51 protein-coding genes, 1 tRNA gene and 1 pseudogene (1 of these 53 cut by a window edge) are annotated in these 56,428 nt (G+C 73.8%); 36 read left to right on the top strand and 17 right to left on the bottom strand.

Translation table 11 applies throughout. From position 1 onward, the window contains the following. From ACSNN9_RS01045 to ACSNN9_RS01030, 4 genes are all read left to right on the top strand, one after another. Positions 1-1,077, top strand: the 3' portion of a protein-coding gene (locus tag ACSNN9_RS01045; protein WP_436670734.1) for a PhoH family protein. 339 nt of this gene lie to the left of the window's left edge; 1,077 of the gene's 1,416 nt are visible here — the last part of the coding sequence; the start codon falls outside the window, past its left edge; the stop codon is at positions 1,075-1,077. A 276-nt stretch (positions 1,078-1,353) separates the two neighbouring features. Continuing rightward, positions 1,354-2,052, top strand: coding sequence for a lytic transglycosylase domain-containing protein (locus ACSNN9_RS01040; RefSeq protein ID WP_436670733.1), 699 nt, complete (start codon positions 1,354-1,356; stop codon positions 2,050-2,052). 113 nt (positions 2,053-2,165) lie between these two features. Further along, positions 2,166-2,819, top strand: a complete 654-nt coding sequence (locus ACSNN9_RS01035; protein WP_436670732.1) for a rhomboid family intramembrane serine protease — start codon at positions 2,166-2,168, stop codon at positions 2,817-2,819. Between the two features lie 114 nt (positions 2,820-2,933). Then, a complete protein-coding gene (locus ACSNN9_RS01030; protein WP_436670731.1) occupies positions 2,934-3,902 on the top strand; it encodes an NAD(P)/FAD-dependent oxidoreductase in 969 nt (322 codons plus the stop codon). A gap of 41 nt (positions 3,903-3,943) precedes the next feature. On the opposite strand, the gene ACSNN9_RS01025 is transcribed toward ACSNN9_RS01030, so the two are convergent. Both ACSNN9_RS01025 and glpX read right to left on the bottom strand, forming a co-directional pair. Continuing rightward, positions 3,944-4,924: a DMT family transporter gene (locus tag ACSNN9_RS01025; RefSeq protein WP_436670729.1), complete on the bottom strand. Its 981-nt coding sequence runs from the start codon at positions 4,922-4,924 to the stop codon at positions 3,944-3,946. Next, positions 4,921-5,952, bottom strand: coding sequence for a class II fructose-bisphosphatase (glpX, locus tag ACSNN9_RS01020; protein ID WP_357873245.1), 1,032 nt, complete (start codon positions 5,950-5,952; stop codon positions 4,921-4,923). The genes ACSNN9_RS01025 and glpX overlap by 4 nt, the downstream gene beginning before the upstream one ends. A 152-nt stretch (positions 5,953-6,104) precedes the next feature. Between glpX and ACSNN9_RS01015 the strand changes: the two genes are divergently transcribed. The 3 genes from ACSNN9_RS01015 (at position 6,105) to ACSNN9_RS01005 (ending at position 8,860) form a co-directional block, all read left to right on the top strand. After that, complete coding sequence (locus tag ACSNN9_RS01015; protein WP_436670728.1) at positions 6,105-6,818, top strand: DUF4245 domain-containing protein; 714 nt, start codon at positions 6,105-6,107, stop codon at positions 6,816-6,818. A 112-nt stretch (positions 6,819-6,930) separates the two neighbouring features. After that, entirely contained in the window at positions 6,931-7,746 is an 816-nt protein-coding gene (locus ACSNN9_RS01010; RefSeq protein WP_436670726.1) for a hypothetical protein, read from the top strand. Positions 7,747-7,987: 241 nt separating this feature from the next. After that, a complete protein-coding gene (locus ACSNN9_RS01005) occupies positions 7,988-8,860 on the top strand; it encodes a hypothetical protein (RefSeq protein ID WP_436670725.1) in 873 nt (290 codons plus the stop codon). 122 nt (positions 8,861-8,982) lie between these two features. On the opposite strand, the gene ACSNN9_RS01000 is transcribed toward ACSNN9_RS01005, so the two are convergent. Both ACSNN9_RS01000 and xseA read right to left on the bottom strand, forming a co-directional pair. Then, a complete protein-coding gene (locus ACSNN9_RS01000) occupies positions 8,983-9,201 on the bottom strand; it encodes an exodeoxyribonuclease VII small subunit (RefSeq protein ID WP_436670778.1) in 219 nt (72 codons plus the stop codon). 37 nt (positions 9,202-9,238) lie between these two features. After that, on the bottom strand, positions 9,239-10,405 hold the full coding sequence (xseA, locus tag ACSNN9_RS00995; protein WP_358085609.1) for an exodeoxyribonuclease VII large subunit: 1,167 nt from the start codon (positions 10,403-10,405) through the stop codon (positions 9,239-9,241). Between the two features lie 162 nt (positions 10,406-10,567). Between xseA and ACSNN9_RS00990 the strand changes: the two genes are divergently transcribed. After that, positions 10,568-11,557 (top strand): 4-hydroxy-3-methylbut-2-enyl diphosphate reductase, encoded by a 990-nt coding sequence (locus tag ACSNN9_RS00990; RefSeq protein WP_358085523.1) that lies wholly within the window; start codon positions 10,568-10,570, stop codon positions 11,555-11,557. Between the two features lie 43 nt (positions 11,558-11,600). Then, positions 11,601-12,056, top strand: a complete 456-nt coding sequence (locus ACSNN9_RS00985) for a hypothetical protein (RefSeq protein ID WP_436670724.1) — start codon at positions 11,601-11,603, stop codon at positions 12,054-12,056. 136 nt (positions 12,057-12,192) lie between these two features. Here the strand turns inward: ACSNN9_RS00985 and ACSNN9_RS00980 are convergent, their stop codons facing one another. Together ACSNN9_RS00980 and ACSNN9_RS00975 are read right to left on the bottom strand one after the other, a co-directional pair. Beyond that, entirely contained in the window at positions 12,193-15,462 is a 3,270-nt protein-coding gene (locus ACSNN9_RS00980; protein ID WP_436670723.1) for a S8 family serine peptidase, read from the bottom strand. Positions 15,463-15,624: 162 nt separating this feature from the next. Beyond that, positions 15,625-16,803, bottom strand: coding sequence for a DNA recombination protein RmuC (locus ACSNN9_RS00975; protein WP_436670722.1), 1,179 nt, complete (start codon positions 16,801-16,803; stop codon positions 15,625-15,627). 145 nt (positions 16,804-16,948) lie between these two features. Here ACSNN9_RS00975 and ACSNN9_RS00970 point away from each other — a divergent pair, with 145 nt between their 5' ends. After that, positions 16,949-17,710, top strand: coding sequence for a hypothetical protein (locus ACSNN9_RS00970; RefSeq protein ID WP_436670721.1), 762 nt, complete (start codon positions 16,949-16,951; stop codon positions 17,708-17,710). 90 nt (positions 17,711-17,800) lie between these two features. On the opposite strand, the gene ppc is transcribed toward ACSNN9_RS00970, so the two are convergent. Then, positions 17,801-20,587 carry a phosphoenolpyruvate carboxylase gene (gene ppc / locus ACSNN9_RS00965; RefSeq protein ID WP_436670720.1) on the bottom strand — a complete coding sequence of 929 codons (2,787 nt, stop codon included), beginning with the start codon at positions 20,585-20,587 and terminating at the stop codon, positions 17,801-17,803. Between the two features lie 128 nt (positions 20,588-20,715). Beyond that, positions 20,716-21,753 (bottom strand): hypothetical protein, encoded by a 1,038-nt coding sequence (locus ACSNN9_RS00960; protein ID WP_436670719.1) that lies wholly within the window; start codon positions 21,751-21,753, stop codon positions 20,716-20,718. 85 nt (positions 21,754-21,838) lie between these two features. Between ACSNN9_RS00960 and ACSNN9_RS00955 the strand changes: the two genes are divergently transcribed. After that, positions 21,839-22,879 (top strand): S66 family peptidase, encoded by a 1,041-nt coding sequence (locus ACSNN9_RS00955; protein WP_436670718.1) that lies wholly within the window; start codon positions 21,839-21,841, stop codon positions 22,877-22,879. Between the two features lie 45 nt (positions 22,880-22,924). On the opposite strand, the gene ACSNN9_RS00950 is transcribed toward ACSNN9_RS00955, so the two are convergent. Further along, positions 22,925-23,851, bottom strand: coding sequence for a cyclase family protein (locus ACSNN9_RS00950; RefSeq protein WP_436670717.1), 927 nt, complete (start codon positions 23,849-23,851; stop codon positions 22,925-22,927). Positions 23,852-24,174: 323 nt separating this feature from the next. Then, positions 24,175-25,074: a helix-turn-helix domain-containing protein gene (locus tag ACSNN9_RS00945; protein WP_436670716.1), complete on the bottom strand. Its 900-nt coding sequence runs from the start codon at positions 25,072-25,074 to the stop codon at positions 24,175-24,177. Between the two features lie 151 nt (positions 25,075-25,225). Between ACSNN9_RS00945 and mfd the strand changes: the two genes are divergently transcribed. The 4 genes from mfd (at position 25,226) to ACSNN9_RS00925 (ending at position 32,322) form a co-directional block, all read left to right on the top strand. After that, entirely contained in the window at positions 25,226-28,876 is a 3,651-nt protein-coding gene (gene mfd / locus ACSNN9_RS00940; protein WP_436670715.1) for a transcription-repair coupling factor, read from the top strand. Between the two features lie 72 nt (positions 28,877-28,948). Next, the gene (locus tag ACSNN9_RS00935; protein ID WP_436670714.1) at positions 28,949-29,719 is read left to right on the top strand and encodes a hypothetical protein; all 771 of its coding nucleotides are present in this window, start codon (positions 28,949-28,951) and stop codon (positions 29,717-29,719) included. Positions 29,720-29,721: 2 nt separating this feature from the next. Then, a complete protein-coding gene (locus ACSNN9_RS00930; protein WP_436670713.1) occupies positions 29,722-30,693 on the top strand; it encodes a nucleoside triphosphate pyrophosphohydrolase in 972 nt (323 codons plus the stop codon). A gap of 9 nt (positions 30,694-30,702) precedes the next feature. Continuing rightward, on the top strand, positions 30,703-32,322 hold the full coding sequence (locus ACSNN9_RS00925) for a DUF885 domain-containing protein (protein ID WP_436670712.1): 1,620 nt from the start codon (positions 30,703-30,705) through the stop codon (positions 32,320-32,322). A gap of 27 nt (positions 32,323-32,349) precedes the next feature. Here ACSNN9_RS00925 and nudC read toward each other — a convergent pair whose 3' ends face one another. Together nudC and ACSNN9_RS00915 are read right to left on the bottom strand one after the other, a co-directional pair. Next, positions 32,350-33,183 (bottom strand): NAD(+) diphosphatase, encoded by an 834-nt coding sequence (gene nudC, locus ACSNN9_RS00920; RefSeq protein ID WP_436670711.1) that lies wholly within the window; start codon positions 33,181-33,183, stop codon positions 32,350-32,352. Further along, positions 33,180-33,872, bottom strand: a complete 693-nt coding sequence (locus tag ACSNN9_RS00915) for a hypothetical protein (RefSeq protein ID WP_436670710.1) — start codon at positions 33,870-33,872, stop codon at positions 33,180-33,182. The genes nudC and ACSNN9_RS00915 overlap by 4 nt, the downstream gene beginning before the upstream one ends. 233 nt (positions 33,873-34,105) lie before the next feature. Here ACSNN9_RS00915 and eno point away from each other — a divergent pair, with 233 nt between their 5' ends. The 4 genes from eno to ACSNN9_RS00895 are packed head-to-tail and all read left to right on the top strand — an operon-like array spanning position 34,106 to position 37,191. After that, positions 34,106-35,389: a phosphopyruvate hydratase gene (gene eno / locus ACSNN9_RS00910; protein WP_436670709.1), complete on the top strand. Its 1,284-nt coding sequence runs from the start codon at positions 34,106-34,108 to the stop codon at positions 35,387-35,389. 32 nt (positions 35,390-35,421) lie between these two features. Then, positions 35,422-36,060 (top strand): FtsB family cell division protein, encoded by a 639-nt coding sequence (locus tag ACSNN9_RS00905; protein ID WP_436670708.1) that lies wholly within the window; start codon positions 35,422-35,424, stop codon positions 36,058-36,060. 34 nt (positions 36,061-36,094) lie between these two features. Further along, positions 36,095-36,652 carry a DUF501 domain-containing protein gene (locus ACSNN9_RS00900; protein ID WP_436670707.1) on the top strand — a complete coding sequence of 186 codons (558 nt, stop codon included), beginning with the start codon at positions 36,095-36,097 and terminating at the stop codon, positions 36,650-36,652. 2 nt (positions 36,653-36,654) lie between these two features. Continuing rightward, positions 36,655-37,191, top strand: a complete 537-nt coding sequence (locus ACSNN9_RS00895) for an amino-acid N-acetyltransferase (protein WP_436670706.1) — start codon at positions 36,655-36,657, stop codon at positions 37,189-37,191. Between the two features lies 1 nt (position 37,192). Here the strand turns inward: ACSNN9_RS00895 and ACSNN9_RS00890 are convergent, their stop codons facing one another. Both ACSNN9_RS00890 and ACSNN9_RS00885 read right to left on the bottom strand, forming a co-directional pair. Next, positions 37,193-37,315, bottom strand: a complete 123-nt coding sequence (locus ACSNN9_RS00890; protein WP_436670705.1) for a hypothetical protein — start codon at positions 37,313-37,315, stop codon at positions 37,193-37,195. Positions 37,316-37,602: 287 nt separating this feature from the next. Next, positions 37,603-38,190, bottom strand: a pseudogene (locus tag ACSNN9_RS00885) (alpha/beta hydrolase family esterase); the annotation flags it as partial. Between ACSNN9_RS00885 and ACSNN9_RS00880 the strand changes: the two are divergent. Both ACSNN9_RS00880 and ACSNN9_RS00875 read left to right on the top strand, forming a co-directional pair. Then, positions 38,189-39,187 carry an ArsR/SmtB family transcription factor gene (locus tag ACSNN9_RS00880; protein WP_436670704.1) on the top strand — a complete coding sequence of 333 codons (999 nt, stop codon included), beginning with the start codon at positions 38,189-38,191 and terminating at the stop codon, positions 39,185-39,187. The pseudogene ACSNN9_RS00885 and the gene ACSNN9_RS00880 sit on opposite strands and share 2 nt — an antisense overlap. Before the next feature lie 27 nt (positions 39,188-39,214). Further along, on the top strand, positions 39,215-40,144 hold the full coding sequence (locus ACSNN9_RS00875; RefSeq protein ID WP_436670777.1) for a Ppx/GppA phosphatase family protein: 930 nt from the start codon (positions 39,215-39,217) through the stop codon (positions 40,142-40,144). Between the two features lie 119 nt (positions 40,145-40,263). Here ACSNN9_RS00875 and ACSNN9_RS00870 read toward each other — a convergent pair whose 3' ends face one another. After that, entirely contained in the window at positions 40,264-40,677 is a 414-nt protein-coding gene (locus ACSNN9_RS00870) for a nuclear transport factor 2 family protein (protein ID WP_436670703.1), read from the bottom strand. A gap of 69 nt (positions 40,678-40,746) precedes the next feature. Continuing rightward, the gene (locus tag ACSNN9_RS00865; protein ID WP_436670702.1) at positions 40,747-41,721 is read right to left on the bottom strand and encodes an NADP-dependent oxidoreductase; all 975 of its coding nucleotides are present in this window, start codon (positions 41,719-41,721) and stop codon (positions 40,747-40,749) included. Positions 41,722-41,834: 113 nt separating this feature from the next. Between ACSNN9_RS00865 and ACSNN9_RS00860 the strand changes: the two genes are divergently transcribed. The 13 genes from ACSNN9_RS00860 (at position 41,835) to ACSNN9_RS00800 (ending at position 53,341) form a co-directional block, all read left to right on the top strand. Further along, positions 41,835-42,803 carry a GlxA family transcriptional regulator gene (locus tag ACSNN9_RS00860; RefSeq protein ID WP_436670701.1) on the top strand — a complete coding sequence of 323 codons (969 nt, stop codon included), beginning with the start codon at positions 41,835-41,837 and terminating at the stop codon, positions 42,801-42,803. Positions 42,804-42,870: 67 nt separating this feature from the next. Continuing rightward, positions 42,871-43,668: a hypothetical protein gene (locus tag ACSNN9_RS00855; protein WP_436670699.1), complete on the top strand. Its 798-nt coding sequence runs from the start codon at positions 42,871-42,873 to the stop codon at positions 43,666-43,668. Between the two features lie 135 nt (positions 43,669-43,803). Continuing rightward, entirely contained in the window at positions 43,804-44,136 is a 333-nt protein-coding gene (locus ACSNN9_RS00850) for a PadR family transcriptional regulator (protein WP_357867987.1), read from the top strand. Continuing rightward, positions 44,133-45,155 carry an HAAS signaling domain-containing protein gene (locus ACSNN9_RS00845; protein ID WP_436670698.1) on the top strand — a complete coding sequence of 341 codons (1,023 nt, stop codon included), beginning with the start codon at positions 44,133-44,135 and terminating at the stop codon, positions 45,153-45,155. The genes ACSNN9_RS00850 and ACSNN9_RS00845 overlap by 4 nt, the downstream gene beginning before the upstream one ends. 117 nt (positions 45,156-45,272) lie before the next feature. Then, positions 45,273-45,743, top strand: coding sequence for an LppU/SCO3897 family protein (locus ACSNN9_RS00840; protein WP_436670696.1), 471 nt, complete (start codon positions 45,273-45,275; stop codon positions 45,741-45,743). Positions 45,744-45,914: 171 nt separating this feature from the next. Beyond that, positions 45,915-46,601, top strand: a complete 687-nt coding sequence (locus ACSNN9_RS00835) for a dienelactone hydrolase family protein (protein WP_358085638.1) — start codon at positions 45,915-45,917, stop codon at positions 46,599-46,601. 19 nt (positions 46,602-46,620) lie between these two features. Beyond that, positions 46,621-47,334 carry a uracil-DNA glycosylase gene (locus ACSNN9_RS00830; RefSeq protein ID WP_436670776.1) on the top strand — a complete coding sequence of 238 codons (714 nt, stop codon included), beginning with the start codon at positions 46,621-46,623 and terminating at the stop codon, positions 47,332-47,334. 78 nt (positions 47,335-47,412) lie between these two features. After that, positions 47,413-48,153, top strand: coding sequence for a DUF4129 domain-containing protein (locus tag ACSNN9_RS00825; RefSeq protein WP_436670694.1), 741 nt, complete (start codon positions 47,413-47,415; stop codon positions 48,151-48,153). 64 nt (positions 48,154-48,217) lie between these two features. Next, on the top strand, positions 48,218-48,802 hold the full coding sequence (locus ACSNN9_RS00820) for a hypothetical protein (RefSeq protein WP_436670693.1): 585 nt from the start codon (positions 48,218-48,220) through the stop codon (positions 48,800-48,802). Further along, entirely contained in the window at positions 48,799-49,803 is a 1,005-nt protein-coding gene (locus ACSNN9_RS00815; protein WP_357867969.1) for an AAA family ATPase, read from the top strand. Before ACSNN9_RS00820 ends, ACSNN9_RS00815 begins: the two co-directional genes overlap by 4 nt. Then, a complete protein-coding gene (locus ACSNN9_RS00810) occupies positions 49,803-51,227 on the top strand; it encodes a DUF58 domain-containing protein (RefSeq protein ID WP_436670692.1) in 1,425 nt (474 codons plus the stop codon). Before ACSNN9_RS00815 ends, ACSNN9_RS00810 begins: the two co-directional genes overlap by 1 nt. 114 nt (positions 51,228-51,341) lie before the next feature. After that, on the top strand, positions 51,342-51,902 hold the full coding sequence (locus ACSNN9_RS00805) for a hypothetical protein (protein ID WP_436670691.1): 561 nt from the start codon (positions 51,342-51,344) through the stop codon (positions 51,900-51,902). Positions 51,903-52,006: 104 nt separating this feature from the next. Then, complete coding sequence (locus ACSNN9_RS00800; RefSeq protein ID WP_436670690.1) at positions 52,007-53,341, top strand: NAD(P)/FAD-dependent oxidoreductase; 1,335 nt, start codon at positions 52,007-52,009, stop codon at positions 53,339-53,341. Positions 53,342-53,437: 96 nt separating this feature from the next. Here the strand turns inward: ACSNN9_RS00800 and ACSNN9_RS00795 are convergent, their stop codons facing one another. Beyond that, positions 53,438-55,270 (bottom strand): hypothetical protein, encoded by a 1,833-nt coding sequence (locus ACSNN9_RS00795; protein ID WP_436670689.1) that lies wholly within the window; start codon positions 55,268-55,270, stop codon positions 53,438-53,440. Between the two features lie 102 nt (positions 55,271-55,372). Between ACSNN9_RS00795 and ACSNN9_RS00790 the strand changes: the two genes are divergently transcribed. After that, positions 55,373-55,453, top strand: a tRNA-Leu gene (locus tag ACSNN9_RS00790). Between the two features lie 110 nt (positions 55,454-55,563). Then, complete coding sequence (locus ACSNN9_RS00785) at positions 55,564-56,379, top strand: Bax inhibitor-1/YccA family protein (protein ID WP_357867955.1); 816 nt, start codon at positions 55,564-55,566, stop codon at positions 56,377-56,379. The last annotated feature ends 49 nt before the right edge of the window (positions 56,380-56,428 follow it).

The raw sequence follows: 56,428 nt of genomic DNA, 5'->3' as shown, positions 1-56,428 counted from the left end.
CCCGCCAACGACTCCGGCGGCACGCTGCGGGTGGAGCTCAACCACTCCGACGGCGGCGTGCTGCCGCCGGGGTTCCGCACCGACTCCAACGACGCCCGGATCCTCTCCGTCGCGTTGAACCTCGCCGCCGAGGGGCGGGAGGTGACCCTGGTCAGCAAGGACATGCCGCTGCGGGTCAAGGCCGCCTCGGTGGGCCTGCGGGCCGACGAGTACCGGCACGGCCAGGCCAGCGACCCCACCTGGACCGGGATGGCCGAGCTGGAACTCGCCGAGGAGCAGATCGGCCGGCTCTACGCCGGCGACGCGCTCGACCTGGACGTCGCCGCCGGGCTGCCCTGCCACACCGGCCTGGTGCTGCACTCGGGCCGGGGCTCGGCGCTCGGCCGGGTGCTGCCCGACAAGACCGTACGGCTGGTGCGCGGCGACCGGGAGGCGTTCGGGCTGCACGGCCGCTCGGCGGAGCAGCGGATCGCGCTCGACCTGCTGCTGGACGAGTCGGTGGGCATCGTCTCGCTGGGTGGGCGGGCCGGCACCGGCAAGTCGGCGCTGGCCCTCTGCGCCGGGCTGGAGGCGGTGATGGAGCGCCGCCGGCACAAGAAGGTGGTCGTCTTCCGCCCGCTCTACGCCGTCGGCGGCCAGGAGCTGGGCTATCTCCCCGGCTCGGAGTCGGAGAAGATGTCGCCCTGGGCGCAGGCCGTCTTCGACACCCTCGGCGCGGTGGTGCACGAGAACGTGCTGGAGGAGGTCACCTCGCGGGGGCTGCTGGAGGTGCTGCCGCTGACGCACATCCGGGGCCGCAGCCTGCACGACGCCTTCGTGATCGTGGACGAGGCGCAGTCGCTGGAGCGTGGCGTGCTGCTGACGGTGCTCTCCCGGATCGGCCAGGGCTCCCGGGTGGTGCTGACCCACGACGTCGCCCAGCGAGACAACCTCCGCGTCGGGCGGCACGACGGAGTGACCGCGGTGATCGAGGCGCTCAAGGGCCATCCGCTCTTCGCCCACGTCACCCTCAGCCGTTCGGAGCGCTCGCCGATCGCCGCGATGGTGACCGATCTCTTGGAGGACATCCCGCAATGACGGTCGCTATGTAGGGGTTTGTCCGCATTCTCGTTGTGGTGCAAGTCACAATACGGGCTCTTGGTTTCCCATCAGTCCCACCGTGCGCGATGGTGTCCCACGAGCGCCCACGTACCGAGAAGATCGTTGGTGATCGTTCGTCACAGGACACGCCAGCCTCCACCGGGGTACGTCGGCTGCGACCGGCACCGGGTCGGGGCGCTCGCGACGCGAGACGCATCCCACCCGGGGTGCCACCCCGCGCCGTGTCCTTGCACCCGACGAAGGGACCACTTCGTGAGTCGGCTGTGGAGCCGGTTCGGCGCCCGTACGGCCGCTGTCGCGCTGCTCTCCGTGGGCGTCGCCGGCGGTGTCTACCTGGGTGAAGACCGACAGACCCAGCAGCAGGGCCTGACCGCACAGGTCGGCGCCGCTGTCGAGCAGGCCGAGACCGAGTACCAGCATGAGCGGCAGGCCGCCCAGCAGGTGCAGTCCGCGAAGCAGCGGGCCGCCGAGTACCAGGCGAAGCTGCGCGCCGCCGCGGCGGCCAAGGAGGCCGCCAAGCGGGCCCGCGAGGCCGAGGCCGCCGCCGCGTCGCGGAAGAAGGCCCGCGAGGCCGCCGCCAAGGCCGCGGCCGAGAAGGCCGCCGAGAGCAAGCCGTACGAGGGGCCGATCCCGGCGTCCTGCGCCGAGTTCAGCGGCAACCGCGAGGTCGGCTGCGCGCTCATGGTGAAGGCGGGCTTCGGGATGGACCAGTTCCCCTGCCTGAACAAGCTCTGGGACAAGGAGAGCGGCTGGAACCACAAGGCCCGCAACCCCTCGTCCGGGGCGTACGGCATCCCGCAGGCGCTGCCGGGCAGCAAGATGGGCTCCGTCGCCGACGACTGGCAGACCAACCCGGCGACCCAGATCAAGTGGGGCCTCGGCTACATCGAGGGCCGCTACGGTTCGCCCTGCAAGGCCTGGGCGCACTCCCAGGACGTGGGCTGGTACTGACCGACCCTTCGAGGGCGGGGTGTGTGGGGGTCCACACATCCCGCCCTCGTCGTTCCGGGTACGGATCGCCGCAGAAGTGGCGGCTTCGCCCGCCACCTGATAGCTCTTGACGGGTGACCCTGCACCCGGGAAGCGGCGACCCGCACCGGTTCGGCACCGAGGCGTTCTACGCCGCGCTCGGCCGGGCCTTCGTCGCCATGTGCGCGGTGGTGCCGTTCCTCTTCCTCATCGAGGCCCTCGACCAGGGGCTCACCGCCGGCTTCGACACCGCCGCCGGCATCATCCCGAAGCGCATCGACGGGCTCGACGGGGTCTTCTTCTCGCCGTTCCTGCACCACGGCTTCGACCACCTCTACAGCAACAGCATCCCGCTGATCCTGCTGGGCACCTTCGTGCTCGCCGCCGGCGCCCGCCGCTTCCTCTGGTCGACGCTCGTCATCATCCTGGTCAGCGGGCTGGGGGTGTGGTTCACCGGCTCGTCGACCTCCGTGGTGGTGGGCGCGAGCGGGGTCATCTTCGGCTACCTCGGCATCCTGCTGACCCGGGGCATCGTCGAACGGAGCTGGTGGAACTTCGCGGTCTTCCTGCTCGTCGGCCTGCTCTACGGCTGGCAACTGGTCGGCATCCTCCCCACCGACGAGCGGATCTCCTGGCAGGGCCACCTGTTCGGGCTGCTCGGCGGGGTGGTCGCCGCGATCATCTTCCGGCGTCGCCGGGGCGACCTGGGCGGCCCCCACCGCTCGGAGTCCACGCTCACGATGCCCTGAGCGCCGACGCGCCGCCACCAACCGAGCACGGGACGTCCTTGCCCGGGCGTACCGCCGGCCCTACCGTCGGTGTCAGGACGCGTTGATCCGTGAGCGGAAAGCGACGGTACGCCCATGCGCGAGGTCGATGTCGCGGTGATCGGGGCCGGCCCGGCCGGACTGTTCGCGGCGTACTACGCCGGATTCCGCGGGCTCTCCGTCGCGGTCGTCGACGCGCTGCCCGAGCCCGGCGGCCAGATCACCGCCATGTACCCGGAGAAGCTGATCCACGACGTGGCCGGCTTCCCGGCGGTCAAGGGGCGGGACCTGGTGGCCAGCCTCGTCGCCCAGGCGGCTCCCTTCGACCCGTGCTACCTGCTCGGCACCCGCGCCGAGAAGCTCTCGTACGCCGACGAGCGGCCGGTGCTCGGTCTCGCCGGGGGCGGGCAGCTGCGGTGCGGGGCGGTGGTCGTCACCGGTGGGCTGGGCAGCTTCACGCCCCGCCCGCTGCCGGTGGCGGAGCACTTCGCCGGCGCCGGGATCGTCTACTTCGTGCCGCAGCCGGCCGAGCTGGCCGACCGGGACGTGCTGATCGTCGGCGGCGGCGACTCCGCCTTCGACTGGGCGTCGACGCTCCAGCCGCTGGCCCGCTCGGTGACGGTGGTGCACCGGCGGGAGAAGTTCCGGGCGCACGCGGCCACCGTCGCCCGGGTGCTCGGGCTGCCGGTGCGCGTGATCGTCAACGCCGAGGTGACCCGGCTGCACGGCGACGGCGCGGTGACCGGCGCCGAGATCACCGTACGCGGCGGCGCGGCGGAACTGCTGCCGGTGGACACGGTGGTGGCCGCCCTCGGCTTCACCGCCGACCTCGGCCCGCTGGCCGAGTGGGGGCTGCGACTGGACCGCCGGCACATCGTGGTCGACAGCGCGATGGCGACGAACCTGCCCCGGGTCTTCGCGGCGGGCGACATCACCGAGTATCCGGGCAAGGTGCGGCTCATCGCGACGGGCTTCGGTGAGGCGGCCACGGCGGTCAACAACGCGGCGGTGGCCATCGACCCGAGCGCGCACCTGTTCCCCGGGCACTCGTCCGACGGCGCCTGACGTACCGTCACCGATACTGTCCGGCCGCGACCGGTGCCGCGTCAGCGGGGCGTACGGGGCACGCTCGGCGCGAGGGCGGCGACGCCGACCGCGATCATGGTCAGCGCCGCGCCGAGCAGGGTGACGAGGCCCGGGCGGGAGGCGGCCGTGGGCAGCAGCAGGTCCAGCAGCACCGCGCCGACGATCTGCCCGGCGATGGTGGCCAGGCCGAGCAGCAGCACGCCGGTGAACCGGACGATCGCCGCGGCGATCGCGATGAACACGATCCCGATCGGCCCGCCCAGGTAGAGCCACGGCTCCGCCGGCGCGCCGCCCGCCGGCCAGCCCCGGATCGCGACGTCGACGGCGAAGGTGACCAGCAGGGCCACCGTGCCGACGGAAAAGTTCACCAGCGTGGCGGTCAGCGCGCTGCCGGCGGCCGACCGTACCCGGCCGTTGACCGCCTGCTGCCAGGCGATGCCCACCCCGGCGATCAGCGGCAGCAGGGCCAGCCCGAGGGTGCCCGGGTCGCCGAGCCGCTCGCCGACGGCCAGCAGGACCGCGACCACGGTCAGCGCCGCGCCGGCCAGCCGCCGGCCGGTGACCGGCTGGGGGCCGCTCGGGCCGACCCCCGCCCGGTCGACGGCCAGGCTGCTGCCGGACTGGCCGGCCACCACCGCGACCGTGAAGACGGCCACGCCGAGGGTACCGATGGTCAGCCCCTGGGCGGCGACCAGGAGCGCGCCGCACGCCCCGCCGAGGCACTGCCACGGCCGCAACGTGCCGTCGGTGAGCGCGCCGCGCAGGGCGACCAGGCCCCGCCGCCCACCCGGGGTGGCGGGGACCAGCACCAGCAGCACCACCAGGCCCAGCCCGAACGAGACCACCGCGGCGGCGATCCCGTCGGCCAGGCGTACGCCCAACTCGCCGTTGATCCGGGACTGCACGGCCACGGCCAGCCCGGAGGCGGTCGCGAGGCCCACGCCGGTGATCCGGCGGGCCGCCGACGGGGTCGGCGGGGCCAGCGTCCCGGCGACGCTCACTCCTGCTCGGCCAGCGGGCGGCCGTCGAAGTCGACCGCCGAGTAGAGGGCGAGCTTCTCCAGCCGGTGGTACGAGTCGATCACCCGGATCGTGCCGCTCTTCGAGCGCATGACGATCGACTGCGTGTACGCGCCGCCGGCCCGGTAGCGCACGCCCCGCAGCAGGTCGCCGGAGGTGACGCCGGTGGCCACGAAGAAGCAGTTGTCCCCGGTGACGAGGTCGTCGGTGCTCAGCACCCGGTCCAGGTCGTGCCCGGCGGCGAGCGCCTTCTCCCGCTCCTCGGCGTCGCGCGGCCAGAGCTTGGCCTGCATCGCCCCGCCCATGCACTTCAGCGCGCAGGCGGAGATGATGCCCTCGGGGGTGCCGCCGATGCCCATCAGCACGTCGACGTCCGACTCGCCCCGGGCCGCCGCGATGGAACCGGCGATGTCCCCGTCCGAGATGAAGCGGATGCCCGCCCCGGCCCGGCGGATCTGCGTGACCAGGTCGTCGTGCCGGCTCCGGTCCAGCACGCAGACCGTGACCTCGGAGACGTCGGTGCCCTTGACCTTGGCGATCCGGCGCAGGTTCTCGGCCACCCCGGCGTTGATGTCCACCACGTCGGCGTACGCCGGTCCGACGGCGAGCTTCTCCATGTAGAAGACCGCGCTCGGATCGAACATCGCACCCCGCTCGGACACGGCGAGCACCGCCAGCGCGTTCGGCATGCCCTTGCTCATCAGCGTGGTGCCGTCGACCGGGTCGACCGCGACGTCCACCTCCGGGCCGGTGCCGTCGCCGACCTGCTCGCCGTTGAAGAGCATCGGGGCGTTGTCCTTCTCGCCCTCGCCGATCACCACGACGCCCCGCATGGGGATCGAGTTGATCAGCTTGCGCATCGCGTCGACGGCGGCTCCGTCGCCGCCCTCCTTGTCACCCCGACCGACCCAGCGACCGGCGGCCATCGCCGCGGCCTCGGTGACCCGGACCAGGTCGAGGGCGAGGTTACGGTCGAGATCCTGTGGGATCCGCGTCCTGGTGTTCGTCATGACGGCTCCTCCTCGCGACGTTGCGGGGCGGCAGGGTGCGGCGTCGCCGCTGCCGGCTTTGTCGCTGATCCTCACACGATGGCTCACCCCGCGCGGGATCGGGGCGGTGATGGCCCGGATACGGCCGGTCGGGCAACTGCGAGAATGGCGGGGTGGAAGCCGCACAGCCTGCCGATCGCGTACCCGCCGACTCGACGCCGCCGGACGGCCAGCCGCCCGTCGCTCCGGCCGGGGCCACCGCCGTACCCGAGGGGGAGCCGGCGCTGGTCGGACCCGCCGGCGCGCCCGGGGCGGCCCCGCCCGACGGCCTGGCGGAGACGGGCGAGCACCCCGCGCCGCCGCCCGCGGTCGACACCCGCAAGTCGGAACGCTCGCCCAAGGACATGGCGATCTCGCTGCTCGTGCTGCTGATCCCGATCGCCCTGCTGCTCGCCTTCTACCGGGGGTTCCTCGGCGGCGACCAGCCGACGACCGTCGACCCGGCGCCCGCCCTCGAGTCGGCGCGGGCCGCCAACGCCTTCCCCGTCAGCGAGCCGGTGGAGCTGGGCGACGGGTGGCGCCCGGTCAGCGCGAACTTCCAGACCGTCGAGGGCGGGTCGAGCCTCCGTCTCGGCTATCTCACCCCCGAGGGGCGGGGCGCCCAGCTGGTGCAGAGCAGCGTGCCGCCGGAGCGGCTGCTGCCGACGGAGCTGACCGCCGAGGGGCAACCGCAGGGCCAGACGGAGCTGGGCGGGCGCACCTGGCAGCGGTACACCGCCCGCGGCAACGAGCAGGCGCTGGTCCTGCTCGAACCGAACCGGACCGTGATCGTGGCCGGCGACGCCCGGGACAACGAGCTGCGACACCTGGCCGGGGCGATCCGGTAGCCGCCCGCACGGCTGCCCCCCGGGTGTCGGTGGGATCGGCTACGCTGCCCCGGCTCACTGCCCGGCGGCTGACGTCCGCCGGGTGCTTACCGTTTCGCGAAGAGAGACAACTGTGAACATTCGACGGTGGAGCGTCGGCGTGCTCGCCGCCACCCTTCTGGTTCCCGGCCTGACGGCCTGCAAGTCGGACACTTCGGAGTCCGCCGCCGGCGGCTCGTCCGCGTCGTCCGCACCGGCCGTGCCCGCCGACCCGAAGGAGGCGCTGCTCGCCTCCACCAAGGAGATCGAGAAGGGCAACTTCACCTTCACGCTCGCCGGCGCCGGGCTGAGCGGCAAGGGCCTGGTGCACAAGCCCAGCAACAGCGCGCAGTTCAGCATGAAGTTCGACGACGGCTCCGGCGCGTCGATGGGCATGGAGCTGATCTTCATCCAGCCCGACAGCTGGGTGATGATCGACCTCGGCGAGCTGGGCAACATGATCCCGGGCGCGGAGAAGATGAAGGGCAAGTACCAGCACCTCGACCAGTCCAAGGTCAAGGGCGCCGGCGAGCTCAGCCGCTACATGGAGGAGGTCGACCCGGCCGGCAGCGCGGACCTGACCAAGGGCATCACCGAGGTGCAGAAGACCGCCGAGGGCAGCTACACCGGCAAGCTCGACGCGTCCGCCGCGACCGAGTCGTCCGCCGTGGACGCCGACCTGGTCAAGGCCCTCGGCGCTCAGGCCAAGTCGCTGCCCTTCACCGCCAAGCTGGACGCGGAGGGCCGGCTCACCGAGCTGGTCATCTCGGTGCCGGCCGCCGGTGAGACCAAGGCGCACGACATCAAGGTCACGTACGCGGACTACGGCAACGCCACCGCCGCGCAGAAGCCGGCGGCCGACAAGGTGGTCGAGGCCTCCCCGGAGACCTACGAGATGTTCAAGAAGTAGCACCGGCAGACGGAACGGGGCGGCCTCGGCCGCCCCGTTTCCGCGTTCCGGTCACCCGGGCGGGGGCAACCGGACATCCCGGTGATTGTGCGACGCCGCGACAGGGAACAGGAGTGGAGCGAACCCCGGTCGGCCGCCGAGGCGACCGGCCCCAGGGGCTCGCGCGGCGCAGCCGACGTGGTGCGTCGCCCGGTTTCCGGCCGCCGCCAGGTGCGTCGGGTGACCCTCGTGGGAGACACGTATGACTGTTCGACGCCTGAGCGCCGGCCTGGTGGCCGCCGCCCTGTTCACTCCCGGTCTGGCTGCCTGCAACGCTTCCGGGACCCCGACGGCGGGCTCGTCCGCCTCCCCGGCCGTCTCGGCCTCCGGCACGCCCTCGGCCTCGGGTGCGCCCGCGGCCTCCGGCAGCGCGGCCCCGGTGCCCGGCGACGCCAAGCAGGCACTGCTGGCCTCGACCCGCGAGATCAGCAACGGCAACTTCCGGTTCACCATGTCCGGTGTCGGCTCGACGGCCGAGGGTCGGGTGCACGAGCCCACCCAGAGCGCCGAGATGCGGGTGACGATCGGCAAGCCGACCGACGACCTGTTCATGAAGCTCGACCTCGTCCACTACAAGCCGGACAGCTGGGTGAAGGTCGAGCTCGGCGGCACGACCGCCAGCAGCGTGCCGGGCGTGCAGAAGCTGAACCTCGGCAAGTACCAGCACCTGGACCAGACCCGGATCAAGGGCAACCGGAACCTCGGCTTCGACTTCGACAAGGTCGACCCCGCCGGCAGCGAGGTGCTGACGCAGGGCATCACGGAGGTGCGCCAGACGGGCGAGGGCGCGTACGCCGGCACCATCGACGTGTCGAAGGCGGCCGAGGCGGGTTCGGTGGACCCGACGGTGATCACGGCCCTCGGGGCGCAGGCGAAGTCGGTGCCGTTCACCGCGAAGCTCGACCCGCAGGGCCGGCTCAGCGAGATGGTCATCCAGATCCCGGCCGCCGGCCAGACGAAGGCGCAGGACATCCGGATCACGTACTCGGACTACGGCAGCGCCACCGCCGCGCAGAAGCCGCCGGCGGACCAGGTCGTCGAGGCGCCGGCCGAGTTCTACAACCTGTTCAACTGACGCCAGCCCGCCCGACCCCAGCCCCGTCGATCATGCGGTTGTGGTGGGTGACAGAGGGCACGAAAAGCCCTCTACCGCCCACCACAACTCCATGATCGACGCGCGGTTGGGGCGAGGGTGGGTCAGGAGGCCGCGGGCGGGTCCTGGCGGGCGGCGTTGATGCGGGCGCGGGCGCCGTCGAGCCAGCGCTGGCAGGTCTCGGCGAGCTTCTCGCCGCGCTCCCAGAGCGCCAGCGACTCCTCCAGCGTGGTGCCGCCGGTCTCCAGCCGCTCGACCACCGACGCCAGCTCGGCGCGGGCCTGCTCGTAGCTGAGCCGTTCGTCCTTCTTCTCGTCAGTCATCGCTGCCATCCCACCACATCGTGATCCCCGTCCCCGCTCAGCCGTCGACCGTCGCGGCCAGCTCGCCGTCGGCGAGGCGCACCCGGAGCGGGTCGCCCTCGCCGACCTCGGACGCGGCGCGGACGACCTGACCGTCGGCGCGCTGGACGATCGCGTAGCCCCGGTCGAGGGTGGCGGCGGGGGAGAGGGCGCGCAGCCGGGCCAGGGTGTGCCGCAGGTCGTCGTCGGCGGCGGCGAGCCGGTGGTCCAGGCAGCGCCCGGCCCGCTGGCGCAGCCCGGTCAGGTCGGCGAGCCGCTGGTCGACCATCACCTGCGGGCGGGCCAGCACCGGCCGGGAGCGCAGCCCGTCGAGCCGGTGCGACTCGCGGTCCACGAGGTTGCGCACCGCGCGTTCGAGGCGGTGCCGGGCCTGCCGGATGACGCGCACCTCCTCGGTGAGGTCGGGCACCACGCGCTTGGCCGCGTCGGTCGGCGTCGAGGCCCGCACGTCGGCGACGTAGTCGACCAGCGGCGTGTCGGTCTCGTGGCCGATCGCGCTGACCACCGGCGTGCGGCAGGCGAAGACCGCCCGGCAGAGCGCCTCGTCGGAAAAGGGGAGCAGATCCTCGATGCCACCCCCGCCCCGGGCGATGACGATCACGTCGACGGCCGGGTCGGCGTCCAGCACCTTGAGCGCGTCGACGATCTGCGGAACCGCGCTCGGCCCCTGCACGGCCACGTTGACCGTGCGGAACTCCACCGCCGGCCAGCGCCGGCGGGCGTTGGTCAGCACGTCCCGCTCGGCGGCCGAGGCGCGGCCCGTGATCAGCCCGACCCGGTTCGGCAGGAACGGCGGCCGGCGCTTGCGCGCCCGGTCGAACAACCCCTCCGCCGCCAGCAGCTTCTTGAGCTTCTCCAGCCGGGCCAGCAGCTCGCCGAGGCCGACCTGCCGGATCTCGTCGGCGCGCAGGCTCAGCGTGCCCCGCGCGGCGTAGAACTCCGGCTTGGCGTGCAGCACCACCCGCGCGCCCTCGCGCAGCTCCGGCGCGCCGACGTCCAGGACGTCCCGGTTGGTGGTGACCGTCAGGCTCAGGTCGGCCGACGGGTCCCGCAGGGTGAGGAAGACGGTGCTGGCGCCCGGCCGGCGGCTGATCTGCGCCACCTGCCCGTCCACCCACACCCAGCCCAGCCGGGCGATCCAGGCGCCGACCTTCTGGCTGACCACCCGGACCGGCCACGGCTCCTCGGACGTGCTCCGCCCCACCTCGCCTGTGCTCACGCGCCCACCCTACGGCCCGCCCCGGACAGTCCCGCGCGGCTCGTCGGTGGCGTAGTGGTGGCCGTCGCGTCCCGCGTCGCGCTCCGCAGCGGCACGTACGATGGGCGGGTGACTCAGGTTGAAGCGACGTCCCGGACCGGCAAGCGCGTGATCCTGGCCAAGCCCCGCGGCTACTGCGCGGGCGTGGACCGCGCGGTGCAGACCGTGGAGGAGGCACTCAAGCTCTACGGCGCCCCGATCTACGTGCGCAAGCAGATCGTGCACAACAAGCACGTCGTGCAGACCCTGGAGGCCCAGGGTGCGATCTTCGTGGAGGAGAACGAGGAGGTGCCGGAGGGAGCCACCGTCATCTTCTCCGCGCACGGGGTGGCCCCGGAGGTCTACGAGCAGGCCCGCACCCGCTCGCTGCGGGCGATCGACGCGACCTGCCCGCTGGTCACCAAGGTGCACCAGGAGGCGAAGCGGTTCGCCGCCGAGGACTACGACATCCTGCTGATCGGCCACGAGGGGCACGAGGAGGTCATCGGCACCTCCGGCGAGGCCCCCGAGCACATCCAGCTCGTGGACGGCCCGGAGGACGCCGACAGGATCACCGTCCGCGACCCGAACAAGGTCGTCTGGCTCTCCCAGACCACCCTCTCGGTCGACGAGACGCTGGAGACGGTGGCCCGGCTCAAGAAGCGGCTGCCGATGCTCCAGTCGCCGCCCAGCGACGACATCTGCTACGCCACCTCCAACCGGCAGCACGTGGTCAAGGAGATCGCGCCCGAGTGCGACGTGGTGATCGTCGTGGGCTCGACCAACTCCTCCAACTCCGTACGCCTCGTCGAGGTCGCCCTGGACGCCGGGGCGCGCGCCGGCCACCTCGTCGACTTCGCGCACGAGATCGACGACGCGTGGCTTGAGGGGGCGCGCACGGTCGGCCTGACCTCGGGCGCCAGCGTGCCCGACCAGCTGGTCCAGGAGGTGCTCGCCCACCTCGCCGCGCGCGGCTTCACCGACGTCGACGAGGTGGTGACCGCCAACGAGCGGCTGACCTTCTCGCTGCCGCAGGAGCTCAAGCGGGACATGAAGGCCGCCGCCGCGGCCCGCGGCTGAGCGGACGGGAACGGCGGGCGGCCCCGCTGCGTCAGACTCGGGTATGAGGACTCTTCGGCTCGCCGTCTCCGCGCTGGCCGTCTGCGTGGCGCTGAGCGCCTGCGGCGGCCAGGACGGTGCCGGCGACACCCCCACCCCGACCCCGACGGGAGCACAGCCGGTGACCAGCCCGCCCAGCCCGGATCCGAGCAGCCCCGCAGTCCCGCCGACCCCCGGCGACCCGGTGGACCCGACGGGGCCGGCCCTGCCCCCGCCCACGAGGCCCGGCGGCGGGCCGACGAAGCCGCCGCCGGCCGGCGGGGCCACGCTGACCGGGACCGTCACCGCCGGCGTGGAGCCCAACTGCCTGCTGCTCGACAACTACCTGCTGATCGGCGGCCCGCGTGACCTGCTGAAGCCGGGCGCGAAGGTCACGGTCACCGGCCGGGTCCAGCGGGACCTGCTCACGACCTGCCAGCAGGGCACGCCCTTCCTGGTCGAGACCGCCCGCCGCGGCTGACCCGGACGGGCCCGGGCCCGTCCGGTCGTGGTCACGCGCGGAACGTCCCGGGCCGTGCGTCGCGGCACTGATCGCCGAAACGGGCGGAGCCCGCCCCCGGCTGGGGGCGGGCTCCGGTGTTCCGGTGCGGGACGGGTCAGTTCACGGTGCCGATGGAGACGGCGCCGCGGCCGACGACCGCGCCCTCGGTGGTCACCACGGACAGCTCACCGAAGAGCGCCCGACCGGCGACCGGGGTGGACTGGGCGGTCACCGTACCGGTGAGGGTGGCGGTGGCGCCGTGGGCCAGGTCGAGCGGGGTGGCGGGCGCCGAGAGGCTGCCCAGCGCCGCCGCCGAGAACGAGTCCCGGTAGTCGTACGCGGTGCTGCCACCGGCCCCGTCCACCGCGTAGCCCTCGACGACCACCCGGTAGGTGCCCGCCGGCGGGTTGTTGAGGGTCACGGCCTCCTCGGAGTCGCCGTCGGCGGCCCGACCGACCTCCGCGGTGCCGCGGAAGACGTAGAGGTCGAGGTCGGCCGCGGCGCTGGCCGGGCTGCCGATCCGGGCGGTGAAGCGGGTCGCGCCCGCCGGCACCTCCACGGTGTACTCCTGCGACGCGCCCTCGGCGATGGTCGGCCGCTCAGCGTGGACGCTGGAGAGCGGGCCGCCCTGGCCGGTCACCGCGACCGGGCCGAAGGTGTTGGTCAGCGACCAGGTCACCGGGGTCGCCGCACCGGCGGTGACCGACGGCAGCTCGACCACGGCCGGCTCGACCGCGACACCCTGCACCCGCGCCGTGAGCTGGAACGGGTTGTTCAGCGACGGCGAGGTCCGACGGGACTCCACCTCGATCTCCCAGACCCCGGCGATCGGGTTCTGGTAGTCGCGCTCCTGCGGCTTGCAGGCGTTGGCGTCGGAGAAGTTGGTGTAGCAGGCGAGGCTGGAGGTGCTCTCCACCGGGACGCCGTACGGGTTGAAGGCGATGAACCGGGTCTGCGAACCGGTGGCGATGCCGGAGAGGTTCACCTGGAGGGCGCCCGTGCCCGGCGGAACCGTCACGAAGTACGAGGTGAAGCTGTTCCGGTCGACCGAGCCCTCGGCCGAGAAGGAGAAGTCCGGCTTCTGCACGTCGTTCGAGGCGACGACGACGGTGGAGACCTCGAAGTCGACGACCGAGGTGGCCGGGTCGTCGATCGTCATGATCGCGCCGTGCGCGCCGGCGGTGGCGGGCTTGGCGGTGACCGGGACGGTGACGGTCTTGTTCAGCGGGAGCGAGACGGTCTTCGGCGCCTTGAAGGTGCCGTCGTTGCCGCGCAGGCCCACGTTGTGCTTCACGGTGCCGGCCGGCCCGCTGGTACGGGTGACCTGGACCTGGTAGCTCTTCGACTGGCCGACCCGCTGCCCACCCTCGGCGGAGGCGCAACGGTTGTAGAGGCCGGTGCCCCGGTTCGGGGTGCTCAGCTGACCGGACAGGACGGTGCAGACCGGAGCCTCGGAGGTGTAGGAGCGCGTCTCCACGCCCTTGCGCAGCAGCTTCCACGCGCCCGGCACGTTGAACATGCCGTAGCCCTGGCCGTACGTCGGGACGTCCTTGATCGGCTTGGCCGAGCTGTAGATCGCCCGGCGCAGTGCGGCCGGAGTGACGCCCTTGTCGGTCGCCTTGGCGGCCGACAGCAGCAGCGCGGCGGCGCCGGCGGCCTGCGGGGAGGCCATCGAGGTGCCGTTCAGCATCGCGTAGCCCGGGGGCAGCGCGTAGCCGGCCTCGGGGGCCGGGTTGCCGAGCTGCCAGGTCGGGGCGGTGGAGATGGCCGAGCCGGGGGCGGCGATGTTCGGCTTGAAGCCGCCGTCCTCACGCGGGCCGCGGGAGGAGAAGTTGAACAGCGCGTTCTTCTTCTTCACCACGGAGCCGTAGTTGGCCAGCCAGGTGTCCTTGCTGATGCTCGCCGCGACGCTGACCACGTTGGCGGAGGCCGACGGGTCGCCGATGGTGTTCAGGCCCGGGCCGGAGTTGCCGGCCGAGATGAACATCTGCACGCCGTAGGTGGTGATCAGGTTGTTGTAGAGCTCGGCGCGGGCGTTGTTGCCGTCGTTCAGCGCCGGCAGGCCGCCGATCGACATGTTGATCACGTCGACCTTGCGGTTGATCACCAGGTCGGCCATGCCGGTGGTGAGGGCGGCGTAGGTGCAGCCGCCGCCCCACGAGCAGGCGCGGGCGGAGACCAGCTTGGCACCGGGCGCGGCACCGTCGAAGGCGCCGTTGCCGAGCATGTCGTTGGCGGCGGTGATGCCGGCGACGTGGGTGCCGTGGGTGCTCTCGACGATGCCGATGTTGACGTAGTCCACCAGGCCGGGGCCGCCGATGGGGGCGGTGTCCACGTCCTCGCGGTACTCGACCACGAACGGGATCCGCTCGGCCACCGGGGTGGCCGGGTTGTCGGTGCCGAAGTGGTTGACGTCGAACTTCTCCTTGTACGGCCGCATCAGGGCGTCGTCGGTGAAGTCGTTGTTCTGGTTGACGTCCACCCAGATGTTGTTGGTGGCCGGGTCGTAGAGGATGCCGAACGTGTCGGTCCGGTCCCCGTCGCGGTTGACGTCACCGGCCGGGTCGCTGGCGGCCGTGATCGACTCGCTGAACCGGTTGAACCGGTAGGTGCCCGCCGGGGCGGTCCAGGTCGCGCCGCCGGAGGTGAACGTCGGACCGGTCACCGCGGTGAGCATCGGGCGCCAGGTGGCGTCCTCGAACGGGTCCGTGGCGGTGACCCAGTCGACGATCTTCCGCTCGCCGGTGGTGGTCTTCTGCAGCGCCGGGTGGCCGAGGTCCACACCGGAGTCCATGATGCCGATCGTGACGCCGCGGCCGTCCCACTGGGGGTTGTCCGCCACGAAGTCGACCGCGCCGATCTCGTTCGTCGGCATGTAGGGGTTGGCGGCCGGGGTGCCGGCCCCGGGACCGGGCAGGGTTGCGGCCTGCTTCGCCGCCTTCTTGCCGGAGGGGGCGACCTCGGGCGTCGGGTCGGGCAGCTGGATGGTCTCGTCGAGGTCCACGGCGGAGACGCCGGGCAGCGTGGCCGCCTTGACCACCTTGGCGGTGGGGACCTTGGCCAGGACGTAGCCGATGCTGTCGTACCGCTCGGTGACGGCGGCACCCAGGTCCTTGAGGTCGGCGGCGACGTCCTTCGCCTCGCCCTTCTTGGTGGCCACGATCAGCGTGACGGTCGGGGCCTTCTTCGCCTCCGCCTCGGCGAGCAGCTTGGCGTCGTGCGAGCCCAGCGCCTCCACGGGGGTGGCCTGGGATGCGTCGGGTGCGGCGGTGGGCGCGGCGCTCGCGGTGGCGGCACCGCCAGCCACGGTCACGGCGCTGGCCGCCACGACCGACGCGAAGAGCGCGGCGGATGTCCGCCGGCTCAGGTTTCGGGGTTTGCTCACGTTCTCTTTCCTCCAGAGAACAGGGCCCTCAGATGCAGGGCACGCGTGAGGCGAATCCTTCGCGCTGTCGCTGGTCACTGTCACTACCGCCGAGTTCGTTGTGACCACTTCGTGACATGGGTGGATGTCCATTGTCACATCGGCGGTGGTAGGTATCGGCCGTCAGTCCAGTGTCGACCGTCCGGTCGTCGGCTCGGCCTCGGCGGTTTCGAGCAGCTCGGGAGCCTGCGGCTGCCGAGGGGTCAGCTCAACCTGCGCCGGTGCGGCCAGCTCCTGGTCGGAGACCCCCAGCTCGGCGAGCTTGCGGGCGCTGACCAGCACGCGCGCCTCCAGCGACCCGACCGCCCGGTTGTACGCGGTCACCGCGCCGCCGAGCGACGCGCCGAGCTTGCCGACGTGCTCGCCCAGGGTCGACAGTCGCCCGTAGAGCTCCCGGGCGAGCGAGTGCACCGCCACCGCGTTGCGCGCCAGCGCCTCCTGCCGCCACGAGTAGGCGACCGTACGCAGCAACGCCACCAGGGTGGCCGGGGTCGCCAGCACCACGTTGCGGGCGAACGCGTGCTCCAGCAGCGTCGGGTCGCGTTGCAACGCGACGTCGAGGAACGGGTCGGCCGGCACGAAGAGCACCACGAACTCCGGCGTGCTGTCGAACGCGGCCCAGTAGGTCTTGGCGGCCAGCGCGTCCACGTGCGCGCGCAGGTGCTTCGCGTGCGCGTCGAGGTGCGTGTTCCGGCCCCGCTCGTCGCGGGCCTCCATCGCCGTCAGGTAGGCGTCGAACGGGGCCTTGGCGTCCACCACCACCGACCGGCCGCCGTGCAGCCGGACCACCAGGTCGGGGCGGACCCCTTGGTGGTCGGTGGCGGCGGTGACCTGCTCGGAGAAGTCGCAGTGCTCCAGCAGGCCGGCCGCCTCGACGATCCGGCGCAACTGGTGCTCGCCCCACCGGCCCCGCACCTGGGGTGCCCGCAGGGCCGCCACCAGCTGTTTCGTCTCGGTGCGCAACTCGCCCGAGACCGTGCTCATCGCACGGACCTGCTCGCGCAGCTCGGCGTACGCGTCGACCCGGTCGTGCTCCAGCTCGGCGACCCGCTGCTCGTAGCGGCGCAGCGTGTCGTGCAGCGGGGCGACGGCGCGGGCCACCGCCTCCTGGGACTGCGCGGTGGCCTCGTAGCTCAGCGCCCGCATGGACTGCTCCAGGCGGCCCTCGCCCTCCCGGGTGGCCCGCAGCGTGGCGTCCAGCCGGGCGATCTCGGTCGCCGAGCGGGTCCGGGCGGCGCACCAGCCCGCCGCACCCCCGGCGGCGAGGCAGACGATCACCACGGCCAGCGTCGAGAAGTCCACCCCCGGAGCTTGCCAGACCGGCCCGCCGCCCGCCGCCGCGCCGCTCTCGGAGGACTCGCCGGCGGCGCCGGCCCCGCCCGCCGGGCGGGCCGCGCTGCGCCGATCGGAGGCGTGCCGCTGGCCTGGCCTGGGTAACGTCGCAGACATGAGATATCTGCCGCTGCTCATCCTCGTGGTGCTGCTGGTGGGTGCGTTCCTCTGGTGGCGCCGGGAGAGCGCGGCCCGGGAGGCCAGGCGCCTCGCCGACGTGCGGGCCGACGCCCAGCGCTGGTACGAGCGCCTCGGCGGTCAGGTGATGAACCTGCACGGCGACCACCCGGCCGTGCGGCAGGCGCTGGTCGACGCCGGGGAGCGCTACAACGCGGCCGGCAGCCAGCTGGAGCAGGCCCGCAGCGTCGAGCAGTACCGCCTGGCCCGGGAGACCGCGCTGGAGGGGCTGACCTACGCGCGGGCGGCCCGGGTGGCGCTCGGCATCGACCCCGGCCCCGAACTGCCCCCGCTGGCCGCCGCGCAGGGCGTGGGACAGCTCACCCGGGAGCGTCAGGTCGACGTGCGGGGGCAGACGTTCAAGGCCGGGCCGCAGCCCGGCCGGGACACCCCCTACTACTACCCGGGCGGGCGCTACCAGGGCCGGCCGGTGCCGGCGGGCTGGTACTCCACCCCCTGGTGGAAGACGGCGCTGGGCGCCGGCGCGGGGGTCCTCGGCGGCATCCTGATCGCCGACGCGCTCTTTTCGCCCGGCTTCGCCGATCCCGGATACGGCTACGAGGCCGGCTACCAGGAGGGTTTCGGGGACGCCTCCGGCTACGGCGAGCAGGGCGGTGAGGTCGGCGGCGACGCCGGGGGCGGCGACTTCGGTGGCGGGGACTTCGGCGGCGGGGACTTCGGCGGCGGCGGCGACTGGTAGGCCGACGGCGCGGGCCGGGACCGCCGGTTGCCGTGTCGGGAGGGCACCTTCGGCGCGCGAGTAGCGTCAGGGAGGTGCCCTCCGCACGTCTCAGCCCGTGTTGCGCATGCCGGCGGCGATGCCGTTGACCGTGGTCAGCAGCGCGCGCTCCAGCGCCGTACCGTCGCTCGGCGCCCGCCGGCCGCCCGGCGCGGTGGCCACCGCCCGGCCCGCCGCCCCGGACTCCCGGTACTGGCGCAGCAGGGCCACCTGGAGGTGGTGCAGCGGCTCCAGGTAGGTGTCGCGGACGGCCAGGGTGCGCTGGAGCACCGGCGAGCTCTCCAGCAGGGCCGGCGAGGAGGTCACCGCCAGCACCTCCCGCTTGGTCAGCTCGTACTCCTGCTCGATCTTGTGGAAGATCGGGTGCAGCTTCTTCGGCACCAGCGTCTCGACGTACCGGCGGGCGATGCTGAGGTCGGTCTTGGTGAGCATCATCTCGACGTTCGACAGGAACGTGCGGAAGAAGTGCCAGTTGCGGTGCATCTCGGCCAGCACGTCCTCCAGCCCCGCCTCCCGGGCCGCGGCCAGGCCGGAGCCGACCCCGAACCAGCCGGGCACGATCTGCCGGGTCTGGGTCCAGCCGAACACCCACGGGATGGCGCGCAGCCCGGCCAGCCCGGCCCCCGTGTTCGGCCGCTTCGCCGGCCGGGAGCCGATGTTGAGCGCGCCGAGCAGCTCCGTCGGCGTCGACGCCCAGAAGTACGCGGGCAGGTCCGGGTCCTCGACCAGCGACCGGTACGACCGGAAGGCCGAGTCGGAGACCAGCTCCATCGTGGCGTCCCAGCGTTCCAGCATCTCGGCGGGCTGGCGGGGCGCGGTGTGCAGCAGGGTGGCCTGGAGCACCGCGGCCAGGGTCAGCTCCAGGTTCTCCCGCGCCAGCGACGGCAGGGAGTACTTGTCGGAGATGACCTCGCCCTGCTCGGTCACCTTGATCGCGCCGTCCAGGGTGCCGTACGGCTGGGCCAGGATCGCCTCGTGCGTCGGCCCGCCGCCGCGCCCCACCGTGCCGCCGCGACCGTGGAAGAGCCGCAGGTGCACGCCGTGCCGGGCGGCCACGTCGCGCAGCGCGCGCTGGGCCCGGTGGATCGACCACTGGCTGGTGGTGATGCCGGCCTCCTTGTTGGAGTCGGAGTAGCCCAGCATCACCTCCTGCACGTCGCCCCGCGCCGCCACCAGCGCCCGGTACGCCGGCAGCGAGAGCAGCTCGTCGAGCAGCTCGCCACCGGCGTTCAACTCGGCCGGGGTCTCCAGCAGCGGCACGAAGCCGATCCGGGCCCGGCCGCTGTGCACGTCGATCAGGCCGGCCTCGCGGGCCAGCACCACCGCGGCGAGCACGTCGTCGACCCCGAGCGTCATCGAGACGATGTACGACTCGATGACCTCGTTGCCGAACCGGTCCTGCGCCTCGCGGATGGTGCCGAACACGTCGAACGTCTTGCGGGTCGCCTCGGTCAGCGGGGTGTCCAGCGTGGAGAGCGGCCGGCGGCCGGTCAGCTCGTCGGCGAGCAGCTTCGTCCGCTCCAGCCGGCTCAGCGACGGGTAGTCGGGGACCTCGCCGACGGCCGCGTAGAGCTGGGCGAGCACCGCGTGGTGCGCCTCGGCGTGCTCCCGGACGTCCATGGTCGCCAGGTGCAGCCCGAACGCGGAGACCGTACGGATGGTCGAGGCGAGCCGGCCCACGGCGGTGAGCTGACCGGCGTTGCGGGCCAGCGAGGCGCGCAGCAGCTCCAGGTCGGCGACCAGCTCGGCGGAGCCGCGGTAGTCCCGCCCCGGCACGTGCGCGGTGCCCTGGCGCAGCCGCTGCCGGGTGTTGGCCAGCTTCGCCTTCACGCAGCGGGCCTTGAGCCGGTAGGGCTCCTCGGCGTTGACCCGGCGGAACCGGGCCGCCACCTCGGGCAGCGCGTCCAGGTCGGTGGCGAGGCTGGCGGAGAGGTCGAGCGACACCCCGCGCAGCCGCCGGGACACCGACACCTCGTCGATCAGGTGGTCCATCGCCTTCTCGGTGGCCGCGATGCCGTGCTCGTGCTGGATGGTCAGCACCTCGCGGGTCACGGCCGGCGTGACGAACGGGTTGCCGTCGCGGTCGCCGCCGATCCAGGTGCCGAAGGACAACGGCCGAGCGGTCGGGGAGGTCTCCACGCCGAGGGTGCGCAGCGTGTCGGCGAGGTCGTCGAGGACCTGCGGGGCGGCCTCGGCGTACAGGTCGCGCAGGTAGTAGATGGCGTTGCGGGCCTCGTCGGTCGGGTCCGGCCGGTCCAGCCGCAGCTCGTCGGTCTGCCACATCAGGTCGAGCAGCTCGGCGAGGCGGCGGTTGGCCGGGCCCTCGTCGCTGGCGCCGTAGAGGATCGCGTTGGCGGTCTCGGTGTCCAGCTCGTCGGCGATGGCGCGCAGCTTCGACAGGATCGACCGGCGGGCCGCCTCGGTCGGGTGGGCGGTGAAGACGGGCCGTACCGCCAGCCGCCGGGCCGCCGCGGCGATCTCCTCCGCCGGCACCCCGCGCTCGGCGATCATCTTGGCCGCCTGGTCCAGCCAGCCGCCCTGGACCGCCCGGCGGCGGCGCAGTTCCCGGGCCCGATGCACCTGCTCGGTGATGTTGGCCAGGTGGAAGTAGGTGGAGAAGGCGCGGGCCAGCTTGGTGCCGGTGGTGACGTCCAGGCCGGCGAGGCGCTGCGCGGCGGCGGGCGCGTCGGAGCGCACCTGGGCGCGGATCTCCTCGACGAGGTCGAGCAGCGGCCGACCCTCCTGGCGGGCGAGGGTCTGCCCGAGCAGGGTGCCGAGGCGGCGGATGTCGGCCCGCAGGGCGGCGTCGGGGCCGTCGTGGTCGTGCTGGTCGGTCACGATGCGCTCCTTACGCGAGTACGAAGGACAGCGCTGTCCGACTTCCTGGATCGTATCCGCGTCCCCCGCCGGGGAGGAGGGGACCCTTGCAATCGTCCGCGGCGCGGGAGGCGCACCTTGCTCGCGTCTCAGCCGGCACCGGGCGCGTCTTCGCTGGTGGCGGCGGATGCGGTGCGGCTGTCGGCGCGGCGGCGGGCCTGGAACGGGGTGGCGCTGAGCACACCCGCCACGCCCAGCGCCGCCCAGATGGTGAGCCCGGCGAGCGGCCAACCGGTCGACCGGCGGTCGAAGTAGACGACGGATTCGAGCAGGTCGGTGGCGAGCCCCGGCACGTTCCACCGGTGCATGCCGCGCAGCCAGGTGGGGAGGAACTCGGGGGCGTAGATGCCGCCGGAACCGGGGTTGCCGAGCACGACCAGCAGCAGGATCACCAGCCCGGTGCCGAACAGCCCCAGCCAGCCCTGCACCGCCGAGGCGATCATCGCCGCCGCGAGGACCGTCAGCGCCCCGCTCGCGGCGACGCCGACCAGGTCGTGGTCCCAGACGTCCAGGACCGGCCCGACCACGACCGCGCCGACGACCCCGAGCACCAGGCTGTAGGCGGCCAGCGCGGCGATCCGCAGCCCGGCGCGGCGCAGGCTGCGCGGGGCCGTGCCGTTGCCCAGGCCGAGCACGGTGGCGGCGAGGTAGCCGCCCAGCACGTACCCGACGGCCAGGTAGAACGGCACGAGCCCGCGCGGGTCGGTCGGGGCCACCGGCACGTCGTCGGTGACCCGCAGCGGCATCTCCGCCTGCCGGGCGGCGGTGCCGAGCACCTGGACGACGACGTCGGCGGCGGCCGGCGCGGCGGCGCTGGCGGTGGTCAGGACCAGCCCGCCCTCGGCGGTGGCGGCGAGCACCGCGTACACCTCGCGGGTGTGCAGGCCGTCGTCGGCGGCCTCCGGGTCGTCGTAGCCGACCGCTTCGAGGGTGTCGGTCTGGTTGCGTACGGCGGCGAGGAGGGCCTCCGCCTTCTGGTCCCCGCGCACCACCCCCACCGGCACGTCGCGCGGCGTGGGCCGGTGCAGCGCGCCGACGTACGCGGTGATGAACGCGGTGGCGAGCACCAGGGTGCCGAGCAGCAGCGCGGCGGTACGCGGCAGCCTGTCGCGGATCTCCTGGTCCACGCCGTCAGCCTAGGGTGGCTTCTGCCCGTTACGCGGCGTTTCGCGACCCGGGAAAACCGGTTCCGCCGCTCGGTAGCGTCCGGTCATGACGTCGCCGAGCTATCCCCCCAAGCCCCGACCGGGAGACCGGGTCGCGGTCGTCTCGCCCTCCGCCGGCCTGCCGGCGATCTTCCCCCACGTGTACGAGCTGGGGCTGCGCCGGCTGCGCGAGGAGTTCGACCTGGAGCCGGTGGAGTACCCGACCACCCGGGTGCTCGACGCCGACCCGCGCGACCGGGCCCGGGACCTGACCGCCGCCTTCGCCGACCCGACGGTCACCGCCGTGCTCGCCACGGTGGGCGGGGACGACCTGATCACGGTCACCCCGCACCTGGACGACGCCGTGCTGCGGGCCAACCCGAAGCCGTACTTCGGCTACTCCGACAACACGAACGTCCTCAACCACCTGCACCGGCTGGGCATCGTGTCGTACCACGGCGGGTCGGTGCTGGTGCACCTCGGCCGCTCGGGCAGCCCGCACCCGCTGACCTTCGACTCGCTGCGCGCGGCCCTCTTCACCTCCGGCTGGTACGACCTCACGCCCGCGCCGGAGTGGGGCGACCGGCCGAACGACTGGCGGGACCCGGCGACGCTGGCCGACGAGCCGGAGATGCTCCCGGGCGAGGGCTGGCGCTGGCAGGGGCCGTCGACGGTCGTCGAGGGGCACACCTGGGGCGGCAACCTGGAGATCCTGCACTGGCTGCTGGCCGCCGACCGGGTGCCGGCGGCCGGGGACCTGGCCGGGGCGGTGCTGATGGTCGAGACCTCGGAGGAACTGCCCCCGGCCACCGAGGTGTTCCGGATGCTGCGCAACATGGGCGAGCGGGGGCTGCTCGCCGGCTTCCCGGCGGTCCTCGTCGGCCGGCCGAAGGCGTGGGACTTCGACCGGCCGCACACCCCCGACGAGCGGCGGGACTGGGCGCGGGCGCAGCGGGAGGCGGTCACCCGGGCGCTCGCCGCCTACCGCCCGGACGCGGTGGTGGTCTTCGACGTCGACCTCGGCCACACCGACCCGCAGCTGATCGTCCCGTACGGCGGCGAGATCCGGGTCGACGCCGTCGAGCGCCGCATCTCGGTCCGCTACTGACCCACCCCTCGCACGCCGCCCCGCCCCTGCCGGGTCCGCGGTCGGTCAGGCGGGGTCGAGCACGGCGAACGCCCGGACCGGGAAGGTGCCCATGCCGGCCACCATCGGCGGGGCGGCCGTGAACCGGAAGCCGGTCGGTGGCAGCGCGTCGAGCCCCGTCAGGTGCTCCACGATCGGCACGCCGGCGGCCAGCAAAGCGCTGTGCGCCGGGCGCTCGCCGGCCGCCGCGGGACTCATGTCGTCGATGTTGATCGAGTCGATGCCGACCAGGGCGGCGCCCGCGTCGACCAGGGCCCGGGCGCCGTCCCCGGTGAGGTACGGCGCCTGCGGCGCGCCGTACCGGTCGGTGCCGAAGTGCGCCGACCAGCCGGTGTGCAGCAGCACCGCCCGCCCCGCGACGTCGTACGGCGCCAGCAGCAGCCGGTCCACCGCGCGGGTGCCCGCCGGCACCCGGACCACGACGCCGGGCAGGTCGGCGAGGCGGTCCAGCCCGGTGGCGGCGAGGTCGGCTCCCTCGGCGAAGCGGTGGGCGGGCGTGTCCACGTACGTGCCGGTGTTGGCGATCATGTCGATCCGCCCCACCTGGAACTCGGTGCCGGGGGCGTAGTTGGCGCGGGACGCCTCCCGGGTCAGCCACTCGGTGATCCGCGGCGCCGGCCAGCCCGGCAGGGTGGTCATGCCGTCGGTGACCACGTGGCTCAGCTCCACCAGCCGTCGCCGGGAGGCGCCGTGCGGGTCGGCCCCGGCCGCCACGCCCCGGCCGCCCTTGTGCGGCTCCTCGACGAGCGTCTTGCCGGTGATCCGGACCTCCGCCACCATCAGCAGCCCGAGGTGCCGGACGAAGAGCGCCGCCAGCTCGTCGTCGGCGATGTCGCGGCCGGGGATGTCCAGCCGGAACCCGTCCGTCCGCAGCCCGCCGCCGTTGGCGAAGGTGACCTCCGCGTCGAACTGTGCCCGCCACTGGTTGCCCATCAGCGCAGCCGATCACGGCCGACCGGCCCCGTCAAGATCCTTCCCGCGAACGGCTGGGCGTCGAGGGTGGCGAGCAGGAACACACGACCGCCGGGCTGTCGCGCCCACCGGAGTGCCGTACAGGGGGGTGTACGGCACCGCCGGCGGGCGGCGACGGCACCTCGGGCGTCGCCGAGGTCACAGTCGGGTGGAGCTGCGGACCTCCCCGAACAGGTCCGCGCACCCCGCGGCCGCCGATCCGGCGGCTCGATCCCGGCTGCCGGATTCCATCCTCGGCCGCCGGGCGGCCCCGTGTCTTGAACATCGATGCTCGGTTGACCGCGTCAGGCCGGTCGGGGGTGGGTGAGGAGCCGGCGGAGGTGGGCCGGCGGGTGGCCGACGTGTTCCCGGAGCACGCGGGTGAGGTGCGCCTGGTCGGCGAAGCCGTGCTCCGCCGCCACGGCGCGCAGCGGCCGCCCGTCCGCCTCGGCGAGGGTGTCCAGCACCGCCCGGACCCGCAGCCGGTTGCGGTAGGCGGTGAGGCTGCTGCCGGTGACCCGCTGGAAGACCCGGCTCAGGTGGTGTGGTGAGGCGCCCACCTCACGCGCCACCTGGTCGAGCGTGAGGGTGAAGTCGCGGACCATGAGCACCTCCCGGGCGCGGTCGGCGAGGCGACGGTGGGCGGCCGCGGTGGCGGGGCGCTGGTTGACGACGCGCCGCAGGTCCGCTCCCGGTGACTCGGCCCGGGCGTTGACGAAGTCGAGCACCCTGCCGAGGAAGTCGTGCAGCCGCTCCGCCATCTCGAACGGGTCCAGCCCTCGCCGGAACTCCGTGATGAGCATCCGGTGTGCCAGGTCGAGCGCCGTGTCCGAGGTGCCGTCCCAGCCGGCGGTCGCCAACCAGCACGCCCCGTCCCGGTGCTCGTCGAGGACCGCCGGCTCGATCAGCAGGCAGGTGAACGTGTCGCGGCCCAGCGGGTGGGACACCTGTATCTCGTCGCCTGGCCGGATGAGCAGCAGCGAGGTGGCGTCCGAGAACGTCGTACGACCGTTGATGCGCCGCCGGTAGGCGCCCGACCAGCCAAGGTTGACCTCGTGCCGCAGCGCGGCCGTCGGTGCCGTCCAGCCGCGCTTCTCGACGCCGCAGCGCACCATGGAGATCGAGATCCCCGCCGGGTCACCCAGCACCCGCCGGCGGCAGGGCGTGGTCGTTCGGCGTGGGTCGCTGCCCACTCCCTCAGGCATCGATCCTCCTCCTCGGGCGGCCGTCGTGGATCGTGGTCGATCCAACGTACGCGGGGGTGGTTCGTCCGACCGGAGAGATAGTGTCGACCGGTGGACCCCCCGTCCAGCCGGGCGAGGGGTGATCGTCGTGTCGTCCGCTGGAAGTGATCTCATGCTCACCGGTCTGTTCTCCGCCGCACTGGCCGACCCGGGGCTGGCCCGGGCGCGTGACCTGGCGCGCTCCGGTGCCGCGCAGGTCGACGGCCTCGACATCACCGCACCGCCCGCGCTGCGTCCGTTCGCGGTCGCCGCGGTCGCGGCCGACCGGGCCGGCGACGGCGGGTCGGGCGGCGGCGCGGGTCGTCCGGTGCTCGCCGTGACCGCCACCACGCGGGAGGCCGACGACCTGGCCGCCGCGCTGGGCAGCCTGCTCCCGCCCGAGCAGGTGACGGTCTTCCCGTCCTGGGAGACGCTGCCGCACGAGCGCCTGTCGCCCCGCTCCGACACGGTCGGCCGGCGACTGGCCGTGCTGCGCCGGCTGGCGCATCCCGGATCGGCGGACGCGCACGGCCGCACCGGTCCGCTGCGGGTGGTCGTGGCGCCCGTCCGGTCGTTGCTGCAACCGCAGCTCAAGGGGCTCGGCGACCTGGAGCCGGTGCAGCTGGCGGCCGGGCAGGAGGCCGACCTGGAGGAGGTCGCCCGCCGGCTCATCGACATGGCGTACGCGCGGGTCGACCTGGTCACCAAGCGGGGCGAGTTCGCCGTGCGCGGCGGCATCCTCGACATCTTCCCGCCCACCGACGAGCACCCGTCGCGGGTCGAGTTCTGGGGCGACGAGGTGGAGGAGATCCGCACCTTCGCCGTCGCCGACCAGCGCACCATCGAGCAGGTGCCGCAGCTGTGGGCGCCGCCCTGCCGGGAACTGCTGCTCACCCCGTCGGTGCGCAAGCGGGCCGCCGCCCTCGCCGAGGAGCACCCGGAACTGGCCGAGATCCTCGACAAGTTGGCCGAGGGCATCCCGGTGGAGGGGATGGAGTCCCTCGCCCCGGCGCTGATCGGCGCCGACTCGATGGAGCTGCTGCTGGACGCCATGCCGGCCGGCACCCACGTGCTGCTCTGCGATCCGGAGCGGATCCGCACCCGGGCGCACGACCTGGTGCGTACCTCCGACGAGTTCCTCCAGGCGAGCTGGGCCGCGGCCGCCGTCGGTGGCCAGGCCCCGGTCGATCTCGGCGCCGCCGCCTTCAAGACCCTGGCGGAGGTACGCGCCGTCGCGGCGAAGCTGCGCCAGCCCTGGTGGACGCTGTCGCCGTTCGGCCTGGTGGAGGCGGACGCCGCCCCGGAGCGGCAGCCCTGGGAGGACGCGCCGGAGGCGGCCGACGTCACCCCCGACGACGCGATCGCGGTGACCCTGGCCGCGCAGCCGGCCCCGCTCTACCACGGTGAGACCGCGCGGGTGGTCGACGACCTCACGCGCTGGGCCGGCGAGGGCTGGTCGGTCGCGCTGGTCTTCGAGGGGCACGGCCCCGCCCAGCGGGCGGTCGAGGTGCTCCGCGACGCCGGCCTCGGCGCGCGGCTGACCGAGGAGATCCCGACCGCTCCCGCCCCCGGCGAGGTGCTGGTCGCCTGCGGCAGCCTGAACAGCGGCTTCGTCGACGAGGCGTCCCGGTTCGTGCTGCTCACCGGCAACGACGTCACCGGCGGGCGGGGCACCTCCACCCGCGACATGCGCAAGATGCCGAGCCGGCGGCGCAACACGATCGACCCCCTGGAGCTCAAGGCCGGCGACCACGTCGTGCACGAGCAGCACGGCATCGGCCGCTACGTCGAGCTGGTGCAGCGCACCGTCAACGGCGCGTCCCGGGAATACCTGGTCATCGAGTACGCCCCGAGCAAGCGCGGCCAGCCCGGCGACCGGCTCTTCGTCCCCACCGACCAGCTCGACCAGCTCTCCCGCTACGTCGGCGGCGAGCAGCCCACCCTGCACAAGATGGGCGGCTCGGACTGGCAGAAGTCCAAGGCCCGGGCCCGCAAGGCGGTCAAGGAGATCGCCGCCCAGCTCATCCAGCTCTACGCCGCCCGCAAGGCCTCCAAGGGGCACAACTTCGGCCCCGACACGCCGTGGCAGCGGGAGCTGGAGGACGCCTTCCCGTGGCAGGAGACGCCGGACCAGCTAGCCGCCATCGAGGAGGTCAAGCGGGACATGGAGCAGACCGTCCCGATGGACCGGCTCATCTGCGGCGACGTCGGCTACGGCAAGACGGAGATCGCGGTCCGGGCGGCGTTCAAGGCGGTGCAGGACGGCAAGCAGGTGGCGGTGCTGGTGCCCACCACGCTGCTGGTGCAGCAGCACTACAACACGTTCGCCGAGCGGATGAGCCAGTTCCCGGTGACCATCAAGCAGCTCTCCCGCTTCCAGACGCCGAAGGAGGCCGAGCGGACCCTGGAGATGGCCGCAGCGGGCACCGCCGACATCGTCATCGGCACCCACCGGCTGCTCCAGGCGGCCACCCGGTTCAAGTCGCTCGGCCTGGTCATCGTCGACGAGGAGCAGCGCTTCGGCGTCGAGCACAAGGAGCACCTGAAGACGATGCGCGCCTCGGTCGACGTGCTGAGCATGTCGGCCACCCCGATCCCGCGCACCCTGGAGATGGCGATCACCGGCATCCGGGAGATGTCGACCATCGCCACCCCGCCGGAGGAGCGGCACCCGGTGCTCACCTTCGTCGGGGCGTACGACGAGCGGCAGGTGGCCGCCTCCATCCACCGCGAGCTGCTGCGCGACGGGCAGGTCTTCTACCTGCACAACCGGGTCGAGTCGATCGAGAAGACGGCCCGGAAGCTGCGCGAGCTGGTGCCCGAGGCGCGGGTCGCGGTGGCGCACGGCCAGATGGGCGAGGAGGCCCTGGAGAAGGTCATGGTCGGCTTCTGGGAAAAGGAGTTCGACGTGCTGGTCTGCACCACGATCGTGGAGTCCGGCATCGACATCCCGAACGCCAACACGCTGATCGTGGAGCGGGCCGACCTGCTCGGCCTGGCCCAGCTGCACCAGATCCGCGGTCGGGTCGGCCGGGGCCGGGAGCGGGCGTACGCCTACTTCCTCTACCCGCCGGAGAAGCCGCTCACCGAGCACGCCCACGAGCGGCTGGCCACCATCGCCCAGCACACCGAGCTGGGCGCCGGCATGTACGTGGCGATGAAGGACCTGGAGATCCGGGGCGCCGGCAACCTGCTCGGCGGCGAGCAGTCCGGGCACATCGAGGGCGTCGGCTTCGACCTCTACGTGCGGATGGTCGGCGAGGCGGTCTCCGCGTTCAAGGGCGAGCGCCCGGAGGAGGAGACCGAGGTCAAGGTCGACCTGCCGATCGACGCCCACCTGCCGCACGACTACGTGGGCGTGGAGCGGCTGCGCCTGGAGATGTACCGCAAGCTCGCCGAGGCCCGCGACGAGGAGCGACTGCGCGAGGTGGTCGCGGAGATGACGGACCGCTACGGCGAGCCGCCCGCCCCCGTGCAGAACCTGGTCGCCGTGGCCCGGTTCCGGCTGCTGGCCCGCCGCTACGGCCTGACCGACGTCTCCATGCAGGGCAAGCACATCCGGTTCGGCCCGTTGCCGCTGCCCGACTCGAAGCAGCTGCGGCTCAAGCGCTACCACCCGGACTCGGTCTACAAGCAGGCCCTCGACCAGGTCAGCGTGCCCCGGCCGAGCACCCGGCGGATGGGCGGCGAGCCGCTGCGCGACCAGGCCCTGCTTCAGTGGTGCGCCCAGCTCCTCTCCGACGTCCTGGGCGAGCCGGCGATGGCGGGAGCCTCCGCCCGGTGAGGGCAGGACATGCGTGGCCAGACGGGTGGGCGGCGTCACGCGGGCCCCGGGCGGCATGAGAGAGTGACCGTCATGCGTGCTCGCCGTCTTGCCGCCGTCGCCAGCGTGGCGCTCGGCCTCGTCGCTCTCTCCGGTTGCCGTGCCGAGCCCGGTGTCGCCGCCTACGTCGGCGACCTGCGGATCACCGAGGATGCCGTCACCGGGGTCGTCGACGACCTGCGGGCGAAGAACCCGGCACCGACCGGGCAGCCCGAGGCGCCCGACGGGCGGCCCCCGGCGCAGGCGCCGCAGCTGCCCGGGCGCGGCCAGGTCGTCAGCGTGCTGGTGCTGGCCGAGGTCTGCGAGCGGGTCTCCGCCGAGAAGAACTACCAGCCGCGCGGGCAGGTGGCGCCGGAGCAGCTCGCGCAGCAGTTCGGCCTCACGCCCGACACCGGCTACGTGCGCCAGGTCGCCGAGCTCTACAACTGCCTGTCCGGCGTGCCGACCGGGGCGCCGGCCGAGCCGACGGCGCAGGACCTGGCCGACGTGGTGGCGGCGGGCCGCAAGGCGGGCGCCATCCCGGCCGACGTGCCGGACGAGGCGGCCGCCCGCCAGCTCGACGGCGAGCAGCTGCGCACCGCGCTGGCCACCCGCAGGTCGCTGGCCGAGGCGGTCGCCGCCTACGACGTGACGGTCAACCCGCGCTACCGCCCGCTGGAGTTCCCGGTGCTGAGCTTCTCCGGCAACGCGCCGGCGGTCAGCGTGCCGCTGGGCGAGGCCGGCTCCGACGCGGTCACCGACGTCTCCACCCCGGATCCGCTGCCCACCGGCGCACCGCAGGCGGCCGGCGGGACCGACAGCTGAGCATGCCCGCCCGGATCGTCCTGCTCGTCACCTCGCCCCGGCTGCCAGCCGGGCTGCTGACCGCCGCCGCCTGGGACGTCGTACGCGGGCATCCGGTGCTGGCCGGGGCGGAGAGCGAGCTGACGACGGCGGTCCGCACGGCGGGCGCCGAGGTCACGGTCGTCGACGGCCCGGCGACCCAGGCGCTGCTCGACGCGGCGGCGGCGCACGGCGTGGCGGTGTGGCTGGCCGGCCCGGCCGGCGACGAGTCGCTGGCCCGGGAGCTGGGCCTGCGGCTGGCGCGCGAGCCCGGCCTGGCCGAGCTGGAGCTGATGTACGGCTCGTGGGACCCGCCGGGCGCCCGGCTGCTCGACGCGGTGGCGGTGATGGACCGGCTGGCCTCGCCGGGCGGCGACCCCTGGAAGCGGGCGCAGACCCACCGCAGCCTCGCCGGCTTCCTGATCGAGGAGTGCTACGAGGCGTACGACGCGATCAACGCCGATGACACCGACGCGCTGCGCGAGGAGCTGGGCGACGTGCTGCTCCAGGTGCTGCTGCACGCCCGGCTCGCCGAGGAGCTGCCCGAGGCGCAGCGGTGGACCGTCGACGACGTGGCCGGCGGGCTGGTCGACAAGATGGTCCGGCGCAACCCGCACGTCTTCGCCGACGCGGCGGCGGGCACCCTGGAGGAGATCGAGGCCAGCTGGGAGCGGATCAAGCGGGCCGAGAAGGCGCGTGACTCGGTGCTGGACGGCATCGCGCTGAGCCAGCCCGCCCTCGCCCTGGCCGCCAAGATCCTGGAGCGCGCTGGGCGGGTCGGCCTCGCCGTACCGCCGCCCCTCGCGGAGTCCCAGGTGGACCCGGAGGCGCGCCTCGGCGCGAGCCTGCTCGCCACGGTCGCGGCGGCCCGCGAGGCGGGCCTGGACCCGGAGGCGGCCCTGCGCCGCGCCGCCCTCGCCTACGCGGACGCCGTGAGGACCGCCGAACGCCGGTAGGGTCGGCGGGTGGAATCGTTTGTGCCGCTCGCGGAGCGGATCGTCGACGCGTTGCTCCAGAGCCGTCCGGGGCTCGCGACCTCCACCGGCGACCACCGGTACGACGACCGGTTGCCGGATCTCTCCGCCGAGGCGGTCGCGGCCGACCAGGCCATGCTCAAGGAGGCCGCGGACGCGCTCGCCGAGCTGGACCCGGACGCCCTGGACGTCGAGCAGCGCGTCGACCACGCGCTGCTCACCTCGTTCGTGGACCGGGAGCTGTTCGAGTCCAGCGACATCCGCGCGCACGAGTGGGACCCGCTGCGGCACAACCCCGGGCCGCTGCTGCACGCGTTGCTCGCCCGCCCGTACGCCCCGGTCGACGTTCGGCTGACCAGCCTGGCCGGCCGGCTCGCCGCCGTACCGGACGCGCTGGCGACCGCGCGCGCGACGCTGCGCGACATGCCGCGGATCCACGCCGAGACGGCGGTCGGGCAGTTCACCGGCACGGCGGCGCTGGTCCGCGACGAGGTGCCGGCGCTGCTCGCGCAGGCCCCCGCCCTGTACGACCGGGTCGAGCCGGCGGCCACCGCGGCGATCGCGGCGCTGGAGGAGTTCGTCGCGTGGCTGCGTCAGGGCCTGGCCGCCGACGCCGGCCCCGGGCGGGACCCGCGGCTGGGCCGTCGCCGCTGGGAGGCGCGGCTCTGGCACACCCTCGACACCGAGCTGGGCGCCGCCGAGATCCAGCGCCGGGCCTGGGCCAACCTGGACCGGGTACGCGAGGAGATCCGCGCGGCGGCCGTCGAGCTGGTCGGCGGCGCGGCGGACGACGAGACGGTACGCCGGGCGCTGGACCTGCTGGCCGCCGAGCACCCGGACGACCACACCATCGTCGACCTCGCCTCGGTGACCCTGGACGAGGCGACCGACTTCGTGCGCGCCCACGACCTGATCACCCTGGTCGACGACCCGTGCGTGATCCAGGAGATGCCCCAGTTCGCCCGGGGCGTGGCGGTCGCCTACTGCGACTCGCCCGGCCCGCTGGAGACGGCGGACGTGCCGACCTTCTACTGCATCGCGCCCACCCCGGCGGACTGGCCGGCGCACCGCGTCGAGTCGTTCTACCGGGAGTACAACGACCACATGATCCGCAACCTGACGGTGCACGAGGCGATGCCGGGGCACTTCCTCCAGCTCGCCCACGCCCGCCGGCACGTCGGTCCCACCCGGGTCCGCGCGCTGACCGAGTCGGGGCCCTTCATCGAGGGCTGGGCGGTCTACACGGAGGAGCTGATGGCCGGCCTCGGCTTCGGCGGCCTGCCGGTGCGGTTGCAGCAGCTCAAGATGCAGCTCCGGATGACGATCAACGCGCTGCTGGACCAGCTCGTGCACTGCGAGGGGCTGCCGGAGGCCGAGGCGATGGCGCTGATGACCGGGCGGGGCTTCCAGGAGGAGGGGGAGGCGGCCGGCAAGTGGCGGCGCGCGCTGCTCACCTCGACGCAGCTCTCCACGTACTTCGTCGGCTACAGCGAGGTGGCCGCGATCGCCGCCGCCCGCCCTGCCGACGTGTCGGTGCGCGACTGGCACGACGCGATGCTCGCCCACGACTGCCCGCCCCCGCGCCACCTGCGCACCCTGCTCGGCGTGTGAGGCGGGGCCCCGCCGACAGGGGCGGGCTCAGCGCCGCGCGGAGGTCACCGTCGCGTCGATCAGCCAGCGCGAGATGGAGTACGCGGGCGGCAGCGCCGCCGGCAGCCCGTCGAGGGGGAACCAGCGCGCCTCGGTCAGTTCCCGGCCGTCCACCACCGGCTCGGCGCCCGCGTCGGCGGCGGTCGCCGTGAAGCCGGTGAGCAGGACGCCGGGGCCGGACATCGCCCACGGCTGGCTGCCGAAGTAGGTCAGCCGGTCGAGGGCGAGCCCGACCTCCTCGCCGACCTCGCGGTGGGCCGCCGCCTCCAGCGTCTCGCCGGCCTCGACGAACCCGGCGACCAGCGCCCACATCCCGGTCGGCCCGTACGCGTGCCGGACCAGCAGCAGCTCCGCCGGGCGGTCGGCGGGTCCCGGACGGGTGATCGCCACCAGCACCGCCGGGGAGAGCCGGATGGGGACGTACAGGTCGCAGCCGGGGCAGCGGCGGGCCGACTCGCCCGGCACGTCGGCCAGCTCCGCGCGGCAGGCGCCGCACCAGCGGTGGGTGCGCCGCCAGGTGACCACGGTCAGCGCCCGGCCGGCGAGCGCGGCGAGCGGACCGGGCAGCTCGGCGGCGAGGGAGGCCCAGCCGCGTCCGGGGCGGTCCTCGGCCCCGTCGAGGTCGGCGGCCCAGGCGGGCACGCCGTCCAGCGTGCCGAGCGGCACCCACGCGGTGTCGTCCGGCAGGTCGCCCACCCGGGGGAAGGCGCCGTCGGGCGTGGTCAGCAGCTTGCGTCCGGCGACCGGCACGGCCAGGTCGGTGGGCGCGGGCGCGGCGCTCCGGTCGGCTCCGGGCACGAACCCGCCGACGGGATCGGTCACGAGCTGGCCGGGCGGCGGTCCACGACGCCGGCGCCGGGCGGGAGGTCGAACGCGGTGCCGTCGACCGTCTCGCGGTAGCGGCTCAGCGCCAGCTCGACCTGCCTGCCGTCGACCTGACCGGTGAAGCTGCCCAGCGCCCCCTCGGTGGTCACGCAGGCGGTGAAGTCGCCGGCGGACTGCTCCACGTCGACGCAGGTGGCGTGGTGACCGGCGAGGGTGGTGTCGCTCTGGGCGATCACCGCCTCCGGGTCCAGCGCGGCGGTGGTGAGCAGTCCCACGACGATCGGCGGCGTGACCAGCCCCCGCTGCTTGGCCTCGGTGAACATGGCCACCGTGGGCTTCGCGTTGGGCGCGGGCGGGGCCTCCAGGGTGCAGGTCGCCCGGCCGGCCGTGGTCTCGCAGCGGGTCGTCGCCTCGGGGGTGACGGTGAGCTTGCCGCCGGGCCAGGTGTACGCGGAGCGGGCCGGGTCCTGGGCCTGGGCGATGGTGGCGGTCTGCCCGCCGGGGAGCTGGTAGTCGGCGGAGTAGGTCAGCTCCAGCGCCCGGTCGAGCCGGGCGGCCATGTCGTTCACCAGGTCGGCCCGCCCGATCGCCCGGCCGGCGTCGTCGAGGGTCTGGCAACCGGTCACCGTGAGCGACGCGATGACCGACACGGCGAGCATGCGGAGGGTGGTCGAGGCGGCGGGCATGGCGATCAGCCTGGCCGATCGGGTCAACCGCGCGCAAACCCGTTGCCGGTTGAGACACGAGAATCCGGGAATGTCCGTGTAAAGCGTTGCCCGGAGGCAGGTTTCGGGCCGGGCCGGCGAGCGCCCGGACCGCCCGCGTCCGAGCGTCGCCCGATACGCTGCGTTCAACAACTGCCTCAGCCGCACCGTCGCGGCCCATACCGGACCGGAACACACTAACGAGGAGCGACTCAGTGGCAACCATCGAGGGAATCGTCGCGCGGGAGATTCTGGACTCGCGGGGCAACCCGACCGTCGAGGTCGAGGTCGGGCTCGACGACGGCACGATCGCCCGGGCGGCGGTGCCCTCCGGCGCCTCCACGGGCGCCTTCGAGGCGATCGAGCTGCGCGACGGTGACGCCGACCGCTACCAGGGCAAGGGTGTCGAGAAGGCGGTCTCGAACATCGAGGACAAGATCGTCGACGAGCTGATCGGCTACGAGGCCAGCGAGCAGCGGCTGATCGACCAGAAGATGCTCGACATCGACGGCACCGACAGCAAGTCCGAGCTGGGCGCGAACGCCATCCTCGGCGTCTCCCTGGCGGTGGCCAAGGCGGCGGCCGGCAGCGCCGAGCTGAGCCTCTTCCGCTACCTGGGCGGCCCGAACGCGCACCTGCTGCCGGTGCCGATGATGAACATCCTCAACGGCGGCGCGCACGCGGACTCGAACGTCGACATCCAGGAGTTCATGATCGCGCCGATCGGCGCGCCCAGCTTCCGCGAGGCGCTGCGCTCCGGCGCGGAGGTCTACCACGCGCTCAAGTCGGTGCTGAAGAAGAAGGAGCTCTCCACCGGCCTCGGCGACGAGGGCGGCTTCGCGCCGAACCTGCCCACCAACGCCGCGGCCCTGGACCTGATCGCCGAGGCGGTGGAGAAGGCCGGCTACCGGCTCGGCACCGACATCGTCTTCGCGCTCGACGTGGCCGCCACGGAGTTCTTCGACGACGGCACCTACACCTTCGAGGGCACCGCGAAGACCGCCGAGGAGATGAGCAACTACTACACCAAGCTCGCCGGCGACTACCCGATCGTGTCGATCGAGGACCCGCTGGCCGAGGACGACTGGACCGGCTGGCAGACGCTGACCGCCTCGCTCGGCGACCGCATCCAGATCGTCGGCGACGACCTGTTCGTCACCAACCCGCAACGGATCGCCCGCGGCATCGCCGAGAGGGCCGCCAACGCCGTCCTGGTCAAGGTCAACCAGATCGGTTCGCTGACCGAGACCCTGGACGCGGTGGACCTGGCCCACCGGGCCGGCTTCAAGTGCATGATGAGCCACCGTTCCGGCGAGACCGAGGACACCACCATCGCGGACCTGGCGGTGGCCACGGGCTGCGGCCAGATCAAGACCGGCGCCCCGGCCCGCTCGGACCGGGTCGCGAAGTACAACCAGCTCCTGCGGATCGAGGAGGAGCTGGCCGACGCGGCGCGGTACGCCGGGGCGGGCGCCTTCCCGCGCTACCGTTCCGCCTGAGACGCGCGAGGCCTCGGGGGAGGGGTGTGACGATGCAGCAGCGCCGCACACCGGGCGGTCAGCGCCCCGCCCGCCGGCCGGGTCACACCGGTCGGCCGGGCGGGGCCCGGGGCGCCCGGACGTCGGTCCGCGAGGGCGGCGTCCGCGCCGAGTCGCGGGCCACGGCCGGTCGCGCGCCGGGGGCGACCCGGGGCGCGGAGGGCGTACGCTCCGCGAGCCGGCCCGCCGCGGCCCGTCGTACGGCCGCCGGCACCGTCAAACGGCTCTCCGCGCCCCGCTCCCGGGGCTTCACCGGGCGGGCCACCGTGCTCTTCGCGGTGCTGATCGCGCTCGCCCTGGCCTACACCTACCCGGTGCGCGTCTACCTGGACCAGCAGGCCGACATCGAACGGATGGAGGCCTCGCAGGCCGCCCAGCGGAAGGCCATCGAGGAACTCTCCGAGCGGGCGGCCAAGTGGCAGGACCCGGAATACATCAAGATCCAGGCCAGGGAGCGGTTCTTCATGGGCCCCCCGGGCGAGACGCTGCTGGTGGTGCTCTCCGACCCGGAGGGCGCCGCCCGGGACGCCGGTTCGTCCGCTGCCCCGTCGGCGCCCGTCACCCCCGCCTCCTGGTACGACACCCTCTGGTCGAGCGTGCAGGCCGCCAACGGCGAGCAGCCCGACAGGTGAGCACCACCCGAGCATCGAACGAGAGACCAGCATCGTGACTGTCGTACCACCGCGGGAGCCGGCGGCGGCCTCCGTACCCCCGCCGCGGCGTGAACCGGCCACCGAGGCCGACCTGGCCGCGGTGGCCGCGCAGCTCGGACGCCCGCCCCGGGGCACCCGGGCCGTGGCCCACCGCTGCCCCTGCGGCCTGCCCGACGTGGTGGAGACGACCCCGCGCCTGGCCGACGGCACCCCCTTCCCGACGCTGTTCTACCTGACCTGCCCCCGGGCGACGGCGGCGTGCAGCCGGCTGGAGTCGGCGGGGCTGATGAAGGAGATGGCGGACCGGCTGGCCGCCGACCCGGAGCTGGCCGCGCGCTACCGCGCCGCGCACGAGGACTACCTGGCGCGCCGGGACGCGATCGGCGAGGTGCCGGAGATCGCCGGCATCTCGGCGGGCGGGATGCCCGGGCGGGTGAAGTGCCTGCACGTGCACCTCGGGCACGCGCTCGGGGCCGGGCCCGGGGTGAACCCGTTCGGCGACGAGACGCTGGAGCTGGTGGAGAAGTGGTGGGCGGCCGGGCCCTGCGTGGACGTGCCGGCGGCGGACTGACCATGACGGGCGCGAACGAGGACGCGGCGGGGACGGACGAGATCGTGGTGCGGCGGGCCCGCACCTCGGACGTGCGCGGCATCCGGCGGCTCGTCGACACCTACACCGACGACCGGCGGCTGCTCAGCAAGGCCACCGTCACCCTCTACGAGGACGTGCAGGAGTTCAGGGTCGCGGTCCGCGCCGGCGACGGCGCGGTGGTCGGCTGCGGCGCGCTGCACGTGATGTGGGAGGACCTGGCCGAGATCCGGACGGTGGCGGTCGACCCGTCGTGCCGGGGGCGCAAGCTCGGCCACCGGATCGTCGCGGAGCTGATCGACGGCGCCCGCGAGCTGGGGGTGGCCCGGATCTTCGTGCTCACCTTCGAGACCCGGTTCTTCGGCTCGTTCGGGTTCACCGAGATCGACGGCGCGCCCGTGCCGCAGCCGGTCTACGAGCAGCTGCTGCGCTCCTACGACGAGGGCGTCGCCGAGTTCCTCGACCTGGAACGGGTCAAGCCGAACACCCTCGGCAACACCCGCATGCTGCTGCGGCTCTGACTCAGCTCCGGCGCGGGTGGGCGGCGAAGAAGTCCCAGATGAGCTCGGTGGCGACAAGGCCCGCGTCGGGGGCGGCCAGCTCGCCGGTCGGCGCACCCGGCCACGAGTGCCCCATGTCCGCCACGGTGTAGACGGTGACGTCGCTGCCGTCGCCGCACCGCGCGTCGGCGCGGGTGACGCGCGGCGCGCCCGCCGGGGCGCGCCGGACGCCGGTGTGCAGCGCAGCCGTCGCTGCCAGGTCCGTACGCCCTCGGTGAAGACGTCGGCGTAGCGGTCCTGCCCGCCGATGAACGTGATCACCGACACCGGTCGCCTGGGCACGTAGGTCTCGGGGGCGGTCCGGGGGCCGCTGTAGCCGCCGCTGACCACGCCGATCGCCGCGAAGAGCCCCTCGGCCTCGACGGCGGCGCGGAAGCTCATGTCCCCGCCGTTGGAGATGCCGGTGAGGTAGACCCGGTCCGGGTCGACCCGCCACGTCCGCACGAGGTGGGCGGTGAGGTCCTTGAGGAAGCCCACGTCGTCGGTCGTCCCGCAGCAGATCAGCGCGTTGAAGCCGCCGTCGCGCCCGTCCGGGTACGCGACCAGGAAGTTCTCCCGGTCGGCCACGGCGTCCAGCCCCACCATCTCCCGCAGGCGGGCGCCGCTGCCGGGATAGAAGTGCAGGGCGATCACCAGCGCGGCGGGCCGGCCGGGGTCGTAGCCGGGTGGGGCGTGCAGCAGGTAGCGGCGGTCGGCCCCGCCGTGCGGCAGGGTGAGCCGGTGGTCGCCGGCAGCGGGGCGTTCGACGGCCCCCGAAGGCGACGGGGCCGGCGTGGCGCGGGACTGACCCCGGTCCCCACCGCACGCCGTGGCGACGACGGCGAGAACCAGCCCCGTCAGCACTGCCACCGTCCGTCGCACGCCCCGCCCCCCTCCGTGACCCGCGGTCCACACTGGACTGGACGACCCCGGCGGGGCAACCCTTTCGGTCCAGGCCGAAGGGAGGCAGTCTGCTGGCATGCTTCGTCTCCGCCTGGGCCCGGCGGACCTGTGCCGGGTCCGCTTCGCCGACCGTCTGCACCCGGTGGGCACCGCCATGCTGGCCTGTCAGGCGCTGTACGACGCGGAGGCGGCCCGGACGGCGCCGGGCCCCGCAGCCGGCGCGGCGACGGCGACGGGCCGGGTCCGCTCCGCCGCCTCGGTGCTGCGGCACCTGCTGCCCGCGCGCGGTCGCCTGCCGGACTTCCTCACCCCGCTGGACGGCCTGGAGTCGGTCGCCGCCGGCCTGGAGGCGATCCGGGCCGTCCCCGTCCGGCGCGTGCGGGCCGAGGTCACCGCCGCGTACGCCGACCTGGCCGAGACGCCGTTGCGCAGGCGGTTCGCCGAGGCCGACGGGGAGACGATGGGCCTGTTCGGCCGGGCCCTGGGCACCTGGCACGACGCGGTGCTCGCGCCGCACTGGGCCGATCTGACGGACGTGCACCGGCACCAGGTGGCCGAGGCGACCGGGCACCTCGCGGCGCACGGGCTGGACGGGCTGCTGAACGCGCTGCACCCGGCGATCCGGTGGGAGGCGTCGACGTTGACGCTGACGGTGCGGACGTGGTGGAGCGCGACGGTCTCCGGCACCGGCCAGGGCCTGCTCCTGCTGCCCTCCCCGCTGGCCGGGCCGCATCCCCGGGTGCTGGTGGAGCCGGACCGGCCCGTGCTGGTGGTGTATCCCGCGCCGATGCCGCGCCGGGTCGAGGCGAGCGTCGCCGATCCGCTCGGCCGCCTGCTGGGCGCCACCCGGGCGGCGGTGCTGCGCCGGCTCGGCGGCCCCGGCCGGCACACCACCACGACGCTCGGGCGGGCCGTCGGGATCAGCCTCTCCTCGGCGTCCGAGCACGCGGGCGCGTTGCGGGCGGCCGGCCTGGTCAGCAGCGTGCGGGACGGCGGGGCGGTGCTGCACCGGTTGACGCCGCTCGGCGCCGAACTGCTCGGCCGCGACGGCGTCCTGCCGCCCGCCCGCGCCTGACGTAGGGTTGCTGCCGTGACGACGCGTGTGGCCGCCATCGACTGCGGGACCAACTCGATCCGACTGCTGGTCGCGGACCTGCCCGACGCCTCGGCGGGTCCGGAGGCGCCGCTGGCCGACCTGAGCCGGCGGATGGAGATCGTCCGCCTCGGCCAGGGCGTCGACAAGACGGGGCGGCTGGCCCCGGAGGCGATCGAACGCACCCGGGTCGCGCTGGCCTCCTATGCCGCCGAGATCGAGAAGCTGGGCGCGGAGCGGGTCCGGATGTGCGCCACGTCGGCGTCCCGGGACGCCTCCAACGCCGCCGAGTTCCGCGAGATGGTCGAGCGCACCCTCGGGGTCGCGCCCGAGGTGGTGACCGGCGACGAGGAGGCGCGGCTCTCCTTCACCGGCGCGGTGCGCGGGCTGCCCGCCGACGCGCGCGAGCCGTACCTGGTCATCGACATCGGCGGTGGCTCGACCGAGTTCGTCGTCGGCACCCGCGCGGGCGGCGTCGAGGCGGCCATCTCGATGGACATCGGCTGTGTCCGGATGACCGAGCGGCACCTGCACGGGGACCCGCCAGGGCTGGACGAGGTCGCCGCCGCGCAGGCCGACATCGCGGTCGCGGTGGAGCGGGCGCTGGAGGCCGTGCCGGGCCGGCAGGCCGCCACGCTGGTCGGGCTCGCCGGATCCGTCACCACCGTGGTCGCGATCGCCGAGGGCCTCCAGGAGTACGACCCGGGCCGCATCCACCACGCCCGGGTGTCGCACGACGCGGTGGCCGACGTGACCGCCGACCTGCTCGGCAAGAGCCGGGAGCAGCGGCTCGCCATCCCGGTGATGCACCCGGGCCGGGCGGACGTGATCGGGGCGGGTGCCCTGGTGCTCCGGGTGATCATGGAGCGGGCGGGGATGGACTCGGTGGTCGCCTCCGAGCACGACATCCTCGACGGCATCGCCTGGTCGCTGGCCTGAACCGCCCGGGAGAACCTCGAGACCGCGCCACGACGGCGGTGCGGCGCGGCGTGCGGTGATCGGATCCGTCGCCGGTTTCGATCACCGCACGGCTCGACCCCGGTCAGCCGGTCCGCGACTCAGCCCGCGAACGCGGCGTCGATCGCGTAGGTGTCCTCGTACATGTGATAGGTCGTGATCTTGCCGTTCCTGACGGCGATGTGCAGGGCGAAGTGGTTGGTGAACGACCTCCCCGTGGCGAGGACCTCGAACTTGTTGTGTCCGAGCATGACCGCGTTCTCCCCGTCGACGACCGTCGTCGTGATCTCGTATTCCTGGGCCGGTCCGAGTACGCGTCCGAACGAGCCGAAGAAGTCCGGCAGTTCGGCCGGGGTGGAGCGCCGCCCGGACCAGGGGATGTTGGGGGTCCCGCCGACCACGAGGTCGAACGTGTCGGCGAAGAGGTCGACCAGTCCTGGTACGTCGCCGGCGCCGAACCGCGCGAAGAAGGATTCGACGACGGCGGCCGTGTTGGTACGTGTCGCGTTGCTCATGCGGATGGAACTCCTCTGTGCGTGACGTGGTTGGGTTACCGCCCTCGCGGGCGGGTGCGAGGGCGGGCCTCAGGCGATGACGGAAAGGACGATCTTTCCGGTGGTGCTGTTGGTCTCGCCGCGCTCGTGGGCGCGAGCCGCCTCTCTCAGCGGGAGAGTCGTGTCGACGAGTGGCCGCAGCTGCCCGCGGGCGACCAGGTCCGCGACCGCCTTCATGCCCGCCTGGTCGGGCTCGACGAGGAGCCGGGTGGCGCGGACGCCGAGTTCCTCGGCGAGGTCGGCGGGGAAGTCCGGGGCCACGGGGAGGAGGGAGACGAGGATCCCGCCCCTGCGCAGGGTGCGCAGTGAGCGCGCGGTGTAGTCCCCGCCGATGGTGTCGAGCACGACATCGAGGTCTCTGAGGACGACGCCGAAGTCGTCCGTCGTGTAGTCGATCAACTCGTCCGCGCCGAGTCCGCGAAGAAGGTCGTGCTTGCCGGCTCTCGCGGTGCCGACGACCCATGCGCCCCGGGCCTTGGCGATCTGCACCGCCAGATGCCCGACTCCGCCGGCGGCGGCATGGACGAGGACGCGCTGGCCCGGCTGGATGTCGGCGGTGTCGACGAGCGCCTGCCACGCGGTCAGCGACGCCAGGGGCAGCGCGGCGGCGGTCGTGTGGTCGATGTTCGCCGGTTTGCGGCAGAAGTGCCGGGCGGGTGCGGTCACGAACTCCGCGTACGCGCCCGCCGGATGCGGGAAGCGCGGCATGCCGAACACCTCGTCGCCCGCCGCGAACAGGGTCACCCCGGGCCCTACCTCCTCGACCACGCCGGAGACGTCGAAGCCCAGGACGAACGGGGGGAGTGCGCCGGTGGCGAACCGCCCGCGAGCGCGGGTCTTCCAGTCGGTGGGGTTCACCCCCGCGGCGTGGACCCGGACGAGGATCTCGCCGAGTGCGGGGACCGGACGCGCCATCTCGATGATCTTCAGGACGTCGGGTGCCCCGGCCGCGTCCTGGCTGACGGCGAGCATCCGGTACGGCGCTCGCCCTGAGCTGGTTGTCACTGAACTCCTCACCTGTCGTGCCGGCCGCGTGAGGCGGCCGTGCCCGTCCAGCATCTCCGGAGGGGCGCTGCCGCTGCCGCGGCCAGATGGACAACATGTGTCAGGATCTGGCCATGCATCGCGTCGTTGTGCTCGCGCTTCCCGGCGTCGTCCCGTTCGAGCTGGCCATCCCCTCGCGCCTCTTCGGCGCCGCCCTCGACTCCGACGGCAAGCCGCTGTACTCGGTGACCACCTGCTCGCTCGACGGCGGCCCTGTCGACACCTCGGCCGACTTCGCGATCGCCGTGGACCACGACCGCACCGCGCTGGCCCGGGCGGACACCGTGGTGATCCCGCCCTCCGCGAGCGGGCGGCAGTGGGGCGAGGCGAAGGCCCTTCCGGTGCCGCTGCGGGACGCGCTGGGGCTCGTCCGCCCCGACGCGCGGGTGATGGCGATCTGTACGGGTTCGTTCGTCCTGGCGGCGGCGGGCCTCCTCGACGGACGCCCGGTGACGACCCACTGGCGTGAGTCCGACCGCCTCCAGGGCCTGTACCCGGACCTCATGGTCAACGCCGACGTCCTCTTCATCGACGATGGCAGCGTGCTCACCTCGGCGGGCGTCTCGGCGGGAATCGACCTGTGCCTGCACATGATTCGCCGGGACCACGGCAGCGAGATCGCCAACGAGGCCGCGCGTTCCTGCGTGGTGCCGCCCTGGCGCGACGGGGGCCAGGCCCAGTACATCCGGCGCCCGATGGTCGACGCGGACTCGACGACGGCACAGGCCCGAGTGTGGGCGCTCGAACACCTCGATCGCCCGTTGACCCTGGCTGAGCTTGCCGCCCGGTCGAACATGAGCGTGCGGACATTCAGCAGGCGGTTCCAGGACGAAGTGGGGGTGAGCCCGATGACCTGGCTCACCCAGCAGCGGGTCGAACGCGCCCGGGAGTTGCTGGAGAGCTCGGACCTCCCGGTCGACAGGGTCGCCGAGCAGGCCGGGTTCGGCTCGGGTGGTTCGCTCCGGCAGCACCTGTTGGCCGCCACCGGGGTGTCGCCGCGTGCCTATCGGCGAACATTCCGCCCCGCTCCGGCGGACCGATAGCGCCGGCGCCGTACCCATCGGACCTCAGGTCCCGTTGCGCGACGGGGGGTACCGGTATGTTCTCGCCATGCTCGCCGATCCCGATCAGCTGTTGCCCCGTCCGGTGCTGTGCGTGCTCGGCGCCGGCTTGGACTTCGACACGGTGGGCAAGGTCGCGGCCGAGGCGGGAGCCGCGGCCGGCTTCACGCTCGACGACGAGTACTCCGAGCGGGAGCACGACCCGCGGATGTCCTACGCGTTCGAGGCGAGCCTGGCCGGCGCCAGCTTCACCGACGCCGACTGGGAGGCGGTATCGGCGCACGACAGCGTCGCGTACGTGCTGTCCCGGCCCCTGCGGGCGGTCACGATGCCGCCGGAGCTGTTGCGGCCGACGCTGCTGGAGGTCTCGCGCGCGGCGCTGGCCGTGTCGGCCGCGCTCCTCCGCTCCGGTGCCACCGCTGTGAAGAACGAGAGCAACGGTGTCGCGCACGGCCGGGACCGGTGGCTCTCCCTGGCTGACGAGGCGGCGGCCGCGACGACGGACGTCGAGCTGGCCGGCGTGCTGTACCGCGCCTCGGTCAAGCGACCGATCCGCGCCGGCGAGTCGTTGTACAGCTGCGGCATGCATCTGCTCGGCGCGCCCGACGTGGAACTGCTGGCCACCCCGGCCACCGACGGCGGGGTCGAGGACCGCGTCACCCTGCTGGACACGCTGGCGCTCTACCTCCTGACCGACGAGCGGGCGGCGGAGATGGCCGACGGCGAAGGGTTCCGCCTCAGCGCCGACTCCCCGCGTTGGCTGCTGGAGCACCGCCCGGACGACCGCCACGAGACCGACGACCTCTTCCACAACCCGCTCGGCTACTGGCGCCTGACACCCGCCTGAACCTGGGCCGTCCGCACGCCAGACCCGGTGTGGCAGCAGCCGACAGGGCACATCCGTCAGCTCGAACGACGCGGCCTGACCCGCGGCGGCGCGTTCCTTTGACGGTACTTCGCATTGCGTACTAGTGTGCATTGCGTGGACACCACACAACTGCTGAAGGGCGTACTGGATCTCGCGGTCCTCGCCGTGCTCCGGGAGGAGGACGGCTACGGCTACGACATCCTGCGCCGGCTGCGCGAGGCCGGGTTGCAGGAGGTCGGCGACGCCTCGGTCTACGGCACGCTGCGCCGGCTCTACGCCGCCGGCCTGCTGACCACCTACGTCGTGCCGAGCGAGTCCGGCCCGCACCGCAAGTACTACTCCCTCAACGCCGCCGGCCGGGACCAGCTGACCCGCTCCGGCAAGCTCTGGCGCTCGTTCGCCACCACCATGGACGCACTGCTCGACGATCGGGGGATGGCGGCATGACCGTCACGGAGCAGGAAATCGCGGACTACGCCGGACGGGTCCGGGCCGCGCTGGCCGACCTGCCGCCGGCGCACCGCGACGAGTTGACCGAGGACCTGCCGGAGCACCTCGCCGAGGTCGCCGCCGAGGCCGACGGCTCGCTGGTCGACCGGCTCGGCGAGCCCGAGGCGTACGCGGCCGAGCTGCGCGCCGCCGCCGGGGTCGGCGTCGCCGCCACCGGCGGGCGCCGCCTGGACCGGCGCCTCGGTCCCGCCGTGGACCGGATCCGCGCGCGGGCGCACCGCTGGGACGTCCAACTCGGACCACCCCTGGGGTACGCCACGGCGAGCGAGTTCCTCCGGCTGCTCCGGCCGGCGTGGTGGGTGCTGCGCGGCTACCTGGCCGCCATGCTCGTCACGGTGGTCACGACCGGCGACACGTTCGGCGTGCTGCCCGAGCTCAACGGCAGCACGCTGGCCGGCCTGGTGCTGCTCGCCGGCAGCGTGCTCGCCTCGATCTGGCTCGGCCACCACACGCCGGGCCTGACCCGGCCCAAGCGGCGGATGCTGCACGCCGGCACCGCGGTGCTGGTGATCTTCGGGCTGGTCGGCCTGGCGGACATGAACGGCCGCGTCGGCGGCGGGGACTTCGGCTACGAGCAGACCTCGATCAACGACCGGTACGACCACGTCCGGGACGTCTTCGTCTACGACAGCGAGGGCCGGTTGGTGGAGAACGCCCGGCTCTTCGACCAGAACGGCGACCCGATCCGCCTCGGCTACCCGGACTGCCTGGACGCGCGGGACCCGAACGGCCTCGGCAACCCGCTGCTGCGCTCCTACCCGTACTGTCCGCAGCAGGCACCGTTCGCGCCCCGGGCGCCGGTGGGTTCCCTGCCGTCGACGGGCGTGCCACCGTTGCCGCCACCCACCGCGTCGGAGGGCCCGGCCGAGCCCACGCCCGCCCCGAGCGGCACCCCGACCACGGGATCCGCGCCGACGGCGGCCCCGACCGGCACGCCGGCCCCGAACCGGACGTGAAGCGGGTCATGCCGTGAAGCTGGGAAATAGCTGAACGGATGAGTCCAGCGGGGCAACGGCTGTCGGTCCCGGTCGCTACGGTGTCGTCTGCTCACTCACCCCCCGGAAGGAAAACGCGTGTCAGAGCAGGTCGCACCGCCCCCCGCGCCGGACGCCGCCCAGCCCCCGTCGGCTGTCCAGGCACCGCCCCCGGCGGAGAAGTCCGGGTCCAAGAAGCTGCTCGGCATCGTGGGCGCGATCGTCGTGTTCCTGGTCGTCGCGGGCCTCAAGTTCGGCATCGGCTCGGTCATCGGCAACTTCTTCAACAAGGACGAGACCGCCGAGGCCAAGGTCGGCGACTGCATCGCCGAACTGCCCGAGGTGACCGGCACCAAGGAGGAGAAGGTCGACGGCGCGAAGGTCGTCGAGTGCACCTCCACCGACGCGATCTACAACGTGGTCGGCCGCGTCGACGGGCAGACCCAGGCGCAGGCCCGCTCCGGCGAGGCGTGCGGGCAGTACATCAAGGAGGGGCAGGAGGGCTACGTCTACTACAGCATCGAGCCCGGCAAGACCGGCTACCTGCTCTGCCTGACGAAAAAGGCCTGATCGCCCGGCACCACGACACCGCCGACGGCGTCCGTGGAGACGGGGGGCGAACAGGAGGTGAATGCCACTGTTCCGGCGTCTTCCCCGGGGCGCTCACGGCGTGGCAGGCTACCGGCACGTAGCACCACTGTGCGACCAGCCGACGATGACTGACCGCTAGGAGGACAGCCGATGGGCGAGATGGTGAGCTACCGCGGCAACGGGGGGACGAGCGAGGGGTATCTCGCGATACCCTCCGGCGGTGCGACCAGCCCTGCGGTCATCGTCATCCAGGACTGGTGGGGCCTGGTGCCGCACGTCCGGGCGGTCGTGGACCGCTTCGCCGAGGCCGGCTTCGTCGCCCTCGCCCCGGACTTCCGGCACGGCGGCCCGGCCAGCAAGCCGAGTGAGCCCCGGCAGATGCTGAACAGCTCGCAGATGGACGAGGCGGCGGCGGACATCGCCGGCGCGGCGGACTACCTCACCGGGCGGCCCGAGGTCACCGGCAAGGTGGGCTGCGCGGGCTTCTGCGCCGGCGCGAGCCTGGCCCTCTGGGCGGCGAGCCGCTCCGAGCGGATCGTCGCCACCGCCGCCTTCTACCCCCGGCTGCCCTGGGACGGGATGCGCTCCGAGTGGGCCGACTACGCGGGCAAGGCGGCGCTCATCCACTGCTCCGAAGAGGACGGCACCTCCGCCGCCGACGGCGTGCGGACCGTCCGTCGCGCCATCGAGACCGCCGGCGGCACCTGCCAGACCTACGACTACCCGGGCACCTCGCACGCCTTCTTCAACGAGGACCGGCCGGAGCACTTCGACCAGCGCGCCGCCGCCACCGCCTGGGCCCGCACCCTCGAACTCTTCCGGGCCAAGCTTGGCTGAGCCCCGTACGCCCGACGAGGTGGTCGCCCGCGCCGCGCGGGCGACCGACCTGGCCGACCTCGACGCGGAGGTCAGCGACTGCTTCGCCTGCCCCCGCCTCGTGCGGTGGCGGGAGGAGGTGGCCCGCACCCGCCGGGCGGCGTTCCGCGACCAGGAGTACTGGGGCCGCCCGGTGCCCGGTCTCGGCGTCCCCGACGCGCGCATCGCCATCCTCGGCCTGGCGCCCGCCGCGCACGGCGGCAACCGCACGGGCCGCATCTTCACCGGCGACCGCTCCGGTGACGTCCTGTTCGCCGCGCTGCACCGGGCCGGGCTGGCCAACCAGCCGACCAGCGTCGCCGCCGACGACGGGCTGACCCTGCGCGACCTGCGGATCTTCTCCGCCGTGCGCTGCGCGCCGCCGGACAACAAGCCCACCCCCGAGGAGCGGGACACGTGCGCGCCGTGGCTGCACCGCGAGGTGACGCTGATCCGGCCCACCCTGCGCGTCGTGGTCGCGCTGGGCGCCTTCGCGTGGGCCGCGTGGTGGCCGGTGCTGCGCCAGGTGTACGGCCAGCGCCCGCCCAGCCCGCGACCGGCGTTCGGCCATGGGGCACACTGGTCCGGCACGGGCGCGCCGGAGCTGCTCGGCTGCTACCACGTCAGCCAGCAGAACACCTTCACCGGGCGGCTGACACCAGGGATGCTGGACGACGTGTTCGCCCGGGCCAAGGAACTGGCCGGGGTGGACTGAGGCGCGGGGGCGGTGGCGATGACGGACGCGACGCGTCGGACCGTGCGACCCGCCCTGGTGGCCCGGAGGTAGCCCTCGATGGAACTCAGCGTCCTGCGCAGGTGGTGGCCGGTCGCGGCGGTGGTGCTCCTGCTGGCCGTCGCCGCGCTGGCGTCCGCCCACTCGTCGATCGGCGCCAGCCGGGTCCCGCCCGCCGCCGACAACATCCCCTACATCCCGGAGTATCCGACCGCCGAGCCGGTCCCCTCGATCCCCGTGGAGCCCCGGGACACCGCCGAGACCACCGGGACGCGGATCCCGCAGTGGGTCGTCACCGCCGTCGTCGTACTGCTCGGGCTGGCCCTGCTCGCCGCGTTCGGCTACCTCACCTGGGCGCTGGTCCGCGGCGCGATGCGGCGCACCACCCGGGCGCTGCCGGCCCGGCGGCCCCGGCGTACGCCCGAGGGCACCGCCCGCGAGGTGGCCGCCGCCCTCGACGCGGGCCTGGAGGAGCTGGACGACCGGGACACCGATCCCCGTACGGCGGTGATCGCCTGCTGGGTACGCCTGGAGGAGGCCGCCGCCGGGGCCGGCGTGCCCCGGCTGGCCGGCGACACCCCCACCGACCTGGTCACCCGCCTGCTGCGGGGCGACCCGTCGGCGGGGGTCCCGGCCATCGCCAGCACCGACGTGCTGGCCGAGTTCGCGCACGTCTACCGCGAGGCCCGGTACGCCACCCGGGAGGTCGACGAGCGCACCCGCGACCAGGCCCGGGCGGCGCTGCGCCGGCTGCGCGGCGAGTTGACCGTTGTGGTCGACGACGCCGAGGTGTCCGCGTGACCGGGACGGGTGCCCACGTGACCGGGGCGTGGCCGGCACCCGCCCGGCGTGGCGAGGGGGCGCGGTGAGCAGCACCAGCATCGACGACCTGCTCAGCTTCGAGGAGGAGCGGCCGGCGCCCGTCGAGCGGTCCCGGGGCGGACGGGCGGGTCAGGTGCTCCGCACCCTGGCCGGCGTCGCGGCCGTCGTGGTCGTGCTGGTCGCCGGCCTGCGCGTGGTCGGCCTCCGGGTCTCCCTGCCGGTCCTCGTGGCCGGGGTGGTCGCGCTGTTCCTGGTCCGCCGGGTCGTCGCCGCCCTCGCGCCCCCGCCCCCGCCCCGCTCGGGGAGCCGGGGCCCGGCCGCCGACGACGACGGCACCTGGAACTGGGGCGCCCGGGACGCGCTGCGCGCCGCGATCAACGGCTGGGAACGGCCGCTGGACTGGGCAGGTAAGGACCGGGAGCGGTTCGCCGAGCGGATCCTGCCCCGGATCGGCGAACTGGCCGACGAGCGGCTGCGTCAGCGCCACGGCCTGACCCGCGAATCCGACCCGGAGCGGGCCCGGGCCCTGCTCGGCGACCGGCTCTGGGCCTTCCTCAGCACCCCCTCCCGCCGCCCCCCGTCGCCGCGCGACCTCGCGGCGATCGTCGCCGAACTGGAGAAGATATGAACGACGTGGACCGCAGCATGCCCGCCGCCGAGGTCGGCCACCTCGCCCGGTCGGTGCTCGAGGCGGTCGGTCAGGTCGTGGTCGGCAAGCGGGACGCGCTGGAGCTGGTCCTCGCCGGGATCCTGGCCGGCGGGCACGTGCTGCTGGAGGACCTGCCGGGCCTCGGCAAGACGCTGACCGCGCGGTCCTTCGCGCAGGCGCTCGGGCTGGACTTCCGCCGGCTCCAGTTCACCCCCGACCTGCTGCCGGCCGACGTGACGGGCTCGTTCCTGTACGACCAGCGCAGCGGCGACTTCGCGTTCCGGGCCGGGCCGGTCTTCACCAACCTGCTCCTCGCCGACGAGATCAACCGGACCCCGCCGAAGACCCAGTCGGCCCTGCTGGAGGCGATGCAGGAGAAGCAGGTCTCGGTGGAGGGCGTGACGTACAAGCTGGACGAGCCGTTCCACGTGCTGGCCACCGCCAACCCCATCGAGTACGAGGGCACCTATCCGCTGCCGGAGGCGCAGCTCGACCGGTTCCTGCTCCGCGTCTCCTTCGGCTATCCCGAGGCCGAGGAGGAGTGGGAGGTGCTGCGCCGGCGGATGGCCCGCCGCCGCGAGGAGGCGGACATCAAACCGGTGGTCGACGCCGAGACCCTGCGCGCCATGCAGGCCGCGCTGGAGGACGTGGTCGTGGAGGACTCCATCGGCCGCTACATCGTCGCGCTGACCGCCGCCACCCGCGAGCACCCGTCGGTGCTGGTGGGCGCCTCGCCGCGCGGCTCGCTGGCGCTGCTGCTGCTGTCCCGCGTACGGGCCGTCATGGCCGGCCGCGACTACGTGGTGCCGGAGGACGTCAAGGAGGTCGCGGCGCCCGCCCTGGCGCACCGGATCACGCTGCGCCCGGAGATGTGGCTGCGCCGCGTCGACCCGTCCTTCGTGGTCGGCGAGGTGCTGGAGGCCACCCCGGCCCCCGCCAGCGGCGCGCTGCCCAGCTACGCCGCCGGCCCCGGGCACTGATGGTCGCGCCCGCCGTGTCGCCCCGGGTCGAGTCGTCGCCGCAGGGGCCGGAGCCCGCGGCCGGCTGGGCGCCCACCTGGGCGCTGGGCCGGGCGGTCCTGCTGACCGGGCTGCTGCTGATCGCGGGGGTGCTCCTCGGCCGGGTCGACCTGGTCGTGCTGGCCGCCCCGTTCGCGATCGGCACCGCGTACGCGCTGCGCCGCCGGCCGACCGCCCTGCCGCAGGTCTGGATCTCCGCCGACGAGGGCCACCTGGTCGAGGGCGGCGAGCTGACCGGCACGGTCACCGTCGGCAACCCCGACCTGCTCGACTACGACGTGGCGGTCATCCGCAGCCGGGTCTCGCCGTGGCTGCGCATCGAGCGGGCGACGATCGCCGGGGCGACCGCGGCGACCGCGGCGTCCGGGGCGGGTTCGGCGGCCGTCCCGTCCGTCGCCGAGCGGCCCTTCGTGACGGCCGTCCCGACGGCCGCGGCCGTGGACCTGGAGCTGACCGGCAGGGCGCTGCGCTGGGGCCGGCACCCCGTCGGCCCGGCGGGCGCACGGGTGGCCGCCGCGCAGGGGCTGCTGGTCTCCCGCGCCGTGATCGCCGAGCCGGCCCGGCTGCGGGTCTACCCGAAGACCGAGCCGTTCGACGCCGTCGAGGCGATGCCCCGGGCCGCCGGCCTGGTCGGCGCGCACCACTCGCGCCGGCCGGGCGAGGGCGGCGAGCTGGCCGGCGTACGGGTCTTCGCGCCGGGGGACCGGCTGCGCCGCATCGACTGGCGGGTCTCGCTGCGCGCCCGGCAACTGCACGTGGCGGCCACCCTGTCCGACCGCGACGCCGAGGTGGTGGTGCTGCTCGACGTGCTCGCCGAGGCGGGCCGCTCGGGGGGCGTCTCCGGTGCCGCCTCCGTGCTGGACACCACCGTCCGGGCCGCCGCCGCGATCGCCGAGCACTACCTGCACCGCGGCGACCGGGTATCGATGCTCGAGTACGGCCCGGCCGCGCGCCGGCTGCGCCCGGCCACCGGCCGCCGGCAGTACCTCACCGTCCTGGAGTGGCTGCTGGAGGTGCGGGCGGAGTCCTCCCCGCACGAGCCGTACGACCAGGTGTTCGGGCCGCAGCTGCTCTCGGCGGACGCGCTGGTGGTGGTGCTCACCCCGCTGCTCGACGAGCGGTCGGCGCAGATGCTCGCCCGGCTGGCCCGCTCCGGGCGGTTCGTGGTCGCGGTGGACACCCTGCCGGCGGACCTCGCCCCGCCGAAGGACCGGGGCTGGGCCGAGGTGGCGTACCGGCTGTGGCGGCTGGACCGGGACACGATGATCGGGCAGCTGCGGGAGCACGGCGTGCCGGTGGTGCGCTGGGCCGGCGCGGGCAGCCTCGACGAGGTGCTGCGGGACGTGGCCCGCCTGGCGACCGCCCCGAGAGTGAACAACCGGTGAGCGCGAGGAACGCAGCGCAGCGGAGTCCCGCAGTCGCGAACGAAGGGCGGCACCGGTGAGCGCGAGGAACGCAGCGCAGCGGAGTCCCGCGGTCGCGAACGGAGGCTGGCCTCGATGAACGCCGTCACCGAGCGGGTCCGGGCGCTGCGCCACGCCGCCACCCGGATCAGCCTGACGCCGCTGCTGGTGCGCGCCGGCATCTTCCTCACCGTGCTGGTCGGCCTCGTGCTGGCGTACCCGTCGGAGGTGCTCCTCGGGCGGCCGCTGCTCGCCCTCCTGGCGGTGGCGGTGCTGCCGGCGGTCGGGCCGCGCCGGGTCTGGCCGACCTTCGCGGCGCTGGTCACGGTCGGCGGCTGGCTGGTCGCCACCGACGGGTACGGCCGGCCGATCGCCCTCTGGCGGCTGCTCGCCGTGGCGGCGGTGCTCTACCTCACGCACACCCTCTGCGCGCTGGCCGCCGTGCTGCCGTACGACGCGGTGGTCGACCCCGACCTGATCGTGCGGTGGCTGGCCCGGGCGGGCGCGGTGCTGCTGGCCACCTTCGTGCTCGGTGTGCTGTTGGTCGAGGTCGGCGGGCTCGCCGGTGACGCCGGACACCAGGCGGCGACGGTGGTCGGGCTGGCGGTGGCGGTGGCGGTGGCGGCGTTGCTGGGGTGGCTGCTGCGCCGCAGGTGACAGCCCCTTTCGGGTGAAGTCGTGCAGGTCACAGGGGTTGTGCTCCGTCACAGAGAAGGGGCGCGAGCGGGATTAGCCGGGCCGCGCGGGGAAAGATAGATGACGTGAACCCGAAGCGGATCCTTGTGGTGGGTGCCGGGCACGTCGGTCTCTACGCGGCCCTGCGCCTGTCGAAGAAGCTCAGCTCCCGAGAGGCCGAGGTCGTCGTGGTGGACCCTCAGCCCCACATGACCTACCAGCCGTTCCTGCCCGAGGCGGCGGCCGGCAACATCTCGCCCCGGCACTCCGTGGTGCCGCTGCGGCGGGAGTTGCGGCGGTGCAAGGTGGTGGCGGGCACGGTGACCCGGATCGACCACGCCCGCAAGACCGCCGTGGTGCAGCCCATCAGCGGCCCCACCCGGGAGATCCCGTACGACCACGTGGTCGTCGCCCCGGGTTCGGTGTCCCGGACGCTGCCGATCCCCGGCCTGCACGAGCACGGCATCGGCTTCAAGACCATCGGCGAGGCCATCTACCTGCGCAACCACGTGCTGGACCGGCTCGACGTGGCCGCCGCCACGCCGGACCCGGCCGTCCGGCGCTCCGCGCTGACGTTCACCTTCGTCGGCGGCGGGTACGCCGGCATCGAGGCGCTCGCCGAGATGGAGGACATGGCCCGGGACGCGCTGAAGTACTACCCGGAGCTCAAGCCGGAGGACATGCGCTGGGTGCTGGTCGAGGCGACCCAGCGGGTGCTGCCCGAGGTCGACCGGGACATGGGCGCCTACACGGTGCAGCAGCTGCTCAAGCGGAACATGGACATCCGGCTGGACACCCGCCTGGAGTCCTGCCTCGACGGGGTCGTGAAGCTCTCCGACGGCGACAGCTTCCGCTCCGACACCATCGTCTGGACGGCCGGCGTGAAGCCGTCGCCGATGCTGGACGCGACGGACTTCCCCCGCGACGAGCGGCGGCGGGTCACCTGCCTGCCGACCCTCCAGGTGGTCGACGGCGACCGGGTGGTCGAGGGCGCCTGGAGCGCCGGTGACTGCGCGGCCGTGCCGGACCTGACCAAGGAGCCCGGCAACTACTGCTCGCCGAGCGCCCAGCACGCGGTCCGCCAGGCCGCCCGGATGGCCGACAACATCGTCAACGTCGTGCGCGGCCGGGAGCCGGTGGAGTACAAGCACAAGCACGCTGGCAGCGTCGCCAGCCTCGGCCTGCACAAGGGCGTGGCCCAGGTGTACGGGATCAAGATGACCGGCTGGCCGGCGTGGTTCATGCACCGGACGTACCACATGAGCCGAATCCCGTCGTTCAACCGCAAGGTCCGGGTCGTGGTCGACTGGACGCTGGCGTTCGTCCTCAAGCGTGAGGTGGTCGCCCTCGGTCAGCTGCACGATCCGCGCGAGGAGTTCGCCGAGGCGTCCCAGCCGGTCGGCGCCGGCCGCGCCGCCTGACGGAGCACGCGAAGCCCTCTCCGCCTCCGGGTGGAGAGGGCTTTCGCATGTCCGGTCGTCGGCGCGCGGGGCTGCGGCCGCGCGACCCGGTGCGGGTCAGACGCGCCAGGTCCAGGCGTCGGCGATCCGGGTGGCGGGCCCGTAGAGCTGCTCCAGCGTGCCGCGCAGGCTGTCGGCGTGCGGCGTGTCGACGGCCAGCGCCACGCAGGAGGCGCCCCAGAACTCCGCGTCCTCCGCGGCCTGCCGGCGCTGTCCGTCGTCGACGACCGGTTGCCCGCCGCGCTTGGCGACCTCGGCGAGCAGGACCGAGGTGGGCTGCGAGTACGTGCCCATCGCCGCCGTGCCGTCGCGGCCGTACGGGCCGATGAAGAAGCCCTCCGGCATGCCGAACGCCGCGTCGGCGGCGGTCGCCCAGCGCATCGGCCAGGGCTGCTTGGGCGTGGCGAGCGGCACCGGCACCAGCACCCCGCCCGGCTCGACGCACTGGCGCCAGTGCCCGCCGGTGACGAACTCGGGCAGCGGCGGCCGCTCGGCGGTGGGCAGCGGGGTCGGCAGCAGCGGCAGCAGCGCCACGGCGACCCCGGCGGGCACCAGTCGGCGGGCCGGGCCGGCGCCGCGCAGCGCCCGGTCGACCGCCAGCACCAGCAGCGTGGCGACCAGCGGGAGCACCGCGAGGGCGAACCGCATCGGCAGCGCACCGTCCACCACGGGCAGCCCCGAGAGCAGGGCGTACGGGCCCGGCACGGCGGTGCGTTCGCCGTCGACGACCACCCGGGGGCCGAGCGACAGCGCCCCCGTCACCAGCGTCCCGACCACGCACGCGACGACCAGCGGGCGACGGCCCAGCCAGAGTGCGCAGGCGGCGGCGGCCAGCAGCAGGGGCAGCCCGAGGAAGGTGTTGTACTCGGCCGGCCCGGTGGTGAGCCGGGCGGCCCCGTCGCCGCCCGCGATCGACAGCGGCGAGATGGTCCACCAGCTGCGCAGGTCCGCCGAGAAGTAGTGCGGGCTGAACATGCCGTCCGCGACGCCCTGCGGGCCGGCGAACTGGAACCACAGCGGCCAGGCCAGCACGAGCAGGGCCAGCCCGGCGGCGAGCAGCATCCCGCCAGCGAAGCCGGGCAGGGCGCGGCGGGCCAGGTTCCGGTCCGCCACCGCGTAGGTGACCGCCATCACCAGCAGCGTGACCGCGCAGAGGAAGAGCACCTCCTCGCCGACGAAGACCTGCGCCGTGACCGCCGCCGCCAGGCCGACGGCCGAGCTGACCATCCGCCGGCGGTCCGGCCCGTCGGGGGTGCCCGCCGGGTCGGCGGCCCGCAGCAGGCGGACCACCAGCCAGACGATCACCGGAACCAGCCACTGCGCGGTCATGTGCAGGTGGCTGTTGGTCTGCGAGACCATCCCCGGGCCGAAGCCGCAGAGCGCCGCCCCGAGCGCGGCGGCGACCCGGCGGGCGCGCAGCACCCGGGTGAAGAGCAGGTACCAGGCGATGGCGGTGCCGGCCAGGTTCGCCACGGCCAGCAGGGCGAAGGTGAGCGGCGCGCCGAACAGCAGGGTCACCGGGGCGAGGAGCACCCCGAGCGCGATGACCGTGGTGTTGGTCATCAGGTTGACCCCGTCCGGCGCGTTGAGCCGCCGGGTGAGCAGGTCGAAGTCGCCGAGCAGCGCCCGGGAGTCGACGGCGAGGAACCACTCGTAGAGGGCCTGGTCCTCCGGGTTGAGCGCCAGCACCCGCGCCGCCGGGTCGGGCCAGAGCCCGTGGGTGAGCCAGCCGGCCACCGCCACGAAGAGCAGCGCGACGGTGACGTCCGTCCGGCGACGGCGGACGGCGGTCAGCAGGCGCGCCGGCCAGAGCCGGCGGGGCGGCCGGTCGGCGGCGAGGACAGCCTGGTCAGGAACGGCGTCGGGGGCCGTGGGGGCTGCGCTGCTCACGGTCTCGACCCTAGTGCGACCCGCCCGCCGGGGTACGCCGGGTCGCCGGCGACCCGCTACCGTGACACTGCACCACGCGTGTCGACCCGCGCGGTGTCACCCGCCCGGGTGGTGGAACGGCAGACACGGCCGCCTTAAAAGCGGCTGCCGCAAGGCGTGCGGGTTCGACCCCCGCCCCGGGCACCCGCACTCTCAGCTTCCGCTCAGCTTGGCGATCTCCACGGGACTGCCCTGGGCGTTTACTCTTGAGGGTGCACGTTCACGTGCAACGACCCCCTGAGGGAGGCCTGACAGTGAAGACTTCGAACCCGGTGCTCGCCCGGCTCGGCCAAGCGGCCGAGCGGGAGCGCTCCGCCGGGTACGCCCCGACCGGGCCGTACGGACAGCCCGGTTATCCGCAGCAGTACCCGACGCAGGCCGGCTACCCGGCGGCCCCGCCGACCGTCAACACCATGTCGATCGACGACGTGGTGGTCAAGACCGTCACGCTCCTCGGCATCCTCGGCGTCTCCGCCGCGGCCGCCTGGGTGCTGGTGCCCGACGCCCTGCTCGGCGCGGCCTGGATCGGCGCGGCGGTGGTCGGCCTGGTCCTCGGCCTGATCATCTCGTTCTCCCGGATGGCGAACCCGGCGTTGGTCGTCGCGTACGCCGTCGTCGAGGGCGTCTTCGTCGGCATGGTCAGCAAGTTCTTCAACTCGCTCTACGACGGCATCGTGGTCCAGGCGGTGACCGCCACGTTCGGTGTCTTCTTCGTGATGGCCATGCTCTACAAGGCGAAGGTCATCCGGGCGACCCCGAAGTTCGTCAAGGGCATGATCGCCGTGATGGCGGGTCTCTTCGCCGTCATGCTGATCAACCTCGTGTTCGCGCTCTTCGGCGTGAACACCGGCCTGCGCGACGGCAGCCCGCTGGCGATCGGGTTCAGCCTGGTCTGCATCGTCGTCGCCTCGCTGAGCTTCGTGCTCAGCTTCAAGGAGGTCGAGGACGGCGTCCGGATGGGTCTGCCCCAGCGCTACTCCTGGGTGGCCGCCTTCGGCATCCTGGTCAGCCTGGTCTGGCTCTACATCGAGATCCTGCGCCTGCTGAGCTACTTCCAGGGCGACGACTGACCGTCGTCACCGTCCGACCGGCGCCCGCCCCCGCACCCGCGGGGGCGGG

It is taken from the genome of Micromonospora sp. URMC 107, from assembly GCF_051386315.1.
Taxonomy (GTDB): Bacteria; Actinomycetota; Actinomycetes; order Mycobacteriales; family Micromonosporaceae; genus Micromonospora.
The sequence above is the reverse complement of the archived record's forward strand: the minus strand, read 5'-3'. Positions and strand labels throughout refer to the sequence as shown.

What these genes read in the sequence shown, in the direction of transcription:
- ACSNN9_RS01030 (WP_436670731.1), top strand. Translation starts at nt 2,934, where the DNA reads ATGCGCGAGGTCGATGTCGCGGTGATCGGGGCCGGCCCGGCCGGACTG.
- glpX (WP_357873245.1), bottom strand. Translation starts at nt 5,952, where the DNA reads ATGACGAACACCAGGACGCGGATCCCACAGGATCTCGACCGTAACCTC.
- ACSNN9_RS01005 (WP_436670725.1), top strand. Translation starts at nt 7,988, where the DNA reads ATGACTGTTCGACGCCTGAGCGCCGGCCTGGTGGCCGCCGCCCTGTTC.
- ACSNN9_RS01000 (WP_436670778.1), bottom strand. Translation starts at nt 9,201, where the DNA reads ATGACTGACGAGAAGAAGGACGAACGGCTCAGCTACGAGCAGGCCCGC.
- ACSNN9_RS00985 (WP_436670724.1), top strand. Translation starts at nt 11,601, where the DNA reads ATGAGGACTCTTCGGCTCGCCGTCTCCGCGCTGGCCGTCTGCGTGGCG.
- ACSNN9_RS00970 (WP_436670721.1), top strand. Translation starts at nt 16,949, where the DNA reads ATGAGATATCTGCCGCTGCTCATCCTCGTGGTGCTGCTGGTGGGTGCG.
- ACSNN9_RS00955 (WP_436670718.1), top strand. Translation starts at nt 21,839, where the DNA reads ATGACGTCGCCGAGCTATCCCCCCAAGCCCCGACCGGGAGACCGGGTC.
- ACSNN9_RS00950 (WP_436670717.1), bottom strand. Translation starts at nt 23,851, where the DNA reads ATGGGCAACCAGTGGCGGGCACAGTTCGACGCGGAGGTCACCTTCGCC.
- ACSNN9_RS00945 (WP_436670716.1), bottom strand. Translation starts at nt 25,074, where the DNA reads ATGCCTGAGGGAGTGGGCAGCGACCCACGCCGAACGACCACGCCCTGC.
- mfd (WP_436670715.1), top strand. Translation starts at nt 25,226, where the DNA reads ATGCTCACCGGTCTGTTCTCCGCCGCACTGGCCGACCCGGGGCTGGCC.
- ACSNN9_RS00935 (WP_436670714.1), top strand. Translation starts at nt 28,949, where the DNA reads ATGCGTGCTCGCCGTCTTGCCGCCGTCGCCAGCGTGGCGCTCGGCCTC.
- ACSNN9_RS00930 (WP_436670713.1), top strand. Translation starts at nt 29,722, where the DNA reads ATGCCCGCCCGGATCGTCCTGCTCGTCACCTCGCCCCGGCTGCCAGCC.
- ACSNN9_RS00915 (WP_436670710.1), bottom strand. Translation starts at nt 33,872, where the DNA reads ATGCCCGCCGCCTCGACCACCCTCCGCATGCTCGCCGTGTCGGTCATC.
- ACSNN9_RS00905 (WP_436670708.1), top strand. Translation starts at nt 35,422, where the DNA reads ATGCAGCAGCGCCGCACACCGGGCGGTCAGCGCCCCGCCCGCCGGCCG.
- ACSNN9_RS00895 (WP_436670706.1), top strand. Translation starts at nt 36,655, where the DNA reads ATGACGGGCGCGAACGAGGACGCGGCGGGGACGGACGAGATCGTGGTG.
- ACSNN9_RS00880 (WP_436670704.1), top strand. Translation starts at nt 38,189, where the DNA reads ATGCTTCGTCTCCGCCTGGGCCCGGCGGACCTGTGCCGGGTCCGCTTC.
- ACSNN9_RS00870 (WP_436670703.1), bottom strand. Translation starts at nt 40,677, where the DNA reads ATGAGCAACGCGACACGTACCAACACGGCCGCCGTCGTCGAATCCTTC.
- ACSNN9_RS00860 (WP_436670701.1), top strand. Translation starts at nt 41,835, where the DNA reads ATGCATCGCGTCGTTGTGCTCGCGCTTCCCGGCGTCGTCCCGTTCGAG.
- ACSNN9_RS00855 (WP_436670699.1), top strand. Translation starts at nt 42,871, where the DNA reads ATGCTCGCCGATCCCGATCAGCTGTTGCCCCGTCCGGTGCTGTGCGTG.
- ACSNN9_RS00845 (WP_436670698.1), top strand. Translation starts at nt 44,133, where the DNA reads ATGACCGTCACGGAGCAGGAAATCGCGGACTACGCCGGACGGGTCCGG.
- ACSNN9_RS00835 (WP_358085638.1), top strand. Translation starts at nt 45,915, where the DNA reads ATGGGCGAGATGGTGAGCTACCGCGGCAACGGGGGGACGAGCGAGGGG.
- ACSNN9_RS00825 (WP_436670694.1), top strand. Translation starts at nt 47,413, where the DNA reads ATGGAACTCAGCGTCCTGCGCAGGTGGTGGCCGGTCGCGGCGGTGGTG.
- ACSNN9_RS00815 (WP_357867969.1), top strand. Translation starts at nt 48,799, where the DNA reads ATGAACGACGTGGACCGCAGCATGCCCGCCGCCGAGGTCGGCCACCTC.
- ACSNN9_RS00810 (WP_436670692.1), top strand. Translation starts at nt 49,803, where the DNA reads ATGGTCGCGCCCGCCGTGTCGCCCCGGGTCGAGTCGTCGCCGCAGGGG.
- ACSNN9_RS00805 (WP_436670691.1), top strand. Translation starts at nt 51,342, where the DNA reads ATGAACGCCGTCACCGAGCGGGTCCGGGCGCTGCGCCACGCCGCCACC.